Annotated in this window: 56 protein-coding genes and 2 pseudogenes (1 of these 58 only partly in view); 14 read left to right on the top strand and 44 right to left on the bottom strand. The window is 36.9% G+C overall.

All coding sequences use genetic code 11. The annotated features are described in order from the left end of the window. Positions 1–620, bottom strand: the start of a protein-coding gene (locus tag ACIQZA_RS19440) for an ABC transporter permease/substrate-binding protein (RefSeq protein WP_402883378.1). It extends 895 nt beyond the left edge of the window; only the first 620 of its 1515 coding nucleotides appear in the window; its start codon is at positions 618–620; its stop codon lies beyond the left edge, outside the window. Further along, positions 613–1572, bottom strand: coding sequence for an ABC transporter ATP-binding protein (locus ACIQZA_RS19435; RefSeq protein WP_402883380.1), 960 nt, complete (start codon positions 1570–1572; stop codon positions 613–615). Before ACIQZA_RS19435 ends, ACIQZA_RS19440 begins: the two co-directional genes overlap by 8 nt. A 580-nt stretch (positions 1573–2152) precedes the next feature. Between ACIQZA_RS19435 and ACIQZA_RS19430 the strand changes: the two genes are divergently transcribed. Further along, positions 2153–2971 carry a glucosaminidase domain-containing protein gene (locus ACIQZA_RS19430; protein WP_400935723.1) on the top strand — a complete coding sequence of 273 codons (819 nt, stop codon included), beginning with the start codon at positions 2153–2155 and terminating at the stop codon, positions 2969–2971. Positions 2972–3147: 176 nt separating this feature from the next. Here ACIQZA_RS19430 and ACIQZA_RS19425 read toward each other — a convergent pair whose 3' ends face one another. The 14 genes and pseudogenes from ACIQZA_RS19425 to ACIQZA_RS19360 all read right to left on the bottom strand — a co-directional run bounded on the left by ACIQZA_RS19425 (position 3148) and on the right by ACIQZA_RS19360 (position 17137). Then, complete coding sequence (locus ACIQZA_RS19425; protein ID WP_402883382.1) at positions 3148–3588, bottom strand: hypothetical protein; 441 nt, start codon at positions 3586–3588, stop codon at positions 3148–3150. A gap of 134 nt (positions 3589–3722) precedes the next feature. Next, positions 3723–4538: a C40 family peptidase gene (locus tag ACIQZA_RS19420; protein ID WP_400935727.1), complete on the bottom strand. Its 816-nt coding sequence runs from the start codon at positions 4536–4538 to the stop codon at positions 3723–3725. Beyond that, positions 4535–5256: pseudogene (locus ACIQZA_RS19415) on the bottom strand (serine hydrolase). Before ACIQZA_RS19415 ends, ACIQZA_RS19420 begins: the two are co-directional and overlap by 4 nt. A gap of 60 nt (positions 5257–5316) precedes the next feature. Then, complete coding sequence (locus tag ACIQZA_RS19410; protein ID WP_400935729.1) at positions 5317–6249, bottom strand: S66 peptidase family protein; 933 nt, start codon at positions 6247–6249, stop codon at positions 5317–5319. Beyond that, entirely contained in the window at positions 6246–7193 is a 948-nt protein-coding gene (locus ACIQZA_RS19405) for an ATP-binding cassette domain-containing protein (RefSeq protein ID WP_402883384.1), read from the bottom strand. Before ACIQZA_RS19405 ends, ACIQZA_RS19410 begins: the two co-directional genes overlap by 4 nt. After that, positions 7183–8238: an ABC transporter ATP-binding protein gene (locus ACIQZA_RS19400; protein WP_402883385.1), complete on the bottom strand. Its 1056-nt coding sequence runs from the start codon at positions 8236–8238 to the stop codon at positions 7183–7185. The genes ACIQZA_RS19405 and ACIQZA_RS19400 overlap by 11 nt, the downstream gene beginning before the upstream one ends. Before the next feature lie 13 nt (positions 8239–8251). Continuing rightward, complete coding sequence (locus ACIQZA_RS19395; protein ID WP_400935735.1) at positions 8252–9226, bottom strand: ABC transporter permease; 975 nt, start codon at positions 9224–9226, stop codon at positions 8252–8254. Further along, positions 9226–10173: an ABC transporter permease gene (locus tag ACIQZA_RS19390; protein WP_402883386.1), complete on the bottom strand. Its 948-nt coding sequence runs from the start codon at positions 10171–10173 to the stop codon at positions 9226–9228. Before ACIQZA_RS19390 ends, ACIQZA_RS19395 begins: the two co-directional genes overlap by 1 nt. Positions 10174–10354: 181 nt before the next feature. Continuing rightward, entirely contained in the window at positions 10355–12181 is a 1827-nt protein-coding gene (locus tag ACIQZA_RS19385) for a peptide ABC transporter substrate-binding protein (protein ID WP_402883388.1), read from the bottom strand. Positions 12182–12325: 144 nt separating this feature from the next. Continuing rightward, positions 12326–13390 carry a dipeptide epimerase gene (locus tag ACIQZA_RS19380; RefSeq protein ID WP_402883390.1) on the bottom strand — a complete coding sequence of 355 codons (1065 nt, stop codon included), beginning with the start codon at positions 13388–13390 and terminating at the stop codon, positions 12326–12328. A 23-nt stretch (positions 13391–13413) separates the two neighbouring features. Then, complete coding sequence (locus ACIQZA_RS19375) at positions 13414–14208, bottom strand: M55 family metallopeptidase (RefSeq protein WP_402883391.1); 795 nt, start codon at positions 14206–14208, stop codon at positions 13414–13416. Then, entirely contained in the window at positions 14205–14951 is a 747-nt protein-coding gene (locus ACIQZA_RS19370) for a M15 family metallopeptidase (RefSeq protein ID WP_402883393.1), read from the bottom strand. Before ACIQZA_RS19370 ends, ACIQZA_RS19375 begins: the two co-directional genes overlap by 4 nt. Before the next feature lie 445 nt (positions 14952–15396). After that, positions 15397–16437 (bottom strand): DmpA family aminopeptidase, encoded by a 1041-nt coding sequence (locus ACIQZA_RS19365; RefSeq protein WP_402883395.1) that lies wholly within the window; start codon positions 16435–16437, stop codon positions 15397–15399. Position 16438: 1 nt separating this feature from the next. Then, on the bottom strand, positions 16439–17137 hold the full coding sequence (locus ACIQZA_RS19360) for an aspartate/glutamate racemase family protein (protein ID WP_402883396.1): 699 nt from the start codon (positions 17135–17137) through the stop codon (positions 16439–16441). Between the two features lie 561 nt (positions 17138–17698). Between ACIQZA_RS19360 and ACIQZA_RS19355 the strand changes: the two genes are divergently transcribed. Next, a complete protein-coding gene (locus ACIQZA_RS19355) occupies positions 17699–19093 on the top strand; it encodes an alanine/glycine:cation symporter family protein (RefSeq protein WP_402883397.1) in 1395 nt (464 codons plus the stop codon). A gap of 353 nt (positions 19094–19446) precedes the next feature. On the opposite strand, the gene ACIQZA_RS19350 is transcribed toward ACIQZA_RS19355, so the two are convergent. Both ACIQZA_RS19350 and ACIQZA_RS19345 read right to left on the bottom strand, forming a co-directional pair. After that, the gene (locus ACIQZA_RS19350; protein ID WP_402883399.1) at positions 19447–21408 is read right to left on the bottom strand and encodes a methyl-accepting chemotaxis protein; all 1962 of its coding nucleotides are present in this window, start codon (positions 21406–21408) and stop codon (positions 19447–19449) included. A 281-nt stretch (positions 21409–21689) separates the two neighbouring features. Continuing rightward, on the bottom strand, positions 21690–23369 hold the full coding sequence (locus tag ACIQZA_RS19345; protein ID WP_402883400.1) for a methyl-accepting chemotaxis protein: 1680 nt from the start codon (positions 23367–23369) through the stop codon (positions 21690–21692). Between the two features lie 465 nt (positions 23370–23834). On the opposite strand from ACIQZA_RS19345, the pseudogene ACIQZA_RS19340 reads away from it, so the two are divergent. Next, a pseudogene (locus ACIQZA_RS19340) lies at positions 23835–24378 on the top strand (delta-aminolevulinic acid dehydratase). A 47-nt stretch (positions 24379–24425) separates the two neighbouring features. On the opposite strand, the gene ACIQZA_RS19335 reads toward ACIQZA_RS19340, so the two are convergent. The 5 genes from ACIQZA_RS19335 to ACIQZA_RS19315 form a co-directional block, all read right to left on the bottom strand. Next, positions 24426–24962 (bottom strand): DUF1572 family protein, encoded by a 537-nt coding sequence (locus tag ACIQZA_RS19335; RefSeq protein ID WP_402883402.1) that lies wholly within the window; start codon positions 24960–24962, stop codon positions 24426–24428. Between the two features lie 164 nt (positions 24963–25126). Then, positions 25127–25735 carry an SCO family protein gene (locus tag ACIQZA_RS19330; RefSeq protein ID WP_402883403.1) on the bottom strand — a complete coding sequence of 203 codons (609 nt, stop codon included), beginning with the start codon at positions 25733–25735 and terminating at the stop codon, positions 25127–25129. 104 nt (positions 25736–25839) lie between these two features. Beyond that, positions 25840–25962 carry a YvrJ family protein gene (locus tag ACIQZA_RS19325; RefSeq protein WP_082337366.1) on the bottom strand — a complete coding sequence of 41 codons (123 nt, stop codon included), beginning with the start codon at positions 25960–25962 and terminating at the stop codon, positions 25840–25842. A gap of 83 nt (positions 25963–26045) precedes the next feature. Beyond that, positions 26046–26270, bottom strand: coding sequence for a DUF2922 domain-containing protein (locus ACIQZA_RS19320; protein WP_400935761.1), 225 nt, complete (start codon positions 26268–26270; stop codon positions 26046–26048). 12 nt (positions 26271–26282) lie between these two features. Beyond that, positions 26283–26498, bottom strand: a complete 216-nt coding sequence (locus tag ACIQZA_RS19315; protein ID WP_400935763.1) for a DUF1659 domain-containing protein — start codon at positions 26496–26498, stop codon at positions 26283–26285. Positions 26499–26616: 118 nt separating this feature from the next. On the opposite strand from ACIQZA_RS19315, the gene ACIQZA_RS19310 reads away from it, so the two are divergent. Beyond that, entirely contained in the window at positions 26617–27045 is a 429-nt protein-coding gene (locus ACIQZA_RS19310; RefSeq protein ID WP_400935896.1) for a DUF2621 domain-containing protein, read from the top strand. A gap of 271 nt (positions 27046–27316) precedes the next feature. Here ACIQZA_RS19310 and ACIQZA_RS19305 read toward each other — a convergent pair whose 3' ends face one another. Genes ACIQZA_RS19305 through ACIQZA_RS19295 form a run of 3 tightly spaced genes read right to left on the bottom strand, consistent with a single transcriptional unit; the run spans position 27317 to position 28969 of the window. After that, the gene (locus tag ACIQZA_RS19305) at positions 27317–27814 is read right to left on the bottom strand and encodes a CcdC family protein (RefSeq protein WP_400935765.1); all 498 of its coding nucleotides are present in this window, start codon (positions 27812–27814) and stop codon (positions 27317–27319) included. Between the two features lie 22 nt (positions 27815–27836). Beyond that, the gene (locus ACIQZA_RS19300; RefSeq protein ID WP_402883405.1) at positions 27837–28223 is read right to left on the bottom strand and encodes a response regulator; all 387 of its coding nucleotides are present in this window, start codon (positions 28221–28223) and stop codon (positions 27837–27839) included. A 35-nt stretch (positions 28224–28258) separates the two neighbouring features. Next, positions 28259–28969, bottom strand: a complete 711-nt coding sequence (locus ACIQZA_RS19295; RefSeq protein ID WP_400935769.1) for a cytochrome c biogenesis CcdA family protein — start codon at positions 28967–28969, stop codon at positions 28259–28261. 439 nt (positions 28970–29408) lie between these two features. Between ACIQZA_RS19295 and ACIQZA_RS19290 the strand changes: the two genes are divergently transcribed. The 4 genes from ACIQZA_RS19290 to ACIQZA_RS19275 all read left to right on the top strand — a co-directional run bounded on the left by ACIQZA_RS19290 (position 29409) and on the right by ACIQZA_RS19275 (position 33323). Then, complete coding sequence (locus ACIQZA_RS19290; RefSeq protein WP_400935771.1) at positions 29409–30137, top strand: FadR/GntR family transcriptional regulator; 729 nt, start codon at positions 29409–29411, stop codon at positions 30135–30137. Between the two features lie 310 nt (positions 30138–30447). Next, on the top strand, positions 30448–31164 hold the full coding sequence (locus ACIQZA_RS19285) for a (Fe-S)-binding protein (RefSeq protein WP_402883408.1): 717 nt from the start codon (positions 30448–30450) through the stop codon (positions 31162–31164). 15 nt (positions 31165–31179) lie between these two features. Further along, the gene (locus ACIQZA_RS19280; RefSeq protein ID WP_402883409.1) at positions 31180–32607 is read left to right on the top strand and encodes a LutB/LldF family L-lactate oxidation iron-sulfur protein; all 1428 of its coding nucleotides are present in this window, start codon (positions 31180–31182) and stop codon (positions 32605–32607) included. Beyond that, positions 32607–33323: a LutC/YkgG family protein gene (locus ACIQZA_RS19275; protein ID WP_402883411.1), complete on the top strand. Its 717-nt coding sequence runs from the start codon at positions 32607–32609 to the stop codon at positions 33321–33323. Before ACIQZA_RS19280 ends, ACIQZA_RS19275 begins: the two co-directional genes overlap by 1 nt. Positions 33324–33465: 142 nt before the next feature. Here the strand turns inward: ACIQZA_RS19275 and ACIQZA_RS19270 are convergent, their stop codons facing one another. Beyond that, positions 33466–34755: an MFS transporter gene (locus ACIQZA_RS19270; RefSeq protein ID WP_402883412.1), complete on the bottom strand. Its 1290-nt coding sequence runs from the start codon at positions 34753–34755 to the stop codon at positions 33466–33468. A gap of 137 nt (positions 34756–34892) precedes the next feature. Here ACIQZA_RS19270 and ACIQZA_RS19265 point away from each other — a divergent pair, with 137 nt between their 5' ends. After that, a complete protein-coding gene (locus ACIQZA_RS19265) occupies positions 34893–36146 on the top strand; it encodes a helix-turn-helix domain-containing protein (RefSeq protein ID WP_400935781.1) in 1254 nt (417 codons plus the stop codon). 49 nt (positions 36147–36195) lie between these two features. Here the strand turns inward: ACIQZA_RS19265 and ACIQZA_RS19260 are convergent, their stop codons facing one another. The 13 genes from ACIQZA_RS19260 to ACIQZA_RS19200 all read right to left on the bottom strand — a co-directional run bounded on the left by ACIQZA_RS19260 (position 36196) and on the right by ACIQZA_RS19200 (position 47787). After that, positions 36196–38100 carry an endonuclease MutS2 gene (locus ACIQZA_RS19260; protein ID WP_402883414.1) on the bottom strand — a complete coding sequence of 635 codons (1905 nt, stop codon included), beginning with the start codon at positions 38098–38100 and terminating at the stop codon, positions 36196–36198. A gap of 727 nt (positions 38101–38827) precedes the next feature. Beyond that, positions 38828–39202, bottom strand: coding sequence for a hypothetical protein (locus tag ACIQZA_RS19255; RefSeq protein ID WP_402883415.1), 375 nt, complete (start codon positions 39200–39202; stop codon positions 38828–38830). Positions 39203–39353: 151 nt separating this feature from the next. Next, on the bottom strand, positions 39354–39521 hold the full coding sequence (locus tag ACIQZA_RS19250; RefSeq protein ID WP_402883417.1) for a hypothetical protein: 168 nt from the start codon (positions 39519–39521) through the stop codon (positions 39354–39356). A gap of 169 nt (positions 39522–39690) precedes the next feature. Further along, positions 39691–40596 carry an EamA family transporter RarD gene (gene rarD / locus ACIQZA_RS19245; protein WP_142507905.1) on the bottom strand — a complete coding sequence of 302 codons (906 nt, stop codon included), beginning with the start codon at positions 40594–40596 and terminating at the stop codon, positions 39691–39693. A 132-nt stretch (positions 40597–40728) separates the two neighbouring features. Then, positions 40729–41253 carry a hypothetical protein gene (locus ACIQZA_RS19240; RefSeq protein ID WP_255505026.1) on the bottom strand — a complete coding sequence of 175 codons (525 nt, stop codon included), beginning with the start codon at positions 41251–41253 and terminating at the stop codon, positions 40729–40731. A gap of 177 nt (positions 41254–41430) precedes the next feature. Beyond that, entirely contained in the window at positions 41431–42603 is a 1173-nt protein-coding gene (locus tag ACIQZA_RS19235; protein WP_402883419.1) for a toxic anion resistance protein, read from the bottom strand. 173 nt (positions 42604–42776) lie between these two features. Beyond that, on the bottom strand, positions 42777–42902 hold the full coding sequence (locus ACIQZA_RS19230; RefSeq protein ID WP_403009948.1) for a hypothetical protein: 126 nt from the start codon (positions 42900–42902) through the stop codon (positions 42777–42779). 202 nt (positions 42903–43104) lie between these two features. Then, positions 43105–44355, bottom strand: coding sequence for an ABC transporter permease (locus ACIQZA_RS19225; RefSeq protein ID WP_403009945.1), 1251 nt, complete (start codon positions 44353–44355; stop codon positions 43105–43107). Then, entirely contained in the window at positions 44333–45238 is a 906-nt protein-coding gene (locus ACIQZA_RS19220; RefSeq protein ID WP_402883421.1) for an ABC transporter ATP-binding protein, read from the bottom strand. The genes ACIQZA_RS19225 and ACIQZA_RS19220 overlap by 23 nt, the downstream gene beginning before the upstream one ends. 11 nt (positions 45239–45249) lie before the next feature. Then, positions 45250–45780 (bottom strand): DUF2812 domain-containing protein, encoded by a 531-nt coding sequence (locus ACIQZA_RS19215; protein ID WP_402883422.1) that lies wholly within the window; start codon positions 45778–45780, stop codon positions 45250–45252. 193 nt (positions 45781–45973) lie between these two features. After that, on the bottom strand, positions 45974–46510 hold the full coding sequence (locus ACIQZA_RS19210) for a DUF2812 domain-containing protein (protein ID WP_402883423.1): 537 nt from the start codon (positions 46508–46510) through the stop codon (positions 45974–45976). After that, positions 46503–46826 carry a PadR family transcriptional regulator gene (locus ACIQZA_RS19205; RefSeq protein WP_402883424.1) on the bottom strand — a complete coding sequence of 108 codons (324 nt, stop codon included), beginning with the start codon at positions 46824–46826 and terminating at the stop codon, positions 46503–46505. Before ACIQZA_RS19205 ends, ACIQZA_RS19210 begins: the two co-directional genes overlap by 8 nt. Before the next feature lie 391 nt (positions 46827–47217). Beyond that, positions 47218–47787, bottom strand: a complete 570-nt coding sequence (locus ACIQZA_RS19200; protein ID WP_400935801.1) for a TetR/AcrR family transcriptional regulator — start codon at positions 47785–47787, stop codon at positions 47218–47220. A 196-nt stretch (positions 47788–47983) separates the two neighbouring features. Here ACIQZA_RS19200 and ACIQZA_RS19195 point away from each other — a divergent pair, with 196 nt between their 5' ends. After that, positions 47984–48742: an SDR family oxidoreductase gene (locus tag ACIQZA_RS19195; RefSeq protein ID WP_402883426.1), complete on the top strand. Its 759-nt coding sequence runs from the start codon at positions 47984–47986 to the stop codon at positions 48740–48742. A 62-nt stretch (positions 48743–48804) separates the two neighbouring features. Here ACIQZA_RS19195 and brnQ read toward each other — a convergent pair whose 3' ends face one another. Both brnQ and ACIQZA_RS19185 read right to left on the bottom strand, forming a co-directional pair. After that, positions 48805–50151 carry a branched-chain amino acid transport system II carrier protein gene (gene brnQ / locus ACIQZA_RS19190; RefSeq protein WP_402883428.1) on the bottom strand — a complete coding sequence of 449 codons (1347 nt, stop codon included), beginning with the start codon at positions 50149–50151 and terminating at the stop codon, positions 48805–48807. A gap of 254 nt (positions 50152–50405) precedes the next feature. Further along, positions 50406–51158 (bottom strand): alpha/beta hydrolase, encoded by a 753-nt coding sequence (locus ACIQZA_RS19185; protein WP_142510838.1) that lies wholly within the window; start codon positions 51156–51158, stop codon positions 50406–50408. 440 nt (positions 51159–51598) lie between these two features. Between ACIQZA_RS19185 and ACIQZA_RS19180 the strand changes: the two genes are divergently transcribed. After that, positions 51599–52480, top strand: a complete 882-nt coding sequence (locus tag ACIQZA_RS19180) for a LysR family transcriptional regulator (RefSeq protein ID WP_142510837.1) — start codon at positions 51599–51601, stop codon at positions 52478–52480. Positions 52481–52639: 159 nt separating this feature from the next. On the opposite strand, the gene ACIQZA_RS19175 is transcribed toward ACIQZA_RS19180, so the two are convergent. Next, positions 52640–53437 carry a DUF1835 domain-containing protein gene (locus ACIQZA_RS19175; RefSeq protein WP_402883429.1) on the bottom strand — a complete coding sequence of 266 codons (798 nt, stop codon included), beginning with the start codon at positions 53435–53437 and terminating at the stop codon, positions 52640–52642. Between the two features lie 14 nt (positions 53438–53451). Then, positions 53452–54075, bottom strand: coding sequence for a LysE family translocator (locus ACIQZA_RS19170; RefSeq protein WP_402883431.1), 624 nt, complete (start codon positions 54073–54075; stop codon positions 53452–53454). 289 nt (positions 54076–54364) lie between these two features. On the opposite strand from ACIQZA_RS19170, the gene ACIQZA_RS19165 reads away from it, so the two are divergent. From ACIQZA_RS19165 to ACIQZA_RS19155, 3 genes are all read left to right on the top strand, one after another. After that, complete coding sequence (locus tag ACIQZA_RS19165; protein WP_402883432.1) at positions 54365–54748, top strand: sodium:proton antiporter; 384 nt, start codon at positions 54365–54367, stop codon at positions 54746–54748. 487 nt (positions 54749–55235) lie between these two features. Beyond that, a complete protein-coding gene (gene proB / locus ACIQZA_RS19160) occupies positions 55236–56330 on the top strand; it encodes a glutamate 5-kinase (protein WP_142510833.1) in 1095 nt (364 codons plus the stop codon). Positions 56331–56342: 12 nt separating this feature from the next. Further along, the gene (locus ACIQZA_RS19155; RefSeq protein WP_402883433.1) at positions 56343–57593 is read left to right on the top strand and encodes a glutamate-5-semialdehyde dehydrogenase; all 1251 of its coding nucleotides are present in this window, start codon (positions 56343–56345) and stop codon (positions 57591–57593) included. Positions 57594–57671 lie beyond the last annotated feature (78 nt).

Raw genomic sequence — 57671 nt, 5'->3', positions numbered from 1 at the left:
TTAAACGACAGTGATTCTAGTTTTTTTAGGAAGAAATCGAACACTAATGCTAAAATCGCCGCAGGGACAGCCCCTAAAATAATAAGTGCGGTATTATTTCGGTCAATTCCAAGCAAAATGATATCCCCTAATCCCCCAGCTCCAATTAATGCCGCTAAAGTTGCCGTTCCGACGATTAATACCATAGCTGTGCGAATCCCTGCCATAATAACAGGCATAGCAAGAGGCAATTCTACTTTCACTAATCGCTTTCGCGTATTCATCCCCATCGCCATCGCAGCCTCTTTTAAAGACGGATCTACTTCGTTTATCCCAGTAAATGTATTACGTAAAATCGGAAGTAGTGCGTAAACAACTAAAGCAATAATGGCAGGTACTTTTCCGATGCCAAACAACGGAATCAACAACCCCAATAACGCCAATGAAGGAATCGTTTGTAAAACTGCACTAATACCGATAATACTTTCTGCTATTTTCTTTTTATTCGTTAAATAGATTCCTAGAGGGATAGCAATCACTACCGCAAGAAATAATGCAATGAATGAAATTTGAATATGCTCTAATAATGATGCCAATAGCTGGCCTTTTCGTTCATTAAACACACCAAAAAAGTTAGCCATTTAAATTACCTCTCTCTAAGAAATCATGTGCTAGATAACGAAGCATGGTTGCTCTCGTGACAACACCAATTATTGTCCCGTTCTCTTCCACACTTAAACATTCATATTGAGCTAATTTTTGAAGAATGGTATGCAAAGAATCCTTTGAAGAAATGGCGTTCGCTCGATTTCTTTGATGAACCTCATCAGCAATTGGTCCAAGTACAGCTTGGATATGGAAAGTCCCATACTCTTTTACCCCAACAAATTCACGAACAAAATCATTAACAGGATTGTCTATGATTTCACGTGGAGTACCAATCTGTACAATTTCTCCATCCTTCATTACACATATGCGATCACCAAGTTTTAAGGCCTCTTGCATATCATGCGAAACAAAAACGATTGTTTTTTGTATCGTTTGCTGAAGCTCGAGAAGATCATCTTGTAATTTTGTGCGGCTAATCGGATCTAAAGCACTAAAAGGCTCATCCATTAAAATGATTTCGGGATCAGCTGCTAATGCACGAACAACACCGACCCTTTGTTGTTCACCACCAGAAAGCTCTATTGGCTTACGCTGACTATATTTATCTCGTTCAAGTCCAACCATATCCAATAAATCGCCAACTCGTTGCTGGATTTGCAGTTTACCCCATTTCTTTAATTCAGGCACAACAGCTATATTTTCTTCAATCGTCATATGGGGGAAAAGTGCAATTTGTTGTAGGACATAGCCGATATTCCATCGCAATTCATGAATGTTGTAATCACTAATTCTTTTACCGTTAATGCGGATGGTTCCTTCTGTTAAATGAATTAATCGATTAATCATCTTTAATAAAGTTGTTTTTCCACAACCACTCGGTCCAATAAGAACAAAAAATTCTCCCTTATTGATCTCTAAATTAATAGCTTTTACTGCGACTTGATCATTTACATATTTTTTTGTGACATTTTCAAATGCTATCATTGTATAAGCTCCTTTTAGTAATGCGCCTCCATAATGACATACTGTTAGTTCAGAACGGACATCACCTACAACATTTGCAAAGATTACCTTGATCATTTTGGCAACAATATATATTGACTTAATGTTTTAATCTAGAAATAAACTACTATTTTTATCCTCTTCATTTCATATACGTTCAGCATAGTAGGTCTAGAACTAACTCTTTTAAAAGGGACATCAAGTTACTATATATATTTCACTAACTAAAGTCATTTCAAACTTACTTTTTTGTTTCATATCAAGACATTGGTCCTCTTGACGCTCTCCTCTATTTGTCTCATAATTTCCATAGAAAATCGTATACTGTCTTTGGGTACAAATAAATAACCTTCAATAAAGATTTCCTTTCAAAATGACTAACTTCATAAATGTTCATACTACCTAGTAATGATTGCAACTATATTTTAATTGGCCTTTCATTTCTCGATTATGCTAGAAATTAAGGAACTAAATGAGGGGGTTTTTCGTTCTATGAATGATGTACTCTATTATAGATAACTGACTTTATTTCTATTTATAACTCTGTAATAATTAGAAATATATGAACCTCGTTAATGCAAAGAAAGGAGGAAGATGTGGTAATCTACCAACATCAATGACAATGAAATACTTCATTAATTTTTTCAAAGTTCTTCTGATTACTGTTATTGTTATCTGTATTTCGTTTTTTATGGTGACACAATTTTTCAATACTCATGAAACTGAAGAGCCTGTAGTTGTCGATAATAGCCCTAGTGTAGAAGAGTTTATTGGCGCTATTGCTGAAATTGCTCGACAACAAGGTTCCGAGAATGACTTGTATGCATCGGTTATCATTGCGCAAGCGGTGTTAGAAAGTGAGCATGGACAAAGTGGCCTTGGATCCGCTCCAAATAACAATTTATTTGGTATGAAAGGCAGTTACCAAAATAACTCCGTAACATTGGAAACATCTGAGGATGATGGTTCAGGTAATATGACAAGGGTGATGGCTGCATTTCGCAAATACCCTTCCTATGAAGCTTCCATACAAGATTATGTGAAATTAATGCGTAATGGGGTTTCCTGGAACAAAAATTTCTATGCAGGCGTTTTTAAAAGCAATACGAAGTCTTATGCAGATGCTACGAAGTTTTTAACAGGCTCCTATGCAACAGATTCACAATACAATGAAAAGCTTAATGCAGTGATAGCAAAGTATGCTTTACAACAGTATGACAGTCCTGTGAAAGATAAAAAAACAATTACTGTAGCCGATGGTGACTCTCTTATGCATATTGCAGAGGCTCATAATGTTAAAGTTACATCCATTAAACAATGGAATCAGCTTCGATCTGATAGACTTGAAGCCGGTCAACAATTAAATATTTATAAATATTAATATAAAAAATCTCCATGAATAATTATAGACATGGAGATTTTTTGCTTATACTAACTTATAAATCTGTAAATCACAGTTTCTAAGTCAAAGACTCGTTTATTTAAAGCGTAAGTTCTACCTTCTACCTGCTGAGCAATTTTTTCAGTAAACTCACCTAAATTTCCGATAATATTTTTCTAAAGCTCTGCTTGTCCAATTTTAAGTTCAAAGACATCACCCTTAAGTATTTGTACATCACTTTTAAGTTCATGCACATCATCCTTAAGTATGTGTACATCACTCTTAAGTTCATGCACATCATCCTTAAGTACGTGTACATCGCTCTGAAGTTCATGCACATCATCCTTAACTACGTGTACATCACTCTTAAGTTCATGCACATCATTTTCAATTTTATCTAAGCGCAGTTCAATTCCGTCAAAACGTTTGTTCATTCCGACTAATTGATGATCCATATTTTCAAAGCGAGCGTCCATTCCATCTAGCCGTTGGTCAATTCCATCAAATCTTTGATCAATAGTCTCAAAACGTCGGTCAATTCCATCAAGTTTCTTATGCATTGGTGTTAATTCTTCTTTTAAAACGGAACGTAACAACTCTTTTAACTCTAGATTCAATTCCTATCCCCCAATCCTCTAAATTTTGATTTCATTATAGCATAATGCAAATAGGTGGTTATCTCTATCAATAATTTCCCGAGTCATCTCAAAGATTGAAAAAAGAGAAGCCACGTCAAGCTTCCCTACACTTTTTATTTAAATAAGCTGCCAACAGCGGTAATAGATGTCGCCAAATCTTTCCGATATTGTTGATGCTGTTCGTCTAGACTGTTTAAATTAACCTCGTTCCCAGCAAGCGAAGAATGTACGTAAAGGTTGTCGCCTATATATAGTGCAATATGTCCTGGGAAATATAATAAGTCTCCCTTTTGTATGTGCTCTAGAGATATTTCCTTAATAGGAAAACCTTCAACGATTTTGGCATCGCGATAAATATATACGCCGTTTAGCATATATGCCATAGAACAGAGACCTGAGCAATCAATACCTAATGGCGATTTTCCTCCCCAGCGATAGGGTGTTGCTAAATAGCTAAGCGCCGTTTGAACAACATTTTCCCGTAATTGTTGCTCAGATAAGCTGTTTTCTGGAATTTTTTCTTGTAACCATTGCCTACGTACATAACCAATCTCACCTGTCACTAATTGCACTGCTGCCCATTCAGAATCTAGCTCGCCAATAGCCGTCGAACAGATGATTGAGCCTTTAACGAGTGTCATCTTTTTCGTACTCTGAATTCGAGGCTCCTGCAAAACATCGGCGAAGCTTTGGCTAATAAAATGATTCGCTTCTTGTAGCCAGATGTCCGTTTGGGCATCATCCACTAGGAAGTTATCCTTCTGGCAATAACCTTCATAGCGATAAGTAGTTTGTATGCGGAACCAGTTCTTATCCACTACTTCCATAATTCGGACAACCATTCCATATAGTAGCTCATCCACTAATTCTGAGACTGCTTCTGGCTTTGCATGTAAATTTGCAATCATTGACGTCACAATGGCATTCACTCTATCATCTCCTTTCGCTTCACCAAATAATCATAAACAACTTTGGATATTCGACCAATTAGCTGCCTTGCTTGATCATTGTTAGTAACCTCAGTGACGAAAACGCCAATAAGATAATCCCCAGAGCTGTTGTATACAATCCCAACATCATGATCTACCGTATTAAGACCACCTGTTTTATGAGCAAATTTCACATCATCTACTAAATAACGTTTTAGTGATTCGTGTACACGTTGACGACTTAAAATACCTATCGTTACCTCACTAGAAGCTGACGATAACAAGTCCCGACGATAAATTCTTGAAAATAGCAGTGCCATATCTTTTGCCGTCGTTGTATTATCAAAGCCTTTTGCTAGTCTTTCGAAATCCATCATCTTTCGTTGAATGGTAGTTTGCAGCAGCCCAATTTGACGAAAATATCCATCCCTAGAAAATCGATTAATATATTTGTTGCTGTATTATCACTCGTAATAATCATCCATACTAAAAGCTCATAGATAGTACTTTGCTCTAAACGCTGTTCACTAATAACACTAAAATCAACCCATTCTTCTGGTGCTATCTTTATCTCTTGCTCTATTGATAGGTTGTTGCTTTCTACATAATTTAGAACAGCAAGCAATATAGGCACCTTAATTAAACTTGCACTGGAAAATGGGTATTCTAGTTTTTCGCTAATGAAAAAATGCTCCGTCTTACAATCTTTCACAAACATATGCACTTTATAGGGAGCTTTTTGAAGAATCTGTGTAATCATATGCTTCATAATTCACACCTACTCTATGACTTTTATCAACTGATTCTCCGTGTCCATTGTGATCGTTCGACCTAATGGTAGTGACATCGTTGGTAAACAGTGACCGCATGTAATGTCCTTTATAATAGGTTTATGAAGTGGACCTAAAATTTCTTGAAAAATTGTTTGTAGTGATAGGCTGCGTTCGGGATATTTTGGATTTTCAGGACCACAATTTGTCCAAGCTCCTAATAAGATACCGGCCACCTCATCTAGTTTGCCTGCCAATTTTAGCTGTGTAAGCATCCGATCCACACGTTGCTCACTTTCATCTATATCCTCTAAAAATAAGATTTTACCCCTTGTATCAATTTCATAAGGTGTCCCAAGAGATGCCGTCACTAACGTTAAGTTCCCACCAATAAGTTGCCCTGTCGCTTTGCCGGCTACAAACGTCGTCATTGTACGCCCAGGTGGATTTTCAAGACAGTAGTCCGTACGTTCTGTTGCTGTCACACTTTCGAAAAAGGACTTCCACGTATACTGATCCATCTCTGGCCGAATAAATTCTGTAGAGGGCATTGGTGTATGATACGTAACAAAGCCACAGTGTTGGTTAAAAGCGATATGTAATGCTGTTACATCGCTATAGCCAGCAAATACTTTTGGGTTGCCTTTTATCATATCGAAATCTAGAAGCGGTAAAATTTTCGTCGCCCCGTAACCTCCACGTATGCAGAAAATGCCGTCAATATTAGCGTCCCTAAACATTTGATTTACTTCAGATGCTCTTAATTCATCAGAGCCTGCTAAGTAGCCATGCCTCGCCCGACATGTTTCTCCAGCGACAACCTTAAAACCTAGCTTTTCAATACTTTGAACGGCAGGGAGAAATTTTTCAGGTGGGGTTGCACCCGAAGCACTTATTAGACCAATTGTGTCACCTTTTTTCAATGCCTTTGGACGAATCATTTGCTTACCTCCATTTTTAGTGAAGTTCGGTATCTTTCCAATTCCTCTTCATTAGCCAAGACAAAATGACCTTCTTCTATTTCGGTAAATGACGGTGGCTGAATGTCATAGTTATGCTGTGATGGATCATAGATTTCTACGACTTTATCTCGCTCCTTATAGGGATTTGGCTCAGGTACTGCCGATAATAATGCCTTTGTATAAGGATGAAGAGGATTAGCAAACAGCTTTTCCGTCTCAGCTAGTTCAACAATTTTACCTTTATAAATAACAGCAGTTCGATCCGTAATAAATCGGACTACAGATAAGTCATGCGCTATGAATAAATAGGTTAAATCATTTTGCTGCTGTAGGTTGGCTAGTAAATTTAATACTTGTGCACGAATGGATACGTCTAATGCTGAAATTGGTTCGTCCGCAATAATAAACTCTGGCTCCATTACTAGTGCACGCGCAATGCCGATCCGCTGACGCTGCCCTCCTGAAAATTCATGTGGGAAGCGACTTGAAAACTCCGGTAATAATCCTACATTTAATAAGGCATTGCGTACCTTCTGTTGACGATCAGCCTCATTTTTAAAGTTTTTTGTATTCATAAGTCCCTCTGAAATAATATAGTCTACCTTTGCGCGTTCATTTAGCGATGCCATAGGATCTTGAAAAATCATTTGGATTTTCTGTGTAATTTCTCGATCCCACTCTTTCGATATTTTGCCATTTAGTTTCTTACCGTGATACAGTATTTGTCCTTCAGTGACTTCATTGATACGCATAATAGCTCTGCCGATTGTTGTTTTTCCAGAGCCTGATTCACCCACTAAACCAAATGTTTCACCTTTTAAAATATCGAAGCTGACATCATCAATCGCTATAAATTTATTTTTGCCTCTCCCAAAAACAACCTTTAAATTTTTCACCTCAACTACTACTTCTTTACGACTCATGCGCATATCGTCTCCCTTCTTTGAAAAAGGCTTGGAGCGCTTCAGGAGGCTCTACTTTCGGTGCGAGTGGATCTAATAGCCACGTACGAGCATAATGTGTGTCACTCACCTGAAAAAATGGTGGACGTTCCACAAAATCAATCTTTAACGCATATTCATTGCGAGGAGCAAAGGCATCTCCTTTATTTTCTTGAAATAGATTTGGTGGAGTGCCTTTGATAGAATAAAGCTGCTCCCCTTTTGAGCCTAGTTGTGGTAAAGAAGAAATGAGTGCCCATGTATAAGGATGCTTGCTATTAAAGAAAATTTCATGCGTCTTCCCTATTTCGATGACATCACCTGCATACATCACTGCAATACGGTCAGCAACCTTCGCTACAACGCCTAAATCATGCGTTATATAAACGGTCGTTAGCCCATATTTTTGTTGAAGATTTTTTAAAAGCTGCAAAATTTGTGCTTGGATTGTTACGTCTAATGCAGTTGTTGGCTCATCACATATTAAGATCTTAGGCTTACACGCTAGCGCAATAGCTATTACAATTCGTTGACGCATGCCGCCTGAAAATTCGTGAGGATATTGCTTATAACGCTTTTCCACATCGTGAATGCCAACATCTTTTAACAATTTTAAAGTTTCTTCGTATGCTGCCTTGCCCTTTAAATTCTGATGTAAAAAAACACATTCCTCAATTTGCTTGCCAATCGTTTTCAGTGGATTTAATGATGTCATTGGGTCCTGTGTAACCATAGCCACTTCTTTTCCACGAATGCTTAGCCACTCCCGCTCAGTTTTAAACTGTGCTAAATCCCGTTCATTGTAGATAATTTCCCCCTGATCGATGTAGCCATTTTTATCGAGCAAGCCCATGATTGATTTCATTAGAACAGATTTTCCTGAACCTGATTCGCCAACGATTGCTAGACTTTCACCTTTGTATAAATCAAGGGAAATATTACGAATGGCCGTTAGCACTCTGCCACGAAGTGTAAATTTAATAACTAGGTTTTGAATAGTTAAAATACGTGTTTGAGTTTGTGTCACTTCCTACATCCCCTTATACGTGATTTTTCGGATCTGCTGCATCTGCAAATGAATTTCCTATAATATAAAATGCAATCGTAATGACGCTTAATACAATACTTGGGAAAATAAGCTGATATCTTAATTCTGGAGACATCATGAGTACTCGTCCTTCATTGATTAAATTTCCTAAAGACGGCTCACTAATCGGTAATCCTAATCCGATATATGTTAAAAACACTTCTGAGCCTATAGCAAATGGTATCGCTAGACTCATTCGTAACATAATGACTGAAATAAGATAGGGTAATAGGTTTTTTAAAATAATTCGATAATCAGGTGTTCCTAAACATTTTGAGGCTAAATTATACTCACGATCACGCAAAATAACAATTTGATTGCGTATAAATCTTGCCATTTCTACCCAGCCCGTAATACACATAGCAATAATAATAGTTGAAATACTTGGTCGTAAAATATAGGACATTAAAATTAGTACAATCGTTGTTGGTATGTTATCAGCGACATTGTAAAGCTGTGTAATGGGCACCTCTAATTTCCGCGAAAAACCCCAAAGTGTACCGATCGTAATACCGACGATAGCCTCTACTAAAGCAACCACACAGCCAATAAATAACGAGGTCCTTGTTCCTGCCCAAATACGTGACCATAAATCCTGCCCAATGGAATTTGTCCCAAACCAAAATTCAGCGTTTGGTGCAACATTACGTGCTTGTAGACCTGTCTGCTCATCTAAATATATTTCAGTGGGTGATTTTTGTACTGGTAAATACGGTTGTAAAATGGTAAAAGCTACGATAATTAGCACGCCAACTAATAAAAAGACAGCGATGCGATTTTTTAAGAAGGATTTCCATGTTGAACGCCAATAGGAATAATTAGAATAGGCTGTTTCTTCAGCTTGACGTTCATCTACTTCCGCAAAATCGAACAATGATTCACGTGATTTGTTTGAGATATTGTTTATTTCTTCTGAATACATCCCCATTAACGTACACTCTCCCCTTTCCCCAATTTAATGCGCGGATCAACAACGGCCATTGCAATATCACCTAAAATTAATCCGATAATTCCAAGTGAAGAGAACACAAGCACTAAGCCTTGTACAATCGTATTATCCTGTCGCTGAATGGCATCTACGAGTAAGCCCCCCATACCAGGAATAGAATATAAGGATTCAATGTAGATGGAGCCTGTAATGGTAAAAAGAATAGTTGCTGGTAAATACTGTGCCATCGGAATAAAAGCGTTTCGTAATACATGTTGAAACATTAATGTACGCTCTTTCACTCCTTTTGCTCTCGCTAGCTTTATATAATCTTTGTTTAGTTCATCCACCATGTAACGCCGCATCCACATAGCATAGGAAGCAGTCGGTGCTAACGCCATTGAAATCAGTGGTAAAATCCAAGTAATAGGATTATATTCATCGAAAAGCATTGGTAAATGAAAAATTTCTGTAATATACATTTGAATGACTAAATAATAGACGGCGGCTGGTACTGCAACGATAATGACAATATAGCCTGTCCCTAAGCGGTCCAGCCAGCGTCCCTTCATCTGGGCCATCAATATGCCGAGCGGAACTCCAATTAGAAAAGATAGCGTAACCGCCCCTAAACCAAATAACAAGGAATACATGATCTTATCTGCAATAATCGTGACGACTGGTACATCTGTCCGATATGTAACGGATTTACCTAAATCACCATGAAACAGCTTAGCGTAAAAATTTCCCAACTGTACAAGTAATGGGTCACGTAAACCTAAATTCGTTAAATATACTTCTTGTTGTGCAGGTGACATTTTATTCGCTGCTGCCCCTAAATAACCTTCTTCTGGCATTAAACGTAGTAATGAAAAAACAATCGTAATGATAATAAATAGTGTTAAAACTGATTGTAATAAACGTTTACCTATATACCTCAGCATCATTTCATCCTCCTTCTTCAGAAAGACAGAAGGAGATGCCGACTTTTTTATTTCGGTATCTCCTTCATAAATACGAACCGCTTTTGACTTTTTCTTGAATGTAGCAAAGATCCTACTATTTTCTCCATCATCTATGCCCGATCGTTTCAACTATCCATATTTGGTCATTAATTGAAGTTTTACTTTATTTCGCTACTTTAGCTAACGCCTCCGCACGTTCCTGCTCCCATTTTGCTAAAGCTTCTTTAAACTCCTCGTTACTCATTGGTTTGTCTAAAACTCGCTGACCTTTAAATTTCTCGGCAGTCACACCAAATGGTGAATATTGAGCCTCAAATGGATTTAATTTAGAGGCAACATAGCCACTTCCTCCAACTGAATAAGGGATAACAAATGCCTCATCAATTAAGAAGGCTTCCGCTTTGGCAAATAATTCATAACGTTTTGCTGTATCAATCGTCGCATTTGCTTCGTCCACTAAGTTTTGATATTTTGATTTTCCGTTTGCTTCTGTATATCCTTCAGCTAGCTCCGGTTTATTATAAGTACCGCCTGCAGTGAATGGATCCGTATACGTTGATGGGTCGGCATAGTCTGGACCCCAGTTTGCTTCAAGAAAAGCAAATTTACCAGGTTTACGAACCTCTGATAAAAAGCCTGTAGATGGTCCTGCCTCAATGATAATATCTACATAATCAGTACCTAATAGTTTTTCAATCTGCTGTTCAACGACTTGTGAACGATTTGCCCAATCTGGCATACCGGAGTTATAAGGCATCAACACTTTTACTGGGAAAGTTACTTTTCCTTCTAGCGCTTTTTTCGCTTTTTCCTTGTATTCCAATGCCTTCTCTTTGTTGAAGGAATCGTTCTTTGTAATATCAGCTAATGGTGCTAACTGTGTATAGTCAACCCCCTCCACATTGACAAAATTTTTAGGAGTGATCGTGTTGCTAAGCAAATCTTTTGGATGATAAGGTTCTAAAGTTAGCATTGCAGATTCACGGTCGAGTGCATGGAATAGAGATTTTCGGAAATCTTTATTATTGACCGCTTTCTTCCAATTTTCAGGCTCGTATTCCGCATCAAATTGCGGGTTAAAGTTTAATGCATAGAAATACGTATAGAAGTTATTTTGCGTTTGACGAATTTGTGATTTTTTCTTATCATCTTTAAACCACTCATCAATAATAGAAGTTGGAATACTCGCTGAATCGACTTCTCCTCGTAAAAACAATTCTGGTTCTACTGTAGCCGCTTCTTTATTGTATTTATAACGAATACGATCAATCAGAACTTGGTCTTTATCCCAATACGTATCGTTTTTCATAAGTACTCGCTCATTTTGCGGTTCAAATTTATCTAAAATATATGATCCGTTATAAAGGAAATTTTCACGAGTTGTACCAAAACTATCACCTTTTTCTGCTATAAACTTACCATTAACCGGGAAGAAGCAGACATAGTTCAACATAGAAAGGAAGTAAGGTGTTGGCTTTTCTAAAGTATATTCTACTGTATGTTTATCTATCGCCTTTATGCCAACCTTTGAAAAATCTGTCATATCACCGTTATAGAAGGCTTCTCCATTTTTCACGACTGTAGCAATCCAAGCTGTTGATGATTCGTTTTTTGCATCAAGGACATAATGTAAGCCATCTACAAAATCTTGAGCAACAACATCCGTATACTCTTTTCCATCATGAGTGATCCATTTTGCATCGTCACGTAGCTTGAACGTCCAAACTGTAGCATCGTCATTTGATGCCCATTCTTTGGCTACGCTTGGTTGTACAACGCCATACTTATCATACTCAATTAATCCATCAATCAAGTTCGCCGCCACAGCAAACTCATTGGTTTCAGAGGTCTTTAAGTAATTTAACGTTTTTATTTCCCCCGAATAAACAACGCGATACTCTGATTTTTTTCCACTTGAAGAATCATCACTACATGCTGCACAAATCATTACAACAAGACACACGAAAAGCAGCCAATACCTCTCCCTCATAAGCATCCCCCTAGTAATCTTATTTATCTACATAAAGTGACAGTTAAAAATCTCACTTTAGCGGAACAAAAAAAGTGAGAGATTAACTATCCATTAAGCCGTCAGTAGGGGGACGAACCCCTCCCTGATTAAAGCAACACTTTATTACGAAAATCCTAACCCAACTGCATTCGTCATCCTAATTCGATCATTTTCAAATATCGGTCCACCAACAATAGGATCTTTCAAACATAAACTAGGACCGTCTAAATCTACCATCGTGATATTTTTCTGTGATGCGGCAAAGTGTGCAGCGGCACTAACGCTAATTTTCGTCTCTAGCATACAACCAATCATGCATGGTATGTCGTTCGCCTCCGCAATGTGGCAAATTTTCTGCGCTTGATAAATGCCTCCTGTTTTCATGAGCTTAATATTAATCAAATCTGCAGCTCGCTTTTCGATAATTGTATAGGCATCTTTTGCAGAAAAAACACTTTCATCTGCCAAAATATTTGTCAATGTATTGGCCGTTACAAATTGCATCCCTCCTAAATCATGGCAATGAACAGGCTGCTCAACCAATTCAACATTTGCACCAGCATCTTCAAGTGCACCAATAATTTGTACAGCTTGCTTCGGTGTCCAGCCCTGATTCGCGTCAACCCGTAATGTTATGGCGTGTCCAACTGCATCACGAATAGCAACAACTCGCCCTACATCACCTGCTGGATCTTTCCCCACCTTAATCTTTAAAATTTGAAAACCACGCTGTACGGCGGCTATACTATCCTTCACCATTTCTTCAGCATCATTTACACTTATCGTAATATCTGTTATTAATTCTTTCCTATAGCCCCCTAATAATTTATACAGAGGTGTTTGATAGTGTTTTGCAAATAAATCATAAATTGCCATATCTACCGCAGCTTTTGCACTAGTGTTTTGATAAATACTGTTGTCAATGCGCTCCATGATTTCTGTTAATTCTTCAATATCCATTCCGATAATGGCTGGCTTAATATACTCTTCTATAGCATGAGAAATAGACCCTAGTGTTTCGCCAGTAATAGCTGCAGTCGGCGCCGCTTCACCGATGCCTATTTGCCCATCATCAGCGTGAACATAAACGGCAATGTTGTGAATGCTATGAACTGTTCTTAAAGCTGTTTTAAACGGTGTTATTAGCGGTGCCTCTACCTTCCCCACGACAATATTTTTAATTTTCATCCATTCACCTACCTTTAAGTTACTTATGTTAAGAACTGTAAAAGTCGAAGCACCTCATAAAAATCATCCGTTACGAATTCCACTGTATTATGTGGTTTAAACGTAGCATTCGGATAGAAAGAATTTCGATATGCTCGTGTATGATCACGATAAATGATTTCTACTACAAAGCGCTCTGGTAATGTCACTTGTAAATCTTCACGTGCCACCTTCATCGAATCCTCAACAAGTCGTTTCGTTTCCATAATCGTCAGCTGTGGACTCACGCTAATGGTCGCATTTCCTATCCCTTCTTTCGTGGCAAAGGTGATGATGCTATCATTAATAGATTGAATTTCCTCTGTTAACCCCACATCTCCACTGACAAACGAAACGGGAACACCATGTAAAGCAGCCGCGTACGTATTAATTAAAAATTCACTTGCATATTCACCATTAATTTTCACATCAGCAAAAACACAAAGCGTATGTGCTAAAGGGTTACGCGCGCTTCCTCCTTTACTGTGATAGCCAATAAAAATGGCGCGATCAAAGCTCTTATCAAGTCCTGCAACCATACACATCGGGTCATATGTCCACCCACGAATAACCTTGCAATTTACTGGTAGATTAGAAATATCAAGATTACGTGCTGAATCATGAGCATCCTTTAATAAAATTTCTGTCGCTCCACCAAGAATAGCCCCCTCTATAGCGGCTTCTACTTCCTTTGTCATTTGCTTTTGGAAAAACTGATAATCTGGCGCGTTTAGCTCCGTCTCACTCCAAGCTGTTGTGCCAGTAATCCCTTCAATATCTGCACTAATATAGACCTTCATAGCAATCGAAACTCCTTTACTTTATTGTCTTGAATTTTTGCTTCCACAGCTCCATAACTAGCTTCTTGTGCACCTACACGTCCGGTCCATGAAACATTATTTAAATCGTAATGCCACCATTCCTCCGAATAATTCGTAAACCCAACCATTGTCATACAGTTAAATAGAAGACGTCGATGAACACAGGCTTCCCAATCTTCCTCTGGATGTTGTTCAAAATAACGTGTCGCAGACTTTTCACTGATTTCATCAAAAGCCGTACCTAAATTTAAAGCGTTACCATCTAAATCACCTAGTGTCACATCAATCGCTCCACCTGTTAAATGAGGAGCAAGATGAGCATGTTCAATGCTAGGAAACGCAACATACTTTCTCGTTTCTCTTTCAATCTCTTGCTCAGTAAAATGCGGAAAACTCTGTGCGATTTGCTTTGAAAAACTCGTAAACAAAAATTGCTGCACTTGGAACGGCCGATAGCCATCATATAAAATAAGGCTATAATTTTTAGACAATAATAATAGCGCTTGTGTTAATCGCTCATACACACCCTGACGTACATAAATCGCTTGTAAACTGTTTGGTATTTTTTGATGATAGTAAATGGGATTAACAAAAATCCTCGAATGTTCTTCTCCGATTTGAATGAATGGCTCTCCATTTTCACGAATTGCTGGCGTTGAGTCCCTCATTGAAGTTTTATTTACTTCAATGGGATAAAAAATAGCGTCATGTATAGTACACACCTCCACTTTCAGATTTCGATAAATTTTTGGATAATTCAGTTTTTAATGAATGTATCATACCTTATATTTATTGACTAGATAAAAACAGAAATATTACAGAGTACTAGCTATTCTCTGCGTTTCAAACAACATTCATCAATTGATTTATGCAAGAAGTCGAACGTCAACGTTTCTTCACCTATTAGGAATTTTATTCACAAATGGGATAGAAGATTACCGAAAGATAATAAAAAATGGCGAATTAAACTCAGACTTATTCGGTTATAAAAAACCTCCATTTTGATATTGATCAAAATGGAGGTAAACTCTTCTAGATATTTCTACTAAACAGGCGAACTAAATGTATTTTTATTTTATTTCACGCACTAAAATGACGTTTCATTTACTGAAGAACGAATATGACATTGAATAATTTTATTATTAAACCTTCTTGCTGGATATAAAGTTAAAATTGATAAGCTTCAACTTTATGTCCATTTCGACCTATTGTAGTCTGTGCCTGTGAAAGTGAATTTAAAATGGCTTCCTCGGTTGCTTCTGCAGCTGCTGCAAATAATTGATTCATAATAGGATGATCCTCACGTAGTTGTATACGTGTTTCGACGAGCTGATCTGATTGATGAGCGATACGATGTGCTGTTGTAAAGCCAATGACTATATCTCCACTGCCATGTGAAAAGTGACTGCCTGTACGTCCAAGACCAATGCCACAGCGTTTAATGACACGTGTCAGTTGACGATTACTAAGCGGGGCATCTGTGGCAAGTACGATGATAATGGAGCCATCTGTTGGAGACAATGTCGATTCGCTATGACCGTTAGTAGCAACATATTGGTGTGCTAAAAACTCAGAGCTTTGCCCGAAATTACTGAGGACCATACAGCCTACCATATAGTTCGTTGACCCATGTATCACAATTCGAGAAGATGAGCCAATCCCACCTTTATAGCCAAAGCACATCATTCCTTTTCCAGCACCAACTGCCCCTTCCTCTACAGTTTCAGTTGATGCCTTGCGAATCGCTTCCAAAGCATGCTTAGGTGTAATGAGACATTCCCGAATAGAATTTAAATAACTATCGTTACATTCCCCAACAACGATATTAATAGTTCCTGTTGAAAGACCTATTTCACTATTCGTATCTAGCATAAATTGCAGCGTTCCCTGTGTTACAGCTGGAACGCCAAATGTATTCGTTAACATAATTGGTGATTCAATAACCCCAAGCTCATTTACCTGCACGAGCCCTGTCGTTTTTCCAAAACCGTTTAACACATAGCTTGCAGCAGTAACCTTTTGCTGAAATAAATTGCCTTCATGCGGTAAAATCGCAGTTACTCCTGTACAAGCATGCGCGCCGTCTTGATTCATTTTCTCATCAAGTGTTACATGCCCTACACGCACGCCAGCTACATCAGTAATACAATTTTTCTCACCAGTAGATAATGTGCCAATGACGATTCCCATTTCTCGTACTTTTGGCATATTAGTCCTCCTTATGAATCGCCAAATTTACAGCAGCCTGTGCATGTAAAACTGTTGTATCAAAAATAGGTACGTTCACATCTTCTTGTTTAATAAGTAATCCAATCTCTGTACAGCCTAATATAATTCCTTGTGCGCCTGCTTGCACAAGATTCTCTATCACCTGTAAATAATAGTCCTTCGACGCTTGTTCAATTCGACCCAAGCATAATTCTTCATAGATGATACGATTAACCTCAGCGCGCTCCTCAGCAAGCGGAACAAGCACTTCAATGTCAAATCCCTCTATTCTAGCTCGATAGAAATCTTGCTCCATCGTGTACTTTGTTCCAAGAAGGGCCACTTTCTGTAAACTAGCTTTTTCTATTTGATTTGCTGTCGCATCAGCTATATGTAAAATTGGAATGGTGATTTTTGCCGTTATGATATCAATAACCTTGTGCATTGTATTTGTACAAATAACAATAAAATCTGCCCCTGCACTCTCCAGAGATTGCGCTGCCTCTGCAAGAACTTGCCCGGCCTTTTCCCACGCTCCCTCAGCTTGATAATGCTCAATTTCTTGAAAATCTACACTATATAAAATACATTTTGCTGAATGCAAGCCTCCTAATTGTAGCTTTACCTCTTCATTCATCAGACGATAATACTCTGCAGAAGACTCCCAGCTCATACCGCCAATCATACCAATTGTTTTCACGCATAATCCTCCTTTAATTTTACCATTATACTAATCATTCTATACTAAATAAGGAAATTTTCAAAAAGTTTTCAAACCTCTCTTTTCAAAATAGCCACTATCTAATTAATAAGATGGGTATAGAAGCAACAACAACATTTATACTAATAAAAAGTAAATACACAAAATCAATTAAATCACTATGATTAATACAACGATAGATGGAAACTTAGGGAATAAAAAAGTGACAATTCTTGCAACTATCCTAATCATCATATCCATCAGCAGAAAATGCCAATATAAAAAAATAAAATGCCATACGTAAGCTCCTTTTATTACAACATGCATTTTTCTTTTGCATCATTATATTATTTTCTCGCTGTAAAGTTTCGACAAATGGTTCATCACCATAATCTTTTTCTATTCTAAGTATAAATAAGTCCTTCGCTGTACTTGCATTTTCAACTATTGGAAAAATATTTAGTAATAAAATCGTTTTCTAAAATTCAGTATTTTCAAAAAGTGGATATATTACAAAAAAACAGTGTAAACTGAAGCGTATTGAGATTGGAGGTAAACAAAATGGAATGGATATCGAATATTATAAATGAGACTAATAGTATTTTATGGACATATTTCATTATCACACTATTATTAGCTGCAGGGTTATATTTTTCCTTTGGCACAAAGTTTGTTCAAATTCGACTTTTCCCTGAAATGTTTCGTTTAATAGTGGAAAAAAGAGATGGAGACTCAGGTGTTTCTCCGTTCCAAGCCTTCACGATTAGCGCAGCATCGCGTGTAGGTACTGGGAATATTACAGGCGTTGCATTAGCAATCGGAGTAGGTGGACCAGGAGCAGTATTTTGGATGTGGATTATCGCCGTATTAGGAATGGCGACTGCCTTTATTGAAAGTACGCTTGCACAGGTGTACAAAGTAAAGGATGGCGATACGTTCCGTGGTGGACCAGCCTATTATATGGAAAAAGCATTAGGCAAACGAAAATTAGGGATCATTTTTAGTATTCTTTTAACGTTAAGCTTTGGCTTTATTTTTAATGCTGTACAATCGAATACGATTGCAACTTCTGTTGGTGAGGCATTCCATATTAAACCTTATATCATTGGTATTATGTTAGTTGTGTTAACGGCCATGATTATTTTTGGTGGCGTACATAGAATTGTAAAAGTTACGCAAGTACTTGTACCCGTGATGGCAGTTTTCTATTTAGCTGTAGCCCTTTTTGTTGTTGTGACAAATCTGTCTGAAATACCTGCCGTTTTCAAGCTGATTTTCACAGAAGCGTTTGGTCTTCAAGAAGCAGCTGGTGGAGCAATCGGAACTGCTATTATGCAGGGCGTACGCCGTGGTTTATTTTCAAATGAAGCCGGTATGGGTAGTGTACCAAATGCCGCAGCTACAGCAAATACGTCACACCCTGCAAAGCAAGGATTAGTGCAAAGCTTAGGTGTATTCTTTGATACAATTATGATTTGTTCTGCAACAGCGTTTATCATTATTTTAGCGGGTCTATATAATACAGGTGAAAGCGATGGAATTATTCTTACACAAAATTCCTTAGCTGTACATGTAGGTTCATGGGCTCCTTACTTTATCGCTATTGCTATTATTTTCTTTGCCTTTAGCTCCATCGTAGGAAATTACTATTACGGTGAATCTAATATTGAGTTTATGAATGCGCATAAAGGCTGGATGTTTGGCTACCGTATTTTAGTTCTTGTTATGGTGATGTTTGGTTCTCTTGCACAGGTACAGCTTGTTTGGAACTTAGCCGATCTGTTCATGGGACTAATGGCTATAATCAATATTACAATCATTATATTACTTGGTAAAATTGCCTTCCTCGTGTTAGACGACTTTACAAAGCAAAAGAAAAACGGCAAAAACCCTGTATTTTATGCAAAATCAATCCCAACATTGAAAAATACTGATTGCTGGGAAGAAGATCGATAATTATTGACAAACGCCATTCCTCTTTTGAGGAATGGCGTTTTTTGTTATGTCTGATACTAATCAATTATGTCTCGGTATAATGCCGTCCACAATCGCCTGCAAATGTTTTTTGCGCGAAAGCGTAGTGCTATCGCAGCGGCAGCAACGTGTTTTGTGCAAAAGCGAAGCAGCAGCGGCAACAGCACCGAGGTTGGTCACTCAGGCATTTTCACAGGATGTGAAGTTTTAGCCTGAGTTCCTTTATTTCAGCGGGTGTTTGGACACCCCCGCATTCATCTCACCACATATTTAGGTGGAAGACTTTTGTAACTGTCGTTTCACTTACGTTACAAAAGCCAATTTGCTGAAAGAAGTTAATATTTAAATTGACTAATTAGCTGCTTTAGCTCATCTGCCATATGCGCAAGAGCTTGTGCAGAAGCATTAATTTCTTCCATTGAAGCTAATTGTTCCTCTGTAGACGCTGCAACGTCCTCTGAAGCAGTTGCATTTCCTTGTGCAGAGAATGCTAAATCCTCCGTAACAGCTGTCACCTCTTGTATACTTGCTGACATTTGTTCAGATGCAGAAGATACCTCTTCCATTTTAGGAGTAATTTTATCCATACTCGACTTAATCACTTGGAACTTCGTGATAGCTTCGTCTGATACATGTAGTCCGTTTTGAACATCCTCTGTAACTTTTGCCATGATGTTTACGGATTGTTCGGTTTCTAACTGGATGCCATGGATTAACTCGAAAATTTGTTGTGCAGATTTCTGTGATTGCTCCGCCAACTTTCTAACTTCATCAGCAACGACTGCAAAGCCTTTTCCGTGCTCTCCTGCTCTTGCTGCCTCAATTGCTGCATTAAGAGCCAGTAAGTTCGTTTGATCTGCAATGCTTGTAATAACATCTAAAATAGACGTAATTTGCTTAGAGCGTTCATGTAATGTTTGAATTTTCGTATTTGAATCGGTCACTGATAAATGAATAGAGTGCATTTGATCTTTTGTATCTCGAACTGCCTTTCCACCTTCATCTGCCTGTAGCGTTGCATGCTGTGAGAGATCCGTCACGGTAGAAGAGATCTCCGCGATATGAAGAATAGCCTTCGAAAGCTCCTGTAACGATTCTGCATTCTTATTGGCACTCGTCGTTTGCGTATCAGCGCTCGTCGCAACATCTTGAATCGAAATGGCCACTTTTTCTGTAGCAATGCTCGTTTGGTTAGCATTGGCTGTTAACTCTTCTGCCGACGAAGCTACCTCTTCGGCATTTTGTTCAATTTTTTGAATAAGAGTTCTTAAACTGTCTTGCATATCGTTAAAGGCTTGCCCTAGCTGTCCAATCTCGTCATGAGATTTTACCGTCACTTTTTCAGTTAAATCACCATTACTGATGGTTACTGCACTATCCTTGAGCGCTTTAATCGGTTTTATAATTGCCTTCATGACAAAGAAGAATACAATCCCACTGATTACAATTGCAGCGATTAGTACAAGAAACGTTTTATACAAAATAGATGATGCTGATTGGTCAATTTCCTTCGCAAAAATTGTCCCTGTGATTTTCCAATTTGTCAGTTCATTCGTTGTAAAGAACAGAGTTCGGTCATCACCGTCAAAGACATAATCATACGTGCCCGATTTGCTGTCGTACATTTTGTCCATGAAGCTTTCTTTTATTTCGCTACCCGGTTCAATAGTCGGATGTGAAATAACCAATTTATCTTCATCAAAAATAGAAGGATATCCATTTTTTCCAATACTAATGGAACTGGATATTTTTTGGATATTTGTCAATTTTATATCAATAGCAACTACCCCAGACTGATCTTTTACTTGACGAGCAATGGTTACGACCATATCTCCAGTACCAGCATCAATATAAGGTTTCGTAATTAAAACTTCTCCCTTTAATGCTGTAGCCTTTTTATACCAGTCTCGTTCCAAAAGATTATAATCAGCGCTATTCGATTTTGGTTCTAGAAATAATGAGCCCTCATTTGATCCAAGATAAATGCTCAGAACATCCGGATGTAGCTTTATATATTGTTGAAATTTTGTATGTACTGCAGATCCCTGCTGTTTATACATAGAAGAATCTATTTCCTCGCTAAACACATTGATGTCGTTTTCTTTTTCGCTAATTGTTTTATCAATTAACGTATTTAAAATATTTACACTTTCATTCGCACTAAAAAGTATTTCTTCTTTTATCGAATTTTTTGCTGAAAGATACGATAAGCTTCCTACAGAAATAACTGGGATTAGTAAGATAAGAGCAAATAATGTGTAGAGCTTACCCTTAAAGCTTCCAAATAATCGTTTCATGCAATAGCTCTCCTTTTGTTTTCACAAGTTTTTAAAATATGTTTTATCCGATTCAGTTTCAAAAAAGAAAACCGCCTCGGTTCGCAACCTTCCCTTCTCTTATCGATTAAATTTTCTTCCTATGCTTTTATCGGACGAAATACTTAAATTCAAACCCCTTTTTTCATTTTTTTGATTTTCTTAACATAAATTCTTCTATTCTTGACACAACTTCAATATGTAGTGAAACACAAAACCCCTATGTATCACGTTTTAACTATGATACATAGGGGCTATTGTTGTTAGTATTTAAATGCTTGAATCGATTCTTGTAGGTCAACCGCCATTTTTGCCAAATGTGTAGAGGCCGCTGCTACTTCTTCCATTGCTGCATTTTGTTCCTCAGAGGATGCCGCAACATTTTGAACATTGCTACTTGATTTCATAGATACTTCGCTAATGTAGTCGATTTCTTTTACAAGTTTTTCGATATCTTGATGGATCATTCGAATAGCTGCTGTAACTGATTCGGTTTGTGCTTGCACATCATTAATGGCATTGTCAATTTGCATGAAATTATCTCTTGCCACATTTACTTTTTCACGACCGACTTTTACAGAATCATTACTATTGATCATGTCTTCCTCGATTATTCTTGTATCCTCAGTAATTTGCACAACAACCTTTTCAATATCTACTGCTGCTAAATTCGATTCATCTGCTAGCTTTCGCACCTCTTCTGCCACTACGGCAAAACCCTTGCCATGCTCACCGCTTCGTGCTGCTTCTATAGAGGCGTTGATAGCCAATAGATTTGTTTGGGTAGCTATATTTTTAATAACATTGACTGCTGAGACGATTGCTGCAGTATTTTCATCTAAGTCTTTAACACGTGTACTTAGCTCTGCTGTATTTTCCGCAATTTCATTCATCTGTTCAATGACATTACGAACTGAGGAACGTCCTATGCTAGCCATATTTTTAGTTTCTACTGTTGCATCGTTCACATGATCAATACTCGTTGATATGTCATTCATTTTTTTAAAAATATGGGAGGATAAGTTACGTACATCACCTGTCAATGTATCCTGTTCTTCAATACCATGGGCAATATCTTGAATCGATTCTGAGACAACTTCTGTTGCCTGTGTCACTTCCATACTACTCGCTGTGAGCTGCTCGGAAGTTGCTGCTACTTGTTCAGATGAATTAGCGACATGCTTCATAGTATGACTAAGCTTTTCTGACATCGAATTAAACGAAGCTGCCAGCTGCGCAAACTCATCTTTTGATTTAAATTGCAGGTGCGTTTGTAAATTGCCATTTGAGAATTTGTCCATTTCTACTACAGTTTGTTGAATATTTTTAGCGACTCTACGACCAAAAGCTGTCGCAATAATAATGCTTATAAGCAAGGAAACAATTGCTAATATGGCAATTTCTTTGCCACTGTTGTCGCCTTTTTGCTTTGTAGCCTCTATACGCGCCTGCATTTCGTCCTGCTGGGCCGTTGCCATCGTTTTTCCAAACTCAACAAGCTTTAGAGAGCCTTTTCCTAAAATCGGTAATGCCAACTGCTGTGCTTGCAGTTTTTCCCCACTTTGAAAAAGCGGTACAATTTGTTCATCTATTGGCTTTTCCCATTCCTCTAACTGCCTTAAAAACTGTTCAAAGTCCTTATTTTTATGTCCGAGTTCTTCAAGACGATGAATAGATTTATGTAAAGTATCTCTTATTTCGAGATGATTATTGAGCATGTCTTCTTTACCATATAATATATACCCCCGAATAGCGGCGTTTGCCCGAACCGTTTGGAAGGAAATATCATTATACAAATTGATTAATTCCGTCTTTTTTTCGATTTCCACAAGTGTTTGTTTATTATCATTTAAAAAATATATGGCAATACTAGTAATTAGTAACAGAAAGACTAAAACTATACCAAAAGAAAATTGCAGTTTTCGTTCTACCGTTGATTTCATACGACTCCCTCTATTCCCCTCTAAACGTTAATCCACTTAAAGTATAGACTAAATTTACCTATCTCCATATAATAAGTGCGTCTTTTATCATAAAATAACACAAAAATTTTACAAAAATAAAACATATCACCAAATGTCTTGACTTCTCTAAATTCTAAACAGCAGCTTCAAAGCACGCCTCTATTTATGGGGGTTTTTAGCACCCACTAAAATTTGAGTTACCATTTCATCGGGCGCCCCCAGGATGCTTTGCTCTGCGCGTCAGCAACAAACGTTTTTTCTGCGCGAAAGCGAAGCGTCAGCACAAAGCTACCAGTCGTAACGGAAGTCACCCCCTCGTTATGGAACTGATCAATATTTTTGAAAATATCCTATTCTACCGGTTTTAAGAAAAAACATTCACTACGCTTCTGCTAATCTAATTGGTCCAAATACCTAATTTTAGGTATACTATAATAATAGAAAATGAGTAAGCCAGATTTGTATGTGAGTTTAGTAGTAGGCTCTAATTGTGATATCGAATCTCTTGCATTACGCTCAGTACTTGAGTCATTTGGTGTTCGAGTAACACTTCATTTAATAGGAAGACCAAATGATTTTATTGATGTTTTATCAGGAGAAAATTTGAATGATCAAATAGATTATTTAATTTTAAACTTTCACGGGATGAAGGACGCTTTTGCATGCCAGAGCTAGGCCCAGAAATTTATGTGTTAAATAAACCTAGAGGTGAACTTTTCGGTCCTCAAGAGATCTCGAATTATTGTAAATTAAAGTTATTGCCTCTGGCTGTACTCTAGGTGAAAAACAGCTAGCAAATGCATTTTTAAAAAGTGGTTGCCATTCATATTTAGGCCCGAATGATTATATAGATGGGAATGCAAATTTAATGTTTCTTATAAGATTTATGTACGAAATCATCGCCAATAAGCGAACACAGCAGGAAGCCATAGAACTCGCAAAATCGATTGACGAGGAAACTTCAAAGTATCAGCTTTATTTTGCATAGAAGATAAATCCGAAAAAAAATCGTAGCCTATGCTACGATTTTCTTAATTATCGTTGATGTTTTTTTACCATAGACTCTGTAAAAATCTGAGATTGCCCCTTTGGAATACTTAATGTTTGCCAATCAGAGCCCTTTAGTTGTTTAGCGATGTAAACGATTTGACCGACATGTTGTGAATAGTGGGACATTTGTCTTTCGATAGCGTCTATCACGGAATGCCGTTCTCCTCTTATCGTTATAAACCTTTGTAAATCAGTTTCCTTTAATCCTAGTAAAGCATCTAAAAATACTTGCCAGCCCTTTTCCCATACCATCATAATCTCTTCTTTTGTCTGAAGGCTATCGTTAAATTCATCGTCACGATTTCTCGTTTCTTTCTCACCATCTGTCGTTAGAAAGTCAGTCCATCTCGATATCATATTACCGCTAACATGTTTTATGATAACGGCAATACTATTGGATTCTTCATTAAAAGCCCAATGCAGTTGTTCATTATCCAATTGTAAGAGTGTTTTATCACCTTGTTCTTTCACACTTTTAAATCTTTTCTGAACAACGTTTAAGTAAGTCTGCCCCATGCTCATTCATGAACGCCCCCTTTGTATGTCCATTAGCTGCTATAAATATTTTATATCAAACAAAATCTTTCCCTCATTCTACACTATAAACGAGGCTAAAGTTATAAAGGTTTAAATTTGAACCAAAAAAACCGTCTCTTCATACTATTGAGACGGTTTCCTTCTATCCATTATAAATTTTCATCAATATATGTTTCTATATCTGATGCAATTGTGTCAATAGGGACATCCTCGGCATTATCTGCAAATCCAGAATACATTTTTACGATTTTGCCATCTTTATCTACTAAGAAAAATTGATTTCCGTGTATCACTTGATCGCTCTTAGGATCATCTTTCACCCATATTTTAGTTGATTTTATAGCGAACTGCTCGATATATTTTTGTGAATATCCAGTAAGAAGATTCCATTTTGATTCATCCGAAACATTATATTTGCCTAAATAATTAGCTAATATTTCAGGCTTATCTACATCAGGATCAATTGAAAACGCAACAATATTATAATCTTCCACACCTTTTTTCTTCAGCTTTTCTTGAACTTGCGTCATATTAAAGGTCATTGGTGGACAAATTGATGTACAATTTGTGAAAATATACATACCAATCCATGGTTTCCCTTTTAAACTCTCTAAAGAAATTTTTTCTCCGCGTTGATTGATATGTTCAAAATCCGGTAACTCCAAGCTATAATCTGCTTTAAATTTTGTATTTCCACACGCACTCAGCACTGCAGCTAATGCAAAAAGTAGAACAAGCCCAATTATTTTATTTCTCATCTTTAACACGCTCCCTACTAACACTATCCCCATCCTATCGTACGATGTAAATATTGGCAAGGACACTCAAGTGACAGCTTTCGTACATCTTTGTGAAATCGATTTCACTTTAAGGAAACAAGTGCATCATGAATTGCATCTAATTTAACTTCTACTCGATGTAGTAAATAAAACGACACTAAGATAGGAAAACCGATATCCGATATCATGTTTAACCACTGTTCCATGTGGCCCCTCCTTTACTAAGCTTATAATAAATTCTATTGCTAAAATGGTCCTTGCAGAAAATTCCGCAAAGACCATTTCATGACTATTCGATCCCTAATTCAAATTCTCTTACTTGTCGATCAACGATGCGAGCCCCAGTCATTGCCACCAAAGCACTAGCTTGTCTATCAAAAACATTTTTAACGATAATCGTTTGCATGACCTGTTGAATTTCCTCCGCTGTTAAATTTGGCTTCGGTGTATCAATCGCAATCGTTGTCGTTTTCCCTGCTGCTGTCTCGAATTGCAGCTCTAAAACTTGTGTCATTGCTTTCCCCCCTTAGGATAAGTCTGTAGTTTCTTGTTTTACAATGCTATCTAGTGCGTGTGAAGATAGACTTGCAATGGCCTTTGCTACGTCTACTAAATCCTCTGCTGTATGCGAGCCGTTTAAATTGCGGTACGATTTAATTGTAAACACGGGCTCGTTTTGTGCATTCTGTCCAGTGATATACTTCAAGCGCAATGTAGCACCTATGAAATTGACTTTTGCCATGAGCGTCACCTCCTTTACACAATATATACTGACTTATTGCTAAAAAAGGGACATTTAGGATGGATTTTTTTCTGCAAGCTTTTATAATAGAGTAAGAGAAGGCAAAGAGGTGAACGATTTGTTAACTGGTTGGTTTTTATGGTTTATCCTATTTTGGGTAGTTGTGCTTATTTCGTTTATGGCGATAGGCGGATTTTTCATGTTCCGCAAATTTTTAAAGGCATTACCGAAACAGGACGGTAAATCTGATTTAGATTGGCAAGAGTATTATTTAGATAAAACGATTCATTTATGGGGACAACCTGAGAAGGAGCTTTTATATGAACTTGTAAGCCCTGTACCTGAGCTATTTCGACAAGTAGCAAAGGAAAAAATTGCAGGGAAAATTGGCGAACTAGCTATAGAAGAAAAAGCACCTGCCATTGACCAAGATTTAATTATTCGTGGCTATATCCAAGCAACGCCAAAGCGCGACCATAAATTTTTACGTAAAAAGTTAGATGAAATGCAAATTGACATCGCTCCATATGAACATTTGTTTGATTAATGGTACGCTGCACAATGATTTGTGCAGCGTTTTTACTGACCTTAGATAAGTTTCATCATATATTCTCTGCTAGTACAGGGGGAGTCAATCCATCACTCTGAGTTCTTACCCTCACTTTTTTTCCGTCGCCTTTGTCTTTCTTTTCGTCATTCGAACGACGCTTTCTGTCGCTTTGCCAAGCCTCTCAATCGCTCGAATTGCTCTATCCATCAGCCAAACTGCGCGCAACAAAAAAACTACACTAGATGAAATCTCTAGTGTAGTCTTCCCATTAAATATTCTTTAGCGGAATTGTTTTTTTGATTTTAATAAATTGAATAAGCATTGCGATTCGCCAAGGAAGTAACATAGCGAACGCTAAAATCCAAAACATTCCTGCTAACTCACCAACGTCAATGGAGCTACTTAATATCATTTTTGCAATTACACGGAATACTAATAGTCCGATTAATATAAAAACGAATGCTTTTGAACGCTTTAAATAAATATCTTGGCCTTTTACTTCAAATTTAGAAGTGGCAATTAAGATTGTTGAGAACACCATTCCGACTGCTGTCGCTTCAAGGATTTGCATAGGTGGTACTCGAAATTGTTCAAATAAAAACATTAACGCACCTGAAGACATTGCAATAGGTGGAATGATAATTTTCTTCTCATTTGTCGGTTTCTTAGATGCTCGCATACGAATAACCATGACAAAGGTACCCATAAAAATGGCCATTATGGTTGAACCTATTACATAATATTGAGAAGGGATATTGTCAAACATAAAATTTCCTCCTCCAATGTCATTAACAATTTTGTCCAAGTAATTGATCAACTACAGCCTTTAATCTTTCTGGCTCGAAAGGTTTTGTCATAAAATCCTTTGCGCCACTTTCAATTGCTTCCACGATTAACTTCTGTTGTCCTAAAGCTGTAATCATAATTATTTTTGCATCTGGAAATTCGGGGATGATTTCTTTTACTGCTTCTATACCTGTCATAACGGGCATCGTTACATCCATCGTTATTAGATCTGGTTGTAACTCACGATACATCGCCACAGCTTCTTTACCATTTCCTGCATTGCCGACTACCTCATAACCCCATTCAGAAAACATATTACTGATTGCAACACGCATAAAGAGCGTATCATCCACTACTAAAACTGTAGGCACATGTTCATCTCCCTCCACGTTATAGTACAGTATGGCTTCTTTAGTTTAGCAGATTAGAAGCCTGTAAATCCACCAAAAATAGGCTGTAAAATGCGTGTTAAATACGTTAAACCGTCGAAGAATAACATTACACCAACGACAATCATAATATAACCGCCGATTTTCACAATTTTTTGGCTATGTGTACGAATCCAAGTCATACGTGCTATAAAGAAAGATAACACGAAAAACGGAATCGCAAAGCCTAAATAATAAGCTAACATATAGCTAATGCCTGCGCTTGGATTTGCACCAGCTAATGTAATAATCGATGCTAAAATTGGACCTGTACAAGGCGTCCAACCAGCCGCAAATGCTATTCCGATTAATACTGATCCCAAATAACCAGAAGGTCGGTTTTTAAATTGGAATTTTCGATCCTTCATTAAAAAGTCAATTTGTAGTAATCCCACAATCATTAAACCAAATACAACGATTAAGATGGCACCAACCTGACGTAATAATGTGTGATAATTAAGGAAGAACTTGGCGGCTAATGATGTTCCTAGTCCAATCATAATAAAGATAATTGAAAATCCTAGTAAAAAGAAGAGGGTATGCAAAACTGCACGCTTTTGCATCATACCTCGTTCCGATTTTAGCTCGTCTAACGACATACCTGTTATGTATGATAAAAATGCTGGATACAGCGGTAGGGTACATGGTGAAATAAAGCTTAAAAACCCTGCACCTAAAGCTAAAAATACGTTAATATCAGTTTCCATATTTTTCACTCGCTCCTTACAGTTACTGTTTCCATCGTACCAAAAATCACTGTAAATTGCGCCCTTCCTGTTTGTGAACGTTTCATGGCAAAAAGGTGTTGAAAAAGTGAAGTTCCATCATATTATCATACAAATTTAATTTTTAGACCTTATTAAATCAACGTGTATTTGCTAATGTACTTTTGCATTATGCGCTCCCCTTATATTATCTGTCAACAAAATTCGCCATAATTCTACACTTCAAATTTTGTCTCTTTGAGCATATCAAAAGACACTAGCAACAGAGCTTTTGCTGGGCTGTTGTAAAGCCGCCGTTACCTGCCGCTTGCAGAGTTGTAGTACCCTTTTTTATTTACTGTTAATAGTTCGTAAATTAACTTTCTTCATGTATAATTAAAAAACAATAGAGCAATTGATAGCGATAAATGAGGTGTAGTCCTTGGAATTAAGAAAAATTAAACCAAAAAAAATATATGAAGAAGTATCTGAAATCCTCTATGAAAAAATTAGAACTGGCGAACTGAAGCCTGGTGACCGACTTGATTCAGTAGAACAACTTGCTGAACAATTACAAGTAAGCAGATCTGCCATTCGGGAAGCTCTTTCCGCTTTAAAAGCGATGGGGCTTATTGAAATTAAACAAGGCTCAGGTACATTTGTTAAAAGTAATCAATCCAATCAACTCGATTTCCCCTTATCAACCGCCATTTTAACAAATAAGCAAGATATCTCACATTTGTTAGAAGTACGTAAAATTATCGAAGTAGGCACTGCAGCTAGCGCAGCTATTCATCGAACAGAAGAAGACATACAGTCAATGATGCAAATTTTGGATGAGATGAAACGAGTACAAGGAGATGAAGAGCTAGGAGAAAAAGTGGATTTTCAATTTCACGCGGCCATTTCTGCAGCGTCTCAAAACCCCCTACTTACAACTATATTGGACCAGGTTTCAGCTTTAATGATCGCAACGATGAAAGAGACACGTCGAATTTGGTTGTACTCTAAAAAAATTACGAGCGAAAAGCTGTATGATGAACATATGCAAATCTTCCTCGCGATTAAACAGCAAAATGAAGAGCTTGCAAAACATGCTATGGCTTCACATTTAAGTAATGTGGAAAAGGTCTTAATGCAATATTTTGAAACAACTAAATCTATGAAATAAGAAGATGAGACAAAAGCGTTTCAGCCAACAAAAATACCGAACTATCCAATGAAACGCCCATGAAGTGTTTCGGAATAGTTCGGTTTTTCTAGTTATCGTGTTTTGTTAATTTAGAGATTATTCGGTCTTACGAAGGAACCATTTTAGTTTGTCCCAGTTTCTTCGAATTTTTCGAAAATTAATAATAAACACCTTTTATTCATCTGAACAGTTGTAGTATTATAAAAACAATATATTTATTCACTAAGTCATCAGATGACCTGTTGATTAGTTATTTAGAGAATAATAGAGACAAAAAGGAGCGATTTTCATGAAAGTAACACTTTTTGCGACTTGTTTAGTTGATATGTTTCAAGGTGATGTAGGAAAAGCTGTTGTGGAAGTTCTAGAAAGGCTTGGCTGTGACCTAGATTTTCCTGAAAATCAAATTTGCTGTGGACAACCTGCCTATAATAGTGGCTACGTAAAAGACTCTAAAAATGCTATGAAAAAAATGATTACCACCTTTGAACATGCCCAATTTGTTGTCTCCCCTTCTGGTTCCTGCGCTTATATGTTTAAGGAATACCCAAAGGTGTTTAAGGGAGATCCAGTTTGGGAGCCAAAAGCGCAAGCATTGGCAGATAAAACATATGAATTTACTGAGTTTATTGTAGATATATTAAAGGTCGAGGATGTAGGAGCACATTTAGAGGGCAAGGCTACTTATCATACCTCCTGTCATATGACACGTCTACTCGGTGTTACAGATGCACCGTTTAAACTATTAAATCAAGTAAAAGGCTTAAAGTATGTAGAACTCCCAGGAAAAGAAAGATGCTGTGGGTTTGGCGGAACATTTTCAGTAAAAATGGGCAATATTTCTGGAGAAATGGTCAATGAGAAAGTACAAAATGTTGAAGAAACGGGGGCAGACATTTTAATCGGTGCAGATGCTGGCTGCTTAATCAATATTGGTGGTCGAATTAATCGACAAGGTAAGCCTATTAAAGTCATGCATATTGCGGAAGTATTAAATTGTCACTAAGAGGGGGTAAAAGAAATGTCCATGAAAACAAGTGATGAACGCTTTAATCATCGTGTAACGAAAGAATTAGAAAATATGTTTATGCGCGGAGCTGTATCAAGCGCACAGGAGCGCTTACAAACACATCGGCTACAACAAGCTGATGAGCTCGGTCATTGGGAGGAATGGCGCTCTCACGGCGAAGAAATTCGAAAGCATGTGCTGGCGAACTTAGATTATTACTTATATCAGCTAAGTGAAAACGTCTCTAAAAGAGGTGGACATATTTACTTTGCGCAAACAGCGAAAGAAGCGACAAACTATATTGAAAGTATCGCGAAAAAGAAGAATGCTGCTAAAATTGTAAAATCAAAATCTATGGTGACAGAGGAAATTGATTTAAACGCCGCTTTAGAAAAGCTCGGGTGTGAGGTCATTGAAACTGATCTTGGAGAGTACATTTTACAAGTAGATGATCATGAGCCACCCTCTCATATCATTGCTCCAGCTTTGCATAAAAATAAGGAACAGATTCGTGACATTTTTAAAGAAAAACAAGGTTATGAGAAAACCGAAAAGCCTGAAGAGCTAGCTCTATATGTACGTGAAAAATTAAGAAATGATTATTTAACAGCAGACATTGGCATTACAGGCTGTAACTTTGCTATTGCGGAGAGCGGCTCGATTACACTCGTGACAAATGAAGGAAACGCAGATTTAGTAACAGCCTTGCCGAAAACACAAATTACGGTAATGGGAATGGAAAGAATTGTGCCTACATTTGAAGAGATGGAAGTACTAGTAAGCTTATTAACAAGAAGCGCGGTTGGGCAAAAGCTAACAAGCTATATTACCACATTAACGGGAATCAAAGATGAAGGTGACACAGATGGACCAGAGGAATTCCATTTAGTCATTGTTGATAATGGACGTGCTGATATTTTAGGCAGTGAATTCCAGCCTATTTTACAATGTATACGCTGTGCAGCTTGTGTTAACGCATGTCCTGTTTATCGACATGTTGGCGGTCATGCTTATGGATCTATTTATTCTGGGCCAGTAGGTGTCGTTCTTTCACCATTATTAGGTGGCTATGAGGATTTTAAAGAGTTGCCATATGCCTCCACATTATGCGGTGCCTGCACAGATGCTTGTCCTGTCAAAATACCATTACATCAGCTTATTCATAGACATCGTCAAGTAATTGTCGAAAACGAAGGAAAGGCACCTGTATCGGAAAAGTTATTAATGAAGGCCTTTGGTCTAGGTGCTTCCTCCCCTGCCCTATATAAAATGGCGACAAAAATGGCTTCACCAGTGATGGCTCCATTTACAAGAGATCAGAAAATTTCTAATGGACCAGGTCCACTAAAAGCATGGACGGAAGCAAGGGATTTTCCAGCCCCCAATAAAGATAATTTCCGTGACTGGTTTAAACACCGACAAAAAGGAGGCGATGAATAATGACAGGTACAATTGAAAATAGAGATGTATTTTTAACGAAAATTGCAAGACAGCTTGGACGTGCACCAAAAACAGAAATCGTACGGCCTACATGGCAATATAACCCTCAAGATCGTGTCCTAAATGATGCTACACAAGATGAGTTACTAGAGGTTTTAGTTGAACAATGCAAAAATATTCATACGGATATTGTCATTACAAATACAGCTAATCTTCCTGCAGATTTACAAAAAATAGTTGAAAATTATGGAGGTCAATCTGTTATAACATGGAAAGATGAGCGTTTCCAAAACTATGGCCTAGGAACATTAATGACTGAGCAATGGCCTCAAGAAAAGATTCAACTGTACGAATGGAATTCTGAGCAGCCACAGGAAAATATTCGACAAGCTGAAAAAGCTAACATTGGCATTACGATAAGTGAAATTACATTAGCAGAATCGGGAACTGCAGTACTTTTTAGTGATAAGGATAAAGGTAGATCCGTTAGCTTTTTACCAAAGAAGTCTATTATTTTAATTCCTAAAAGTACTATTGTACCACGCATGACGCAAGCAGCCCGCTTTATTCATGAAAAAGTCAGACGTGGCAAGCAAATTGCCTCTTGCATCAACTTTATAACAGGACCAAGTAATTCTGCGGATATCGAAATGATTCTAATCGTTGGTGTACATGGACCAATTAAAGCTACTTATATTGTGATTGAAGATCAGTAAAACCGATCAACCAGGCATACTTCAACATTGAAGAAATGCCTGGTTTTATCTGTTGCAGTTGCAATAGTATTTCGTTGATGGATAGTTAATCGCTAATAAACTTTCACTAATCACCGATTAAACTGTGCATTTCTATGTTACATTAATTTGCTACACTCTCAGTTACTATCTTCTTTTGTTCATAAAACTCTGGATGTGCTTCTTTTAAAACAGATGTTCGTAGCATAACTAGTGATATCGTCACGATAATGACACTCGTGATAAGTAAAATAACCGTTGCTGGGAATGTATCGTACAAGATGCCGTATACGATCATACCAATCGGCATCATTGACATCGCCATTGTTTCCATTAATCCCAATACGCGTCCACGATATTCTTCTGAAATTAACTTTTGCATATAAACCATAATTGGCATGTTGATCCCCATCTCAAAAATAGCGAAAATAAAGTAGATTACAATATAAAAGATTACAATAGCTAGATAGGATAAATTCGTTATTAATGGAACAACCGCCAGTCCTAAACTACTAGCCAACAGCAATAAGCTAATTTTAGAAAAACGTAGTGGCGCCTTAACCTCTTTACGTGTTGCGAAAACGAGGGAAGCTACAAGCATACCAACTGCACCCGAAGCCTCTATAAAACCAAAATGCGTTGATTTTACTTTTAGTAATTCAATAATAATATAGGTCCCCCCTACAACGATGGCAGAGAAAAACAAATTAATCCATAATGAAATCCACATGATTGTTTTAACAACTTTTTGTTGCTTAATATAACGAAAGCCACTAGCAAGCCCAGCCCATATCTTTTCCTTTTCTACAGTAGGTTCTCTTCTACTATAGAGAGTAAAATTCATTGTCGCTTCTAAGCAAAAAGCAATTACATAGGCCACCATATGTACAAGCAAAAAGGCTTTCATAGAGAAAAATCCATACATCATTCCACCGATTACTGGCCCACCAATTGCTGCTAATGACACTGACATTTGATTGAATGACATTGCTTTCTGTAGGCGTTCTGGATTTACTAGTGTAGCGATTGAGGAAGAAAATGTTACACCTGAAAAGGCTGAGCATATTGTATTAAATACAGTTGCTATATAAATAGCATAAACCGACAAACCGACCATTTCTGTATAGAGTAGTAGCCCTGAAACGGTCAATATCGTACCTGCTTGTGCTAATAAAATCGTGCGTTTCTTTGAATAATTATCAGCTACATACCCTGCCAGAGGCGCGACTAATGCACGAGGCAAAATGGAACATATCATAGTAGTAGCAAAACTCATCGCTGACCCTGTCAGTGCCAAAATATATAAACCTATCCCAAATGACAATACATGTGACCCTAACAACGAGATCATTTTACTGGTTGTGAATGTCCATAAATGGTACGTCGCCTTTTTATACTTTTGCGCTTCATTCATCTAAAACCCCTCCATATTTTTAATTATTTTAAAAAGTTTAATTTAATTAAACAAAATATAACACACCTCCCTCTTCCCACGCAACAAAAAGTTTAATATAATTAAACAAAGGACATATTTTAAAAGGAGGCGAGGCAGTGGACTCTTTAGGCACACGAATTCGCAAATTAAGGAAGGAACGAAAATTAACATTAGAGGCACTTGCTGGTGATCGTCTAACAAAAGGTATGTTAAGTCAAATTGAAAATGATAAGGCCAAGCCTTCGATGGAAAGTCTAGAATATATTGCAGAGCGTTTACATGTAAAAGCAAGTGAATTACTTGAAGAAATAGCCCCTTCTACGATACGTCACCTTTTAGAACAGGTGGAAATATTATATGCAGAAGTAGAGCTAGGTAATAATACAGAAAATTTACAACAAATCAAAGAGATGATTAAGCCTTATGTAGAAGAGCTTCCTCTTAGCTATGAAGCTGGTCGTTTACTTTATATATATGCAGTAGCTCAATATCAAGCGGGATTAACGACATGGGAATCACCGCTTCAACAAGCACGCTTTATGTTTAAAGAAATTAATTTACTAAGTCATTGGTTTGAAACTTATAGATTACAGTCCGCGATATTCACGGAAGATCGAAACTATAAAATGGCTTATTCCTGTATCTTACAAGCTAAAGAAGAAGCTGAACAAGAAAATTATCAATTAGATTCACGAGATGCTGGAAAAATGGCTTATTTTATTAGTGTTTTTCAATTAGCAATAGGGGAACATGAAGCAGGTAAACAACTCGTTAAAGAGACAATTGCCAATGCACATAAAAATCAATTTTACTCTTATATTGATGATATGTACCGTATTGCAGCGTTTTGTGCCATGATTGACAATGATTTTGAGCATGCAGAACATTTGATCAAGAAGCTAGAACAGTATCGAGTTTTTGCGGAACAAGTGGATGTAGATGCTTTTATTTTCACATTACGAGCACATTACTATAACAATTTCACTCATGATTATGAAAAGGCACTAGAAGAAATAGAGCGCTTTCGTCCACTTATGGATTTGGGATCTGTTAAATTTGATGAAAACCTATATTATTCTGAAAAGGGGAAATCCTTATATTTACTAGGTCGTTATGAAGAAGCAAAGGAAGCTTTTGAACATTTTACAAAGCTCCCTTCATTCATCCAACATCCATTTGATATATTAGGCTTAAATGAGTCCTTTTCCTATAAAGCACTTTGCTATGCACATTTCGGTGAGTTAACAACTGCCTACGAAATCGCCAAAATGGCCTATATCGATTCTCAGGATTTAATTGATCTACCCTATAAACAAAAAATCGAAGAAACTTATTATTCAATTAAAGCACAAATTAATTCGGTTCAATAAATAAAAGGGATTGCACATTTTAAAATTTATGGCAATCCCTTTTTGACTTTTAGCTCGATTTATCTCTCTTCATTTCCTTCTGAATGTTGCGAAGAGCTTTTTTCGAACCACGCTCTATATCATGCTGAAGCTTGCGTTCTTTATAATCTACAAACAATGTCTCTAAATCATATCCTTCTGGGTATAATTCTGTTGCCGGTAGCTCTAATACCAGTCGTTTAACATTTATCTTTACGAATTCTCCCTCATAGAACACGACAACATTATAGAAATTATCCATTTCTTGATAAACGATTCCAACGTCAGCATGATCTAACAGCTTTACACGATCTCCCTTTTTAAAATCATACTTTGCTTTGGTTCTCTCTTGCTCAATCTTAGGCTTCCTGATTTTACTGTCATTTACTTGTTTTAGATGATAATCCTTATTGTCAATATAGCTCTTCGCTCTTTGTAATACGGTTTCACGTATATTCATTTTCTTAGAAATCCATAGCGCATTACTTTCTCCAGATGTTCCGATGACTAATTGATATAACGGTTCTAAAGTTTCACTATTAAAACGCATAGCCGCATTCATAAAATCACTATGCATTTCAGAGAAACGCTTAATTTCTCCATAATGGGTAGTTGCTACTGTCATGCAGCCCATATGATAGAACTCCTCTAAAATCGAAATCGCCAATGCTGCTCCTTCATTTGGTTCCGTCCCACTCCCTATTTCATCAAATAACAAGAGAGTATTATTATTGGATGCTCTCATAATATCCGAAAGATTTTTCATATGGGAAGAAAACGTACTAAGTGCATTTTCAATACTTTGATTGTCACCAATGTCTACAAAAATGTGATCAAACACAGCTATTTCAGTACCTTTATCTGCAACAATATGGAAGCCTGACATTGTAGCCAATGTTAACAAGCCAATCGTTTTGAGAACAACGGTTTTACCACCTGCATTCGGTCCTGTAATGATCAAGCTGCGATAGTCTTTACCAATTTCAAAATGAAGTGGCACCGCCTTACCTGTTAACAATGGATGCTTACAATTAACGAGCTTAATATAGCCAACATCATTTAAGCTCGGTTCAGCTCCTCCAATGTGCTTGCTAAACTTGGCTTTGGCAAACACCATATCATATTGGCTAATTAACTCCATGTTGATATTGATTTCACGAATATTTTCCATCAGGAGCCCAGATAAAGTCGCCAAAATCTGATATTCCTCCACCGCTTCCTCTGCTTTCAAAGTAGCCAATTCCACATTTAATTTTGCTACTATACTAGGCTCCATAAAGACCGTTGCACCTTTAGATGAAATTTCTACAATTGTTCCTTGCACATGATTTTTATAGGAAGCCTTAATGGGAATCGTGTATCGATCATCCTTTTTACTGATAAAAAATTCCTGGATATATGTTTTATTAGCACTATTATTTAAAAATTTAGTTAGTCGGTCTTTAATTTTTTCCTCTGTTGTCTCGATATGATTGCGGATACGCTTTAATTCTCTACTAGCAGCTGAATCAACACGATTGGCTTTAATCGCAAAATTAATCTCCTCTTCCACACTTTTAAATTCAGCCATCGAATTAGCATAGGATGCAAGTACTGGCGCAAAAAATTCCTTTTCCAGCATAAATTTTTTAATTTTTCTGCACCCTCTTAAAAAATCTGAGATGCTAACCAATTCACTAGGGTCTAAAATAATCCCCTTTTCAAGCTTTTTGATAGTATTGTCAATATTCGTTACCCCTAAAAACGGGACATGACCTTCTGCATCTAAAATGGCTCGTGCCTCTGTCGTTTCATTCAATCGATTTTTTACAACTGTCAAAATTGGGCTCGGCGTTAATTTATCTAATAACTGTTTACCTAATCCACTGACACAGTATGATTTAACGATTTCCTTCAATTCATTGTATTGTAACTTCTCAAAAGTAGTATGATTCATTGTTAATGTCTCCTCACTATGATTTTTCCATAATCATTCATGAAGATACCTACTCAATAGATAGCAATGATTTTTTATTCAATTAAAAAAGAGAAAAAAGCTGTGGGGATCCCACAGCTTTTACATTACAAGGCATGTGTAAACAAGCATCGCGAAAAAAACTTCAATCAATTATGCCTCGGCATAATTGCGTTTGGAGGCTTTAGGCCAAACACGATGTTGGTCACTCCTTCGTTGCCACAGGCCGCAGCGTTTTTATACGGAGTTCCTCTAACCGCTATTAAAAGAAGTATTTTTAGAGCATTACACGCTTTATAAAGTATTGTAGGTATCTTCATAGGTATCGAAATAAATCCATGACTAAATAAGGGGTCACTTTTATGACATAAATCCCCTGTCGTCATTACATTTATTTCATTAAGTTGTTCCTATTTAGAACCTACCGCACTCATCAAAAGCACCTCTCATTAATTTATAATATTCATCATTGTTATCTAATTGATTGACGTTATATTACTATATGTTGACAAAAAAGTAAAGTTGCATATTTTTGTCTAACAATAAAAGAAATCTGATTAACTATAAATGGACAAACCAACAATTAAGCAAACTGTTCCAAGCAATAGGTAAATTATTATTTTAGTAACCTAATAAGCTAATTTATCTAACCAAAGTGCTCCATAATAGACCCACTTGACCAAAGCCTTCATCTTTATGTACTACTATCCTACCTAAGCTTTTTTACCGCTCTACTTTTAATACAAAAAATTTTTTCCTTCTTTACATAAGAACTAATATGACCTAATTTTTTAAATTTTTTATCGTACCATATTCTATTATTTAAATTATCTAGCCAGAAAGTTGCTTTTTCCAAGTCACCATTCTTAATAAAAACTTTTATTATTTTTTTAAAAGGAGGGCTGTATTGAAATTCTTCACACTCTACGATAGTCATTCCTTTATGAAAATTATGGGAAGCCTCTTTATACATTTTTAATTCTGAGTATACTAGCCCAATATAAATATAGGCACTTGATATTTCCCTAGGAGTAAATGGTAGTTTCAAAGCCTTCGTCATAATATTAATCGCTTTATTTTTCATAAAAAAAACATCATATAGATTAGCTTTTTTGACAATGCGATTATACGCTCTTGATGCTTTATCTTTTGGTAAATTTTTTATTTAGAATACCCCCTGTATCTTTCCCAGCAATATAACTAAAGCCGTCATTGAATATTTCTTTTCTATATAACTATCCGTTCTGTGCGCCATCTTTACTTAGTTTTGCACAAAGATAACCAACTATATATTCTCTACTTGTCATTTCTTCTATATCTTGATTAGCTACTAGTTCTCCTATAGCTTGGGAAATAATGTGCCATAATTCTGTGGTTTCATACTTTTTATATGGGTGATTCATTTTAATCTCCTTTTATTTGTATGATTTCCTAGTTTAAAATACCAAAAATATATTACCATACAAATATTTCATCTTTATATGGCAATGTTTGGCAGGATCCTCTTAAAATCCCCCAAAATATATTAATCCATGAGAAAAGGACCTGTAGAAAATTTCTACAAGTCCTTTTTTAAGCAGATTTCTGATGAGCCCTTCTCGTTTCAATGATTTTCGAGCCTGAAAATAATAGTAACGCTGCCCAAATAATGCTAAATGCTAATAGTTCTATTTGACTAAACGGTTCTTTATAAAGCACAATTCCTAAAATTAATACTATTGTTGGCGATATGTATTGAATAAAGCCTAATAAATACAGTGGAATATTTTGTGCACTTTTTGCAAATAAAATTAATGGCACTGCTGTCACGATTCCACTGACAATCATGAGGATGTCTGTTTTCACATCAACATGTAAAAATGAGGCTTGATTCGTTGTAAAAAGGTAAATATAGTAGCCTAAAGCAAACGGTAAAATAAATAACGTTTCGATGGCTAGACCTCTTGTCGCATCAAGCTTAATTTTCTTTTTCAGTACACCGTAAATGGCGAAGGATAAAGCAATAAGAAGTGCTACCCATGGGATTGACCCATAATTAATCGTTAAAATAATTACTGCGATAAAGGCAATTCCGGTAGCTGCCCATTGCGCACGACTAAGTGCTTCTTTAAAGAAAATAACCCCAAAAATAACTGACAGTAAAGGATTAATATAATAGCCTAAGCTCGTTTCAATTAAGTGGTTATGGGTAACTGCCCAAATATATAAATACCAGTTCATTGAAATAACAAATGAAGCTCCTGCAAGCTGCCAAAAATGCTTTTGGTGTGACCACAAATATTTTAAGTCTGCGATAAGATCTTTGCGCATTCCAAATACTATTACTGCTAGTACTGTAAAGACAAAGGACCAAATGACACGCGATAATAAAATTTCCATACTCGGGACATGCTCAAGCAATTTCCAATAAAGCGGAAATGCACCCCAAAAAGCATAGGCTAAAAATGCAGCCAAAACCCCTTTTTTCTCATTTGACATTGCCTCTAACACTCCTACTCCATATAAATCTATACGGCATTTCGTAATATTACCTTTTAAAGAATAGACTAATTATAGGACTTTGATTGGGAACTGTAAATGCCAAGTTTTAATAAATTGACATTAACAAAGTTACTCTTTCATTTCAGATTCAAGCTCAGAAATATATTTGCGCACCGTACTATAGCTAATATCAGGATTAATTTGTCGTTTTATGCGAATGTGGATTTCTTTAATACCAACTCCCTGCTCTCGCATATCGCGAATCATAGATTTTAATGGACCTGACAGGGATTCCTTTGACAGAGCAGTATATTTACTTAATTCAATTAATAGCTCTGTATTTTGTCGGCGAATCTCCTTTAGCTCATTTACGACACAATTATATTCTGTTAGCTTTTTTTGTAAGACGGCGTTTCGCTGCTTTATTTTTTGCATGTCTTCCACAAGCTCAATATTTTTCTTCTTTAATACTTTTCTCTCTTGCTCTAAAATAGTGTGCTTTTCATCTAAATCTATATTCATGGCATTGTACAGCTCTTCTATATGCATTAATTCATGGTAGCGACTTTTTAACACGAGCATTAGGTTTTCTGTCGTATTGATTGCTAGTGCTCCATCCTTTAAACGTTCACATGATAATGAAGTAGGATTCATTTTGCTCATCCTCTTTTAACCCCATGATTGATTATTTTATGTAATCGAATTGCATTGTTTAGCATATTTCCTCTTCCTTCTTCTTTGATAATCATTCTCATTTATCTTATCATAATGAGGAATTTCTATTTTGTCAAAAAAAGCTTCTTGCAAGGTAATATGCAAGAAGCTTTACGATTACATTTTTTTCAGTTTTTCATATTCAAGCTGCAGACGTTCAATACGTTTACGGCCTTCCTCTCGATTTCTTGCTGTTTCTGCTTGAATTTGCTTCGTTTCTTGAATACCAGACATAATTGTTTGCCATGTCGTTTCAATTGTTTCGATTTTAATGCTTGGGCTACCAGCCGCACGCGCGATATTAACACTATTTTTACTAATATTTTCTGCATTTCGTACAAGCATTTCATTCGTACGACGGTCTAATTCACTCATTGAATCTGAAATAAGCTTTTGGCGTTTTAACGTCACCGCATGGATAAGTCCTTGCTTAAATATAGGAATTGTCGTCACAAACGCAGAGTTAATTTTAGCAATTAAATGGTTATTCCCTTGCTGCATTAATCGAATTTGTGGAGCAGATTGGAATGAAACTTGTTGCGCCATTTCTAAATCATAACGACGTTGTTCTAGTAAATCAACGGCACGTACCATCGTTTCATATTCCATTGCCGCTAACTGATCACCAGTTTGTGATTTTTGTTCAAGTGCTGGTAAGGATGAACGTACTTCATCTGTTTTCACTTCAATTGCCGCAATAAATTTACTTAAAGTTTGGAAGTAATTTAAGTTTTGATCATATAAATTTTCAAGATCAATGGTATTACGTTTCATTTCACCTTCGTATTTTTGAACCTCGCGGAAAATGACATCCACTTCCTTGTTCATGCTGTCATATTTGGATAGAAACTTTTCTAATTGTTCCTTTCCTTTACTAAACAGCTTAGTAAGGAAGCCACCTTTTTTATCCTCCGCAAAATCTTTGGGATCAAATTTATCCATAATTCTATTTAAATTATTTAATAATACACTTGATTCCTCAAGCTTGCTTGTTTTCATCGTTGCTAGCATTTTATCTGAAAAAGTAGAAATACCATTCGCAGTTTCTTTTCCAAGCTCTAGCATAGCAATTTGGTCTTTCACATCAATTTTTTGTGCTAATGCATGAACCTCAGGATCTTGCTTTAAAGCAAGTTGATTTTGAGCAATTTGTGATAGCTCTTGCTCAGAAACAAGTACTGGTTTTTTTGGCTCTTGCTCTACCTGCAATAATGGATTAGGCTGTAGTAATGGATTTTCTGATGCAAATGGATCCTTTGATTTTAATAGGTCGTTGTCGAATTCAGACATAAAAATTTTACCCCCTGCGATTTATCTCTTTTATTTACATACGATTCCAAGCTGAAAAAGTTTCATTTTAGTCAAGTTTTACAAAACAAGAGTCACTGAACCCTCATGATGCTCTAGTTGAAAGCTAATGAGATATATTAGAACTATTGACAAAAAGCTTTAATTGCTCACGATTATTTAAGATTTTTGCCCAACTCATCACGCATAGGTAGCTGCTGCTCAAGTTTCACAAAGAACTGTTCTCTCTCCTCTTGTGTTGCTAGGCGTTGACTAGGTGATTTTTTTAATGCTTCAATCATTCTTGAATAACAAAACTTCACCCTATTCTATAAATTATAGCTTGTTTCATTTGGAAATTCGACTTTATCCACGAAATACTTTACATAGTTTTCTAACACTAGTATATTTAGGCTTTATCCCCATGACCTAGGGTTGGTTCCTGCTCTGATTGTGCGCCATAACGATGAAAAAAGCAGCTACTTAATGTAGCTGCTTTCATCATCATGTAGTCACTTTTAGGACAGTTTTAATTTTCTTAATAACGCCACCTGAACTATATGTTAGCACGCTGCGTTTATAGAATGAAATACTGAATAAATAAGCAACAATAATTGTCGCTATTAAAATACCTAACGATAGAAGTGGTACCATTACGCCAATATCAGTAGCCCCGATACGCATCGGCATAATCATTCCTGATGTAAATGGAATATAAGAGAATATCTTAATGATAAGAGTATCCGGATTCCCCATTCCTGATAACATAACATAGAAACCAATTAATGTAATCATCATGGCTGGCATTAATACTTGACCTGCTTCTTCAACTTTAGACACTAAAGAACCGAATAATGCGCCTACAATTAAATAAAGAATAATTGTTAATAGTAAGAATAGCACGGCATATATCACATAACCAATCGATAATTCACTAACGATACTAGCTGCCATATCCCAAATAACACCGTTCTTCGCAAATTTCGCATAGATTAGGAAGACAACTATAATCATACTCATCTGTGTTAATGCGAGTAATAGTACACCAGCAATTTTTGCTTTAAAATGGGTAGCTGGTTTTACACTTACTAGTAGCATTTCCATTGCACGTGAACCTTTTTCAGTCGCAATTTCCGTTGTAATCATAGATAGGAATGTAGAAATAAAGAAATAAATTAAAATACCAACTGCATAAGATACAAATTGTCCTGATTGTTTTTCTTCTTCGCTTTTACCACCTGTAGACTCTGTATTTAAGTTTTTATCAGTAATAATCGTTTTGGCATCCATAATTTGAGCTGCTTGGTCTGGCGTTAATGATAACTGTTGTACAGCATAATTTTGACCAGCAAGTTGAAGAATCGAATTTATCGCACCTTGATCATTTAATTTCAATGGAGTGAAAGTGGCAATTTCAGCATGTAGCTGTCCATCTTGATCTGTTATTTTAACGATTGCATCTAGCTTTTCGTCTTTGACCTTTTTCTCTAGTTCCGTTATATTCGATTCATTTTGTATAAATTCCATATCGCCATTCGATACAAAGAGACCACTTAAATCAGCTGTCGTTTCATTGACGATTGCAATTTGTTGCGCTTGATCATCACCCGTAAAAAGTTCTTTAATATCTGACCAAAAAACTGCAACAGACATCCCAAGTATATAAATGCATGTCATTACAACAAAGGATTTTGATTTTATTTTTGATGTGTAAAGCTGTTTCATTAATAAATTAAACTTCGACAACGTTGCCACCCACCTTATCTTTAAAGATCTCATCTAACGATAAATAATCTAAGCTGAATTTTTCTATATATTTACCATTGGAAAACTTCTCGAAAATGCTTTGTGCATAGCTCTCATCCTCTAGAGTGAGCACAGTTTGCTCTTTCTCCACTCGAACATCTTTGACTCCCTCAAGCGTCAACAATTGAGTTGTCGACCATTCTGTACGTACTGCCAATCTAGTTTTTCCGTATTGTTTCTTTAAATCTAGTAGACTGCCTGAAAACAGAGAGACTCCTCGTTTTAATAGACAAAGATGATCGCATAGCTCCTCTACATTATCCATCTGGTGACTAGAGAACAAAATCGTTGTGCCCTGTTCTTTTAAATGCAATATTGCATCTTTCAGTAAATCTTTATTCACAGGATCAAGTCCACTGAATGGTTCGTCTAGTATTAAGAACTGCGGTTTATGAATAAAGCTAGCAATCAGTTGTACTTTTTGCTGGTTCCCTTTTGACAAAGTTTCAGCCTTATCTTTGCGTCTTTCTTCGAGCTCAAATCGGTTAATCCAATAATCAATCTCCTTCTTTAACACCGACTTCTTCATACCACGTAGCTCGCCAAAAAAGTAAAGCTGATCCTCTACCTTCATCGTCGGAAAAATGCCTCGTTCCTCTGGTAAATAGCCAAGTACATCACGGTTGATGGCATTAACGGATTTGCCATCCCACGTAATCGTACCCGCCGTTGTCTCCTGTAAATCTAGAATCATTCGGAACGTCGTTGTTTTACCGGCTCCATTTTGTCCAATCAGCCCAAAAATCTCCCCTTTTTCAATGGTAAAATTTAAGTTGTCGACTGCTGTGAAGTCTTTGTATTTCTTCGTGACATGTTCTAATTGTAATGTCATCCTTTTCCCTCCTACGCTTCAAATATATGTAATTCCTGTTGTAGTCCTTTTTTACGTCTTTCAACCTTCAAAATTTGCATACACATAATTATTACGACTACAAAATTCAAGAATGATAATCCCGTATTTAAGAATCTTTCCGTTGATTCACCAAGTCCAATATAAAGATTGATAAATCCAATTAATAAATTAAGAAATGCTACGGATATAAAAAGACGGCTTATTGATTTTAAATACTTTATTTTCGAAGAACTATCTGAAAATAATTCAAATGGACCTTCTGATTTCTTTTTACGGTAATAAGCCCATACTCCAAATTTTGAAACAAACTCAATATTCATCGTGTCTAAAAAGTCATAGTATTCCTGGTTTTTGCCTTTGACTAGTTCATTGCGATAAATATATTGACCAGGTTCTCCTTTTTCAAAAATAAAGTATCCCACCGTTGTACGCTTTAGATGCCAACCTTGTTCCGCCATTTCATTTACCCATGCTTCTTCCTTTTCATAATCAAGAAAAAAACGATACACTCTTTTTTTCATAAAGTCCCACCTCCAATCTTTAATCGTATAAAACTGATGCGAACTCCTGGTTAAATATGCGCCTTGATAATAGTTTTATAACTATTGATTGTTTTTTCTGATTTCCCAGAAAATAATTATGAGGCAAATACGAAATCCCATACTTATGTAGCTTTCTAATTGGCATTAATGCAAAATTGAACAGTCTACTATACTAATCTGTAAACAGATTCAAATCCTTCTTCAATTTATTGCGCACACGAACAAGTTTTAATAATGGAATAGAAAAAAACACGACTACAAGAATATTAGTGATATTCATTGATAATTTCATCCAGTCTATTGCGTGTGTTGAAAAAATCCCACTCAGACCAATTAGTCCTATAGCCAAATTAAGAAGGATAAGCGATAGTAGCACGGAAATTCTTTGGGACAGCTTATTAATTTTATTTTTCTTATCAGAGTAAAGTTCAAAAGGTCCATCATTTGCTAGTTTCCTAAAGAAGACGAAATTGCCAGAACGATCTACCTGTTCAATTCCTGAGGACCTCAGAAATTCAAAGTATTCGTCTTCATATGAGGCACCATATCGCTCTAATTCATCATGCCGATAAATATAGCTACCTGGTTCTCCACGTTCGAATGTAAAACGTATCCAAGCGAACTTTTTTAAATGCCAACCTTGTCTTGCCATATCGTTAACCCATTTCTCAATATCATACGGGTTAACGGCCAATCGATATTTATCCATTTGTTCCATCCACCTTCGTTATACGGATGCCGTTGTCAAAAAGTTCCCTTAATCTTAAAATTTCGTATTCAACGACTTTTTTTCCACTCTCTGTAATGATGTACTCCTTTTTTCGTCCATCACCTTCTAGCGCCTCAATCCATCCTCGCTCGAGTAAAGTTTTGATTGCTCCATAAATCGTCCCCGCTCCAAGCCGAACACGACCATCACTCATTTCCTCTACCAATTGCATGATGCCGTAACCATGTCTTGCATCAAATAAAGCTAATAAAATATAATAAACGCCTTCTGTTAATGGCGGATACTCTTGCGTCATACAAATCCCCCTTTTTTATATCGTCCAACAATATATCGTCAGCTGATATAATTAAAATATATCAGCTGACGATATAGTTGTCAACGCTATTTTTCCATAAAAAGTTATTAATTATACCTCGGCATAATTGCCTTCGGAAGCTTTTGCCGCTACGTTACACTACGCTTTCGCACAAAAAACATCTGTTGCCCCAAGCGGCTCATCGGACGCCCCCAGGAAGCTTTGCTCTGTGCGAAAGCGAAGCGACAGCAACAAAGCGCTCAGTCGGAACGGAAATCACCCCCTCATTTTGCAGGAGAGCTGTACATTAATATGACACCTTAATTCGTAATAGTTTTGACAAATGAGTGATATTCGCCTATTTTGTTCTACACTTCTAATCAACTCTTCATCACTGTTCACCAATTCGCAAAATACCGGCAAGTTGTTTATTTAAGGTACTTACGCTATCCACAAAATCTTGACGATACCATTGAATGATTAGGCCAATAATTGCGTTTGCTTGATACGCACTATAATACTCAATGGATATCTCATCATGTACATTATTATGGAGTGCGATATCTCTTTTTAGCAGAGCAAAAATTCCATCAAATAACATGTAATAGTATGTCAGCGGCACATTCTTGGAAAAAACAATACGATAGAACATTTTAAAGCGCTCAATATGATGAAAAATACGAATAGTATTTGGATCTATTTGGTTTTTATCCAATGTTGTTACTACACGATACGGTTCTTCATAGGAATTATTCAAATCCCTCATAATTTCCTGAAAGTATTCCTCAAATAGGCCTTCCTTTTGCTCATAGTGCAAGTAGAAGGTACCCCTATTTACCTTTGCCACCCGACAAATTTCTGCGATTGTAATGTTTTCTAAAGGCTTCTCACTCAATAACGTTAGTAAAGCATTATGTAATGCTTGCTTCGTTTTGACAACTCTTAAATCGTTAGCACTCAAATTTTCTTCCCCTTACTAAACAGATTTTTTAGATGTGTTGATTACTGAACAGTTCTTAGTATTTTGCGCATTGAAATCGCTTACAAAATCATTATATTATTTTAATGAACACATGTTCAATATTTAACATTTTATATCCTCGAAATCACTGGAACAAACGCTGGTGAAAGAACATAAATTATAGGAGGTTTTTGAGATGAGATTAGAAGATAAAGTAGCTATCGTAACAGGTGCAGCGTCAGGTATGGGTAAAGCAATTGCAGAAGGTTATGCCAAAGAAGGAGCAAAGGTCGTAGTTTCCGACTTAAATTTAGAAGGTGCACAAGCAGTTGTTGAAAGTATCCAAGCAACTGGTGGCTCAGCGATCGCTATTCAAACAAATGTTGCATCAACAGAAGACTTACAACGCTTATTTGATGAAACAAAAAATGCTTATGGCAAATTAGATATTCTAGTGAATAATGCTGGTATTATGGATGGCATGGAGCCAGTCGGTGAAGTTTCTGATGAACGTTGGGACAAAGTATTCGCGGTGAATACAACTGCCGTAATGCGTTCGATGCGTATGGCAACAGAGATTTTCCTTGCTCAAGGACATGGAGTTTTTGTAAACAATATCTCTGCTGGTGGTTTATATGGCGCTCGTGCTGGGGCTGCCTACACTGCTTCTAAGCATGCTGTTGTTGGTCTAACAAAAAATACAGCATTTATGTATGCAGATAAAAATATTCGCTGTAATGGTATCGCTCCAGGTGCAGTGATCACAAACATTGCTTCTTCCATGACAAATGTGAGTCAAACAGGTGTAGCTCGTCAAGCACTAGGTTTAGCTATAAACCCACGTGCGGGACAACCTGAGGAAATTGCTCAGCTCGCTATATTACTTGGCTCAGATGAAGCAAGTTTTGTCAACGGACAAGTAATTACTGTAGATGGTGGCTGGACAGCTTACTAAGCTTCAACATACGAAAAAGCACGCACATGAAATCCATTGTGCGTGCTTTTGATCATTTTTATTTAAATTTTTCCCGCTCTTCTTGCTGGGAATAAGCATCCTATAAAAACACCAATTAACGCTGGTAATATCCATCCTAAGCCCATGTCGTAAAAAGGTAAAAAGTTGGAATAAGCTTTTTCAATCGCATCAAAAATACCCAATTTCGCTGCAGGAATACTACCCACTAACGCTTTATAACCATCAATTACACTAATAAAAATTGTAAAAATCATAGCAATCGCATATACCGTTTGTTTATTTTTAAATAGTGATGAGCATAATGCAAGGACAATTAAGACAATTGCTAGCGGGTATAAGAACATCAGCACTGGAATGGCAAACTTAATAATATTCGTTAATCCGAAGTTGGCGATTGTAAATGACACAACGCACAATAAAAAAACAAACCATTTATAGCTTAATTTCGGGAACACTTCGTGGAAAAACTCACTACAAGATGTGATTAAGCCAATACTTGTCTTTAAACAAGCAAGGACAATTATAACTGCTAATAAAATAGCCCCGTATGATCCAAAATAGTGATCTGCCACTGCGGCAAATATTAAGCCACCGTTATCAAATGTACCAACAGCATCAATACTCGATGCCCCCATATACGTTATTAAACCGTATATTAACGTCATTAATGCCATGGCGAAAATACCAGATTTCCACGTTGCTTTAGCAATTTCCTTTCTATCTGATATTCCTGCGCTTTTAATCGCGTTAATTACAACAATACCAAAAGCTAATGAGGCTAAAGCATCCATTGTGTTATAGCCTTCTTTAAAGCCTGTCATAAATGCCGAATCAATATAATCTCCGATTGGCTGCTGGAAATGGCCCATCGGTTTTACAATACTAATAATAATTAAAATAAATAACACAATCAAAAATGCTGGTGTTAAATATTTTCCGATATAATCCATAATTTTCGCTGGATTCAATGAGAAATAAAAAACGATGGCAAAAAATACGAAACTAAATAAAGCAAGTAAAAGTGTTGTGTGCTCCGCTTGTATATACGGTTCAAAGCCAACAACAAACGGAACTGTCGCTGTACGTGGAATCGCAAAAAAAGGACCGATCGTTAAATAGAGAGCTAACGAAAAGATGACACCGAATAACGGGTGGACACGGCTCGCTAAGTCACGCAAACCGTCACTACCTGATAAACCGATAGCTAAAATACCTAGAAACGGTAAACCGATAGCTGTTACTAAAAATCCAATTAAGCCAAACCAAAAGTTGGTCCCTGCTAATTGTCCAAGCTGAATTGGAAAAATAAGATTCCCTGCTCCAAAATACAGTCCGAAAAGCATTGTGCCAATGACTGCATATGTTGAAAAAGGTATTTTCTGTTGCATTTTGATGTACTCCTTAGATGTATTTAACCATTGCAAACAATTTATATGAAGAGATTTCTCATTACAATTCCACTATATTAACATAGCATTTATTTAAAAAACAATAGTTGTTTTTTCTTTTTAAACTAGGCTACACCTAACCGAAATTCATCTCCCACTTTCACTGGTGCTGTCACACACCTTCGCGTTTGGAAGTGAGGACTTCTTTCGGGGGGAAATAGAGAAAACGAAAAGAGCTGTCTGCTGACAGCTCCTTAGTTTGCTACAGACCAATCTATGTGATCTAAAAACTTGTATACGTCCTCATACACTTTTTCACGTTCTTTATCTAATGTAATAATATGACCAGAATTTTCATACCAAATAATCTCTTTATCATCAGTTTCTACAGTGTCTAAAATGAATGGTGCACTTTCTTGATAAAGATCATCATCTAATGAACCTTGCAGTATTAATGTAGGTGCTTTAATTGTAGATAATTCATCGCGTGTTTCTGTAGTTAAACGTGTAACACCGTCTAATGAATCCTTTGGTGTAATACGTAGTTCATGTAATTCAGAAATAATTTGATCTTTTGATTTATTTTCAAAATGTTTATATAAACGAGCGTAATGATAAAGTCGAGTAAATAAACCTTTAGAATTGTCGCGTGTTATAGGTGCACACATTGCAACAACTGCTTTAACTGGAAACGTCTCCGCTACTTTTAAAGAAAATACACCGCCAAGTGAAATCCCTGCTACAGCAATTTCCTCATAGCCTTTACTTTTTAAGAAGTTATAACCTTCCACAACATCGTTCCACCAGTCTTCTGGTCTTGTTTCAAGTAACGCTTCTGGTTCTACACCATGCCCACTATAAATCGGTGCATGAACCGTATAACCACGTTTTGATAAAAATTCTCCTAGCTTTTTCACATCTTTTGTGCTACCTGTGAATCCATGCAATAATAGTACGGCTTTTTTGCCTCCCTCAATAGTTAGAGGTTGTGGCTTAGTTAAATTCATTTTATAGTATCCCCTTCACGGAAATTTGTAATTGTGTAATTTATGTGTCTATCTTAACACCCTTTATTCATAATGTACAATTTATAGTTTTTATCATATTAATGTGTTTCATGCATTAACGATGTGAGGTTAATGACTGTTATATAACGCTTTTTGTTACTTTTTTTTTCACATTTCATTTTTAAGTGCAAAGTTTTTAAAATCTTTTTTTCCAGCATTAACGGGCAATAATTTATCTGTATCAAAAACGAAGTCAAAATTCTGTGAATTCAAAGAAATTAGGTGAGGGATGAACTGCCCATAAAAGCCCGATTAGTGAAGATTAATAATGAGTGGGAAAAATCCCACTCATTAAAGTTTCACTTTATGTGCCTATACTTCCTACTCTTTTACCGTTATAATGCTGTTAACTCAAAAATAACGAGAATAGAGGTGAAATAATGGAATGGCAACAATTGGAATACTTTGTCACAGTAGCAAAGCTTGAGCATATGACTCGTGCAGCTGAAACATTAGCGATCTCTCAACCAGCATTAAGTCGTTCGATTTCAAAGCTTGAAGAGGAATTAGGAGTACCCTTGTTCGACCGTCAAGGACGTTCGATTATGCTCAACCGATATGGCGAGCTTTTTTTGTATCGTGTCCAACGCATGCGTAAGGAATATGAAAAAGCCGTTCTAGAATTACAGGAGCTCAATAATCCAGAGCTAGGAGATGTATCACTCGGTTTTTTACATACACTAGGGACTAGCATCGTACCTGATTTGATTCGCGCTTTCCGTCAGAACCATCCGCATATACGCTTTCACTTTACACAAAATTACTCTCATTCCCAGCTTAAGCAATTACTCGCGGGAGAGTTAGACCTTTGTTTACTTGCATCGATTGACACGGAGCCGCCTGTTTGCTGGAAGGAGCTGTGGCGTGATGAGCTTTTTATTATGGTGCCGATCGACCATCCCTTCGCTAACCGGACAAGCATTAAAATGAAGGAACTTGAACATGAGAATTTTGTTCTGATGAAAAAGGGTTACGCAATGCGCCGTACAGCTGATAAATTATTAAATGCTGCAGGTATCAAACCGAAGATTACTTTTGAAGGTGATGAGGTATCAACAGTTGCTGGTTTTGTAGGTGCTGGGCTTGGCGTCTCGTTGCTACCTGTGGATGAAGACTTGAATCCGAATAAATTAGCTAAAATTCGTGTAGAGGATATGGTTTGTGAACGGATAATAGGTATGGCTTGGATTGAAAATCGATATCTTCCACCTTCAGCAAGGCAATTTCAACAATTTGTATTCGATTTTTACGAAGAAAAGTAATGGCAAGCCACTATCATTCATAAAAATTGTGCCCAAGTGAGTAACAATGGTTACTCGCTTTTTTTACGAAGAGCGTTCCATAAAGATAATTTTCAATTTTCTTGAACAACAATAAACCACCTTCTCCAAATGAAAGGTGGTTACTGCAAAGATGCTACTTTATTTCACTACATATTTTAATTGATACGAATACATATCTGTTGTATCTCCATTAAGCTCAAAAAGCCCCTGTTTTGCAAGGGTCATCAGGCGTTTCTCAACAAACTCTTCACTTAAATAGTCATCAATTGCACCAAGTGTTTCACCGATGATACGCATCGGTATAAGCCATTCTTCATTTAGTTCGGCATGGGCTCTTTCCGCACATTCCATAATAATTGGATCCAATGCGTCTTCCGCTACATGTACAATTCCATCTTGCCAAATTCGCAGTGTACTATGGTTTTGTTTCAGCTCTTCCCATTCCTTTGCAAGTTGCTGACACTCATCAATAGAAAAGCGCTTTGCCTCAGAACGGAGTTTCATGAGCAAATCTGCTGAAAGTTCACCTGATTGACGAATCCTCAAGTTTGGCTGTACACGCTTTAGACCCTCTGTAACATCAATCCCATATACCATACTATATTTATTAATCAATTCGCTCATAATAAGACGTAACCCAATCTCTTCATGAGTACTTTGGCTATACCAAACCCAGACATCGACATCGCACGGTAAACCTGCAATTTTTTTCTTCCATGCCTGTTGAAGATCCTCGTACAACTTACGTTCTTCATTGTCCCTAAAGATATAGGCTTCTAACCAGGTTTTTCGTTCTTCTGCGCTGCTTAGTGGACCAATCGAGAAAATCTCATTGACACTAAGCACTGATTCATCTCGTTGTAAATGATGCTGTCGTATTGCATGCTTTATCGAACCTTGTGTAGATAAGCTAAACGTTATATGTAAAATTGCCATAAATATCCCCCATTTTACTGTTTACTCAGCGCTATTTGTATCCCAATAAAAGTGAAAAGTACGCCTTGAATCATATTTAATCGTTTAGCAATTGCAGGTTTACCAATAATCACCTCCCTTACTTTACCGGCAAAAATGCTAAATAATGAAAATAGCAAAAGCGCTTGTACTAAAAATACAAAACCCAAAATTAACATCTGTAAACTTACATGGCCATTAGAAGGATTTACAAACTGTGGCAATAGTGCTAAGAAAAATAAAGAAACTTTTGGATTTAAAATATTCATTAAAATGCCTTTTCGATATAATGTCATACAGGCTTGTTCATTTTGCTGTTCCAGCGTGAATGGATCACCTTTCGCGCGAAACGATTGCCAAGCTAAATACAATAAATACGCTGCTCCTGCAAACTTAACAATAGAAAAAATAACTGTTGATTGATAAATAATCGCTGAGATTCCTAGAACAGCCGCTCCTATATGAACGAGCAAACCTGTACAAAGACCAAGTGATGTCGCTATACCAGCCTTTTTATCCTGTGTAATACTTTGCGCAAGAACAAATAAATTATCTGGTCCAGGCATAAATGTTAAAATAATTGCTGCTCCTAAAAACGCCAATAACGTTGAAAACGTCAATACTACCCCTTCTTTCCATTACTTTTAAATAGGCTCATCAACCTAACATATGTTTTAACAAAATGTCACACCCAACTTTCGATAATAAACAATTACTTTTAGAAAAGAACCATTATAATGTGGTTTTATTTCCATTATACTACACGACGATTCCCTTTTTTCTAAATTTTCGCAAAAAACATCTAACCAATTATACTTGCTTAAGCAACACTTTTCTCTTTTCATACATTATAATGAATATTATCATAACGTAAAGGTCGTATTGTTTTGGAGAAAGAGGTGTTTGTCGATGGCAGTAAGTGATATTGTAAAGCAATATGAAGACGAGCAAGGAAATGTCTATTATAAAATGAAAACACATGATATCGAAGTACAAGCTACACAAAATTCAGGGTTAGCGCCAGTTATTACTTATTTTATGGGTGAAAAAGAGATTACTGATGATATTCGAAGTTTACGTTTTAGCCCTCGCCCTCCCTCAAGTTATATTCAAGATTACGATGAATTTCAAACTATGCTTTATGCTAAAGAACAACGTGCCATCAACGAACTATATGAACAAATGAGTATAAAACCTAAAAATATGTCTTCAGGAACGCAATTATTATGGAGCTTTTTCGTAATTGTTATAGCGATGCTCCCACTATTAGTCGCAATCTGGTGGTACAATTAAACAAAGTTGTGCTTCCCTCTCAACGTACCCTCGATTGTTTAGTATTACCTACTTATTTATTCGAAACTTTTTATTAACATTCCTAATCAGCTTGACAGACTTGTTAAAGTAGTGCATTCTTTATTCAATTACTTTTTGAGGAATGAGATATCATTCAAAAAAGATATTCTATTATAAAAATAAAAGCGGCGAAGACTAGTACCTAGAAACTACTTGATCAGAGAGCGATGCCCATCGGCTGTAAGGCATTGCACAAGAAAGACTAAAGAACCTACTTCGTAATACGTCCTAGCTAAACTAGGCGCAGTCTCAAGCGTTATGAGCAAAGTGGAATGTCAATGACGTTCAATGTAGGTGGTACCACGGAAAGCAAACCTTTTCGTCCTAATTTATTAGGATGAAAAGGTTTTTTTATTTTTAGCGAATCTTAACAGCTGCTAAAGTTTAAATCATATTGCAAATGTAATGGCAAATTGGAGGTATTGTAATGGAAAGAAAAAGAATCGTCGTCAAAATTGGGAGTAGCTCCTTAACAAATGCAAAAGGTGAAATTGATAAAATACGTTTAATGGACCATGTTCAAGCGATAGCTGAATTAAAAAAAGACGGTCATGAAGTATTACTAGTTTCATCAGGTGCAGTTGCAGCAGGCTTTAAACAGCTAGGGTACCCTTCTCGTCCCGTCACAGTAAAAGGAAAGCAGGCTGCGGCGGCAGTTGGGCAAAGTTTACTTATTCAAATTTACAATGCTCTATTTAGCATTTATGATATTGTACCTGCTCAAATTTTATTAACACGTACTGATTTTTCAAAAAAGGAGCGCTATAAAAATGCCTATGCTACATTTGAAGAATTATTTGAGCGCTCCATACTACCAATCGTTAACGAAAACGATACGGTATCTGTTAGCGAATTAACCTTTGGAGATAACGACATGTTATCGGCACTAGTAAGTGGTCTTGTTCATGCCGATCAGCTCATTATCTTAACAGACATCAATGGTTTGTATAACGCCAATCCAAATAAAAACCCACATGCCAAACGGATTGATCGTTTAACAGAGGTATCTGATGAGATGCTTGGTTTTGCAGACGGTGCAGGCTCGAAGGTCGGTACAGGTGGTATGGAATCCAAATTACTGGCAGCTCGAGCAGCTTTAAATGCAGGTGTCAAAGTGTTTATTGGAACTGGGCACGGTGCTAAAAAGCTTGTCGACATCTTGGAAGGACATGGTGATGGTACGTATGTTGAGCATGATGCGCTTGCTGTTTTAACAAATAATAAACAGTGGATTGCACTCACGGAAGTATCTGGTAAAATTTTTATAGATAGCGGTGCTGAGCATGCCTTATTGGCAAATGGGAAAAGCTTGTTACCCGCTGGTGTATACCGTGTCGAAGGCGACTTCGAAAATGGAGACGTTGTCGAGGTCCACAGTGACAAGGGACTGCTTGGTCGTGGTGAGGTCTTATATTCTTCTCTGGAGTTAGCACATGCGATGGGAAAACGTACAGATGAGTTAGCGAATTATCCTATTGAGGTCATACACCGAGATAAATGGCTAAAAATTCAAACAAATTAAGGAGGAATTCACATGACAAGTGAAGTTCAACAAAAAGGAAAGCTAGCAAAAGCCGCCAGCTATATTTTAAATATTAAAACAACTTGCGAAAAAAATGAGGCTCTCACAAAAATTGCTGAGCAATTAATCATTGACCAAGACACTATCATTGCTGAAAATGCAAAGGATTTAGCTCATGGTGAGAAACAAGGAATGCCTGCTTCTACACTTGATCGCATCATGCTAAACAAAGAACGAGTGGAAGCTATGTCAAGTGCTATTCAGTTACTTATTGAATTAAATGATCCAGTAGGTAGTCTTCTAGAGAGAATAGAAAAAGATAATGGACTATTGATTGAAAAGCGTCAAGTGCCAATTGGCGTTATCGGGATGATTTACGAGGCGCGACCTAATGTGACAGTGGATGCGGCAACATTATCATTGAAAACAGGTAATGCAGTCATTTTACGTGGTAGCTCTTCTGCCAAATTTTCTAATGTAGCACTTGTGGCAAGTATACATCGTGCACTTAGCAAAACGTCTATCCCTGTGGACGCTATACAATTAATCGAGGATACGAATCGTGAAACTGTCAAAGAATTATTCCATTTAAAAGAATACTTAGATGTATTAATTCCTCGTGGCGGAAAAGCACTTATTGATTTAGTAGTAAACGAAGCCACTGTACCAGTACTAGAGACAGGTGCTGGCAACTGTCATATTTATGTGGACCATTCGGCCGATTACATAAAAACAGAAAAAATTTGTATCAATGCGAAAACGCAACGCCCATCGGTTTGTAATACAGCGGAAAGCTTACTTATTCATCCTGATTGGTTTAAGGAGCACGGCACACAGCTACTAAGTGCTATGCATCAAGCAGGTGTGACAATTATTGGTGATGAAACTGTTTGTCAAGCTCTTGAATTCGCTCAACTAGCAACAGCGGAAGACTATGCAACTGAATATTTAGATTTAAAGATCAGCGTTAAAATTGTGGAAAACGTTTATGAAGCAATCGAACACATTAATAAATACGGCACGAACCACTCTGAAGCCATCATGACTGAGGATCAGTTAGTAGCAGATACGTTCTTAAATAGCGTGGATGCTGCAGCTGTTTATCACAATGCCTCCACTCGCTTCACAGACGGTTTTGAATTTGGCTACGGTGCAGAAATCGGTATTAGTACGCAAAAATTACACGCTCGTGGTCCAATGGGTTTACCAGCATTAACATCAACAAAGTATTTCATTCACGGTAACGGCCAAATCCGGGAATAATTGTAGAACTATTAATGAAGAGTCGACAGCGTATGTCACCTGTCGGCCTTCTTTCCTTAAGATTTGTAGAGGACTAGG

It is taken from the genome of Lysinibacillus sp. NPDC096382 (assembly GCF_044762845.1).
GTDB lineage: Bacteria > Bacillota > Bacilli > Bacillales_A > Planococcaceae > Lysinibacillus.
This window is presented reverse-complemented; position numbering and strand designations above follow the sequence as displayed.

Bases quoted from the DNA above. Each gene is read 5' to 3' on its own strand.
- ACIQZA_RS19185 (WP_142510838.1), bottom strand. From the start codon at position 51,158: ATGAATTTAACTAAGCCACAACCTCTAACTATTGAGGGAGGCAAAAAA.
- ACIQZA_RS19390 (WP_402883386.1), bottom strand. From the start codon at position 10,173: ATGATGCTGAGGTATATAGGTAAACGTTTATTACAATCAGTTTTAACA.
- ACIQZA_RS19235 (WP_402883419.1), bottom strand. From the start codon at position 42,603: ATGTCTGAATTCGACAACGACCTATTAAAATCAAAGGATCCATTTGCA.
- ACIQZA_RS19385 (WP_402883388.1), bottom strand. From the start codon at position 12,181: ATGAGGGAGAGGTATTGGCTGCTTTTCGTGTGTCTTGTTGTAATGATT.
- ACIQZA_RS19295 (WP_400935769.1), bottom strand. From the start codon at position 28,969: ATGGAAACTGATATTAACGTATTTTTAGCTTTAGGTGCAGGGTTTTTA.
- ACIQZA_RS19260 (WP_402883414.1), bottom strand. From the start codon at position 38,100: ATGAATCATACTACTTTTGAGAAGTTACAATACAATGAATTGAAGGAA.
- ACIQZA_RS19365 (WP_402883395.1), bottom strand. From the start codon at position 16,437: ATGCCAAAAGTACGAGAAATGGGAATCGTCATTGGCACATTATCTACT.
- ACIQZA_RS19240 (WP_255505026.1), bottom strand. From the start codon at position 41,253: ATGAATCCTACTTCATTATCATGTGAACGTTTAAAGGATGGAGCACTA.
- ACIQZA_RS19195 (WP_402883426.1), top strand. From the start codon at position 47,984: ATGAGATTAGAAGATAAAGTAGCTATCGTAACAGGTGCAGCGTCAGGT.
- rarD (WP_142507905.1), bottom strand. From the start codon at position 40,596: ATGTCAAATGAGAAAAAAGGGGTTTTGGCTGCATTTTTAGCCTATGCT.
- ACIQZA_RS19330 (WP_402883403.1), bottom strand. From the start codon at position 25,735: ATGAGAAATAAAATAATTGGGCTTGTTCTACTTTTTGCATTAGCTGCA.
- ACIQZA_RS19350 (WP_402883399.1), bottom strand. From the start codon at position 21,408: ATGAAACGATTATTTGGAAGCTTTAAGGGTAAGCTCTACACATTATTT.
- ACIQZA_RS19180 (WP_142510837.1), top strand. From the start codon at position 51,599: ATGGAATGGCAACAATTGGAATACTTTGTCACAGTAGCAAAGCTTGAG.
- ACIQZA_RS19255 (WP_402883415.1), bottom strand. From the start codon at position 39,202: ATGAAAAATAAAGCGATTAATATTATGACGAAGGCTTTGAAACTACCA.
- ACIQZA_RS19215 (WP_402883422.1), bottom strand. From the start codon at position 45,780: ATGAAAAAAAGAGTGTATCGTTTTTTTCTTGATTATGAAAAGGAAGAA.
- brnQ (WP_402883428.1), bottom strand. From the start codon at position 50,151: ATGCAACAGAAAATACCTTTTTCAACATATGCAGTCATTGGCACAATG.
- ACIQZA_RS19305 (WP_400935765.1), bottom strand. From the start codon at position 27,814: ATGTTTGACAATATCCCTTCTCAATATTATGTAATAGGTTCAACCATA.
- ACIQZA_RS19205 (WP_402883424.1), bottom strand. From the start codon at position 46,826: ATGACGCAAGAGTATCCGCCATTAACAGAAGGCGTTTATTATATTTTA.
- ACIQZA_RS19165 (WP_402883432.1), top strand. From the start codon at position 54,365: ATGGCAGTAAGTGATATTGTAAAGCAATATGAAGACGAGCAAGGAAAT.
- proB (WP_142510833.1), top strand. From the start codon at position 55,236: ATGGAAAGAAAAAGAATCGTCGTCAAAATTGGGAGTAGCTCCTTAACA.
- ACIQZA_RS19175 (WP_402883429.1), bottom strand. From the start codon at position 53,437: ATGGCAATTTTACATATAACGTTTAGCTTATCTACACAAGGTTCGATA.
- ACIQZA_RS19335 (WP_402883402.1), bottom strand. From the start codon at position 24,962: ATGAGCATGGGGCAGACTTACTTAAACGTTGTTCAGAAAAGATTTAAA.
- ACIQZA_RS19250 (WP_402883417.1), bottom strand. From the start codon at position 39,521: ATGAATCACCCATATAAAAAGTATGAAACCACAGAATTATGGCACATT.
- ACIQZA_RS19355 (WP_402883397.1), top strand. From the start codon at position 17,699: ATGGAATGGATATCGAATATTATAAATGAGACTAATAGTATTTTATGG.
- ACIQZA_RS19380 (WP_402883390.1), bottom strand. From the start codon at position 13,390: ATGAAAATTAAAAATATTGTCGTGGGGAAGGTAGAGGCACCGCTAATA.
- ACIQZA_RS19375 (WP_402883391.1), bottom strand. From the start codon at position 14,208: ATGAAGGTCTATATTAGTGCAGATATTGAAGGGATTACTGGCACAACA.
- ACIQZA_RS19410 (WP_400935729.1), bottom strand. From the start codon at position 6,249: ATGATTCGTCCAAAGGCATTGAAAAAAGGTGACACAATTGGTCTAATA.
- ACIQZA_RS19435 (WP_402883380.1), bottom strand. From the start codon at position 1,572: ATGATAGCATTTGAAAATGTCACAAAAAAATATGTAAATGATCAAGTC.
- ACIQZA_RS19405 (WP_402883384.1), bottom strand. From the start codon at position 7,193: ATGAGTCGTAAAGAAGTAGTAGTTGAGGTGAAAAATTTAAAGGTTGTT.
- ACIQZA_RS19345 (WP_402883400.1), bottom strand. From the start codon at position 23,369: ATGAAATCAACGGTAGAACGAAAACTGCAATTTTCTTTTGGTATAGTT.
- ACIQZA_RS19220 (WP_402883421.1), bottom strand. From the start codon at position 45,238: ATGACATTACAATTAGAACATGTCACGAAGAAATACAAAGACTTCACA.
- ACIQZA_RS19230 (WP_403009948.1), bottom strand. From the start codon at position 42,902: ATGATTGAAGCATTAAAAAAATCACCTAGTCAACGCCTAGCAACACAA.
- ACIQZA_RS19315 (WP_400935763.1), bottom strand. From the start codon at position 26,498: ATGGCAAAAGTCAATTTCATAGGTGCTACATTGCGCTTGAAGTATATC.
- ACIQZA_RS19155 (WP_402883433.1), top strand. From the start codon at position 56,343: ATGACAAGTGAAGTTCAACAAAAAGGAAAGCTAGCAAAAGCCGCCAGC.
- ACIQZA_RS19275 (WP_402883411.1), top strand. From the start codon at position 32,607: ATGACAGGTACAATTGAAAATAGAGATGTATTTTTAACGAAAATTGCA.
- ACIQZA_RS19210 (WP_402883423.1), bottom strand. From the start codon at position 46,510: ATGGATAAATATCGATTGGCCGTTAACCCGTATGATATTGAGAAATGG.
- ACIQZA_RS19280 (WP_402883409.1), top strand. From the start codon at position 31,180: ATGTCCATGAAAACAAGTGATGAACGCTTTAATCATCGTGTAACGAAA.
- ACIQZA_RS19430 (WP_400935723.1), top strand. From the start codon at position 2,153: ATGAACCTCGTTAATGCAAAGAAAGGAGGAAGATGTGGTAATCTACCA.
- ACIQZA_RS19395 (WP_400935735.1), bottom strand. From the start codon at position 9,226: ATGGGGATGTATTCAGAAGAAATAAACAATATCTCAAACAAATCACGT.
- ACIQZA_RS19285 (WP_402883408.1), top strand. From the start codon at position 30,448: ATGAAAGTAACACTTTTTGCGACTTGTTTAGTTGATATGTTTCAAGGT.
- ACIQZA_RS19270 (WP_402883412.1), bottom strand. From the start codon at position 34,755: ATGAATGAAGCGCAAAAGTATAAAAAGGCGACGTACCATTTATGGACA.
- ACIQZA_RS19325 (WP_082337366.1), bottom strand. From the start codon at position 25,962: ATGGAACAGTGGTTAAACATGATATCGGATATCGGTTTTCCTATCTTA.
- ACIQZA_RS19320 (WP_400935761.1), bottom strand. From the start codon at position 26,270: ATGACACAAGTTTTAGAGCTGCAATTCGAGACAGCAGCAGGGAAAACG.